The following is a 57671-nucleotide window of genomic DNA, read 5'->3' on the forward strand; positions in this document are numbered from 1 at the left end:
TGCGACCCCTACTCCCCGTGCCCGCCCTCTTGGCTAGGGGGGATCGGATTCTATGCAACCTCATAAAAAATTGGTATTACGCACCAATACTCAAGAAACCGGGTTTTTTACCGACATAAAAAGCTAAATTCCCTGTATTTTTGTACGGGACTTGTGCACCGATAGTCAGAAACCGGGTTTTTTTCCGAAAATCCTTCGTTGTAGGTCACAGATTAGGTAAAAAACCCGGTTTCTTTGGGCTGATGCGTCCAGGGCTGTTATCTCTCAACCAATTTCCTCAAGTCCAATAAATTTTTCCCCCCATCACCAACAATCAGCGGCAATTTCCCATCCCATTTTTCTATAGCCTGCCTTTCCAAAAGTTCGGGAGTCAAATTGTCCCGCAGCAACCTTTGCACTTCGGCTTCTCCCTTGGCTAAATTCACCTTAGCCTCGGCCTGTTTTACTGCCTTCAGCGCTAAAAACTCCCCTCTTTTTGCCTCCTGTTCGGCAATTTGTTTCGCCTCCACCGCCTCGCTAAACCGCTCAGAAAAGTGAACGTGTACTAAAGAAATATCGTCTACTGCAATGTGATATGTAACCAGCCTCAAGGTCAAAGAATCATCAACTGCGGCTTTAACTTCTCCCCGTTTAGTAATTATTTCTTCAGCCGTGTATTTGGCCATAACTGCTTTTAATACTTCTTCAACTGCCGGATCGATAATGCGAGCCACGACTTCTTTTTCGTCACCTATTTGTTGAAAAATAGCATTTGCTTCTTCTGGGATAATGTGCCAATTGAGCGCTACATCCGTGAAAACATCTTGCAAATCTTTTGAGGAAGCTTCAGCGGAACTTTCCTGTTTTTGTACCCTGACGCTCAACTTTTTTACAGTATAAACTGTGGGAACTATTACGTGAATTCCTTCTCCTAGTACCTGTTCTTGCACTTTGCCAAACTGCATCAGCACGCCCCGTTCTCCAGCGTTGACTATGATAAAAAATTTGGACAAAATAGCTAGAAATACTATTACTATAGCTAGTTGAACAGCTAGGTAAAACTCTTTATTTTTTTTATTGCTGGATTTGAGTGAGTCAACGTTACTGCTGGATTCTAAAACCATATTCCACCCCGATCGCACTTAATTCAATGACCAATATTGATTTAACCAATCTTCTATTTTCCTGCCATCAACAACTGTTCAAAATCCGCTGCCGCCAAAGGAGGACTGAACAAATATCCTTGCATTATATCGCACTTATAGCGCCAGAGAAAATCTTTTTCGGCTTCTGTTTCAACTCCTTCGGCAATTACCTCAAGACAGAGACTGTGCGCCATTTCAATAATAGCTTTGACAATCGCTGCATTTGTGCAACCATCGGTGATATTGCTGATAAAACAGCGGTCTATTTTTAAAGTATCGAAGGGGTATTGCGTCAGATAGCTTAAAGAAGAATACCCAGTTCCGAAATCGTCAAGAGATATACAAACTCCCAAATTTTTCAAATGTTGCAAAGTCGCGATCGCACTTTCCGCATCTTCTACCATCAAACTTTCTGTCAGCTCTAATTCTAAACTGCTCGCTTGCAAACCAGTCTCTGCTAAAATGTGGGCAACTCTGCTGCTGAGATCCGGTTGGTGAAATTGGCGTGGCGACAGATTTACCGCTATTCGGAGCGGGAAACCAGCATTTTGCCAAACTTGCATTTGCCTGCAAGCTGTCTGCAAAACCCACTCGCCTAACTGTACAATGAAGCCAGTTGCTTCGGCCTGGGGAATAAATTCTGCGGGCGAAATCAGCCCTTTTTCTGGATGCAGCCAGCGCACTAAAGCTTCTGCGCTGATAATTTTACCAGTGTGGACATTGACCTGCGGCTGATAATAAACTTGGAATTCTTCTCGTTCCAGTGCGTCGCACAAACTTGTTTTTATCCGATCTAATTTGTCGGCATCTTGGATCAATTCGCTGCTTTGCGATCGCAAAGTATTGTACTGTTCGGCGACAGCTTCTTGTTTTTTCAAGCGGCTCGATATCGCTCCCACAAGTTCAGCTTTAGTAAAAGGTTTAGTCAGGTAATCATCTGCTCCCAATTCCATACCTTGCCGCATTTCACAGCGATCGGCTTTACCGGTCAGAAAAACAAAAGGTACTGTAGCAGTAACAGGATTAGATCGCAAGGCCACCAGCACCCCATACCCGTCAAGTTCTGGCATCATCACGTCGCAAATAATCACGTCGGGAACATTTGACACCGCCGCATATAAACCTTGCGATCCATTTTCTGCACCCGTCACGTCGAAACCTTCAGCTTTGAGGAGTTTGAGAATATTCTCGCGAATTACTTGCTCGTCCTCAATCACTAGAATCTTTTTCATACGTCATTCCCTGAAAGCGGTATAATTGATAGGCGTTACTGAACGCGATAAGCGTCCCAATAACTGAGAACGCACAGCTCGATCGACCAAACAGCGGAATATTTTCCGACACAAATAGCAAACACCTGAAAAACGCTAATTTTTCAAGCACAACTAGATTAATGTTTCTGTGCTTACTCAGTGCCGTCCGTATTATTACGAGGTTAATTGATAATCTCTCAACTAATTCTAGGCGATCGACAGTTAGCAGCGCCTTAAATAACTGCTAAACTAATTGTGCCGCCTGAACGATTGTCTGCAAACAATCTCAGCCTATTTATAGCAGTTGCCAAAAATCATGCAACTGCAAGCAAGTTCCAAACCCTTGCATAGTCAGTCTTTCCCCCTTCTTGAATGTAAAATCTCAACTTTTAAATCTCAAATGGTATTACCTACTGGATTCCCTGAACCCGCACAGATTGGGGTGATAGAAGTTAAGCAATATCCTCAGTACCGCGCTGTCACCTACACCCACGCGGGCGATTTGCGACAAGCAACTGGCATCGCCTTCAATCCCTTATTTCAACACATCAGCAACAACCAAATTGCGATGACAACGCCAGTAGAAGCGCGCTACACCGAAACTTCCGGGCAAATCGATGCGGTTCCCCAAGCTGAAGTTTCGTTCCTCTATCCCACACCAAATATCGCCCCCAGCAGCGTTAACTCCGCTGTAGAAATCACGGATACTTCGCCGATGACGGTTGTCAGCATCGGCGTGCGCGGGGCCTACACTTGGGAAAGCTACGAAAATAATCTCCAGAAACTCAAAGATTGGCTTCAAGAACATCCTGAATATGAAATAGTTGGGCCGCCGCGTCGCTTTTTTTACAATTCCCCGATGACGCCGGAAGCAACTAAAATCAGCGAGGTACAAATTCCGATCAAGTGCCGCTGACGTGAACAACTAATTCGCGAATGTGACCCCGCTGGCGGTGTTCCCACAGGTAAATTCCCTGCCAAGTTCCTAACAGCAACCTGCCGCGATCGATCGGGATTTGTTCAGAAGTATGAGTCAGCGCCGTGCGAATGTGCGCCGGCATATCGTCTGGGCCTTCGGCATCGTGAATGTAGCGATCGTCCTCCGGTACCAGTTTAGCTAAAAAGTTAGCCAAATCCTTAAGTACATCCGGGTCAGCATTTTCTTGAATCACCAAACTAGCAGAAGTGTGGCGCAAAAATAAGCTACAAAGTCCTGTTTTAATACCTGAAGTCGCCACCGCATCTTCTATCTTAGGAGTGATTTTGGACAGAGATTTCCCGGTAGTTTGAATCTTGAGTATCTGTTGATAGTGATTCATTCGATTCTAGATTGTAGATTTTAGATTTTAGATTTTGGATGAGACTGATGCCAAACTCTTCTGTTGGCGGAGGTAGACTTTGTTTGTATAAGATCGATTTCTAATCGCACTTATGAAAAATAGTCTACAACAGCTTGGGCGATCGCCTCCGTACCATTTTTATCCAATTTATCCGACAAACAGGGCGGATGCAGCGGTTGTCGCAAAAACTCCCAATCCCCCTCAAAAAACTCCGTCGCCGTCAAAATTTGATGTTCCGCATAATTTTGAATCCCTTCCAGCAACACCGCAGCTTCTGCAAAACCTTCTCTCCTTATAGAAACAACAGGTATTTCCAAACGCAAAGCTTCCGCAAAAGTGCTGTATCCCGGTTTAGAAACTAAGCGCCCGCAGACAGGCATAATATCAACCGGACGCGGTAAAATCGGGAAAGATTTTGCAAACTCCTGATTTTTGACTTTAATCAAATTCGGCAAATCGGGAGATCCAGCATCAAAAGTAATAAATTGCCAGTCGCTAAATTGCTGTAAATTTTGATAAGGAATTTCCTCTAAACCCAATCCGCCGAAAGTCAACAATACAGTTTTTTCCAGCGGTGTTTCGATGCCGAATACTTCCCGAATTTTTTCGTTACTGTAGCGAGGATTGCCGCCAGTCAAGCCCACATCTTGAATATTTGGGAAAGCTGGCATCGGTTCGTGCAAAGGAAGACGAAAAAGTCGATCGCACATTCCGAAACATTCACCAATCCAATCTGCCATTTCTACAAATTCCCCGCCCCAATCGCGATAGATAAAATCCCACCCAAAATTGCTCATCATCCAGCAGGGAACCCCAGCCGCTGCCGCCATTCGCGTTGCCAAAGGAGGAATATCTGCCAGCACCAAACCTACCCGATTTTGCTTGATAAAAGTAACTTCGCTGGCAATTAGGGAATTTTGCTTTTTCCGAATTTCCCGCAATTTTTCCAGCGTCGCATCTTTATCCATATTCAAACTGTCAGCTTGTACCACACCCACATCAAAAGCGCGGGGACGGTGGATAAAGTCGCCCGTAATATAAGATTCTAGCAGCCAGCGAGGTGCTGTTGTTGTGATAATTAGTAAGATATCTGGATTTAATTCTTGAATTTTTGCAGCTACGGAGGAGACTCGGACAGCGTGCCCGAATCCGTGATTTGTGATGGCAATATATAATGTTGGTCGAGACATTAATAATAGGGGGGAATTGGGAATTGGGAATTGGGAATTGGGCATCGGGGATCGGCCAAACAGGGAATTGGAATTGGAGGTAGAGACTGGAATGAAACAAGGCCAAGTTTCAAGCGGGAGCATCTCAATGAAAGCAGCAAAGCTCGAAATTGGAATTAGGAGTCAGGAGTCAGGAGCCAGGAGAAAAGAGTCAGAAGGAAGAAGAAAGAAGTGTTTTTGCAAATATGAGATGCTCCCGTTTCAAGGGACGCAGAACGAACAATGACAAAATTAATAACTAATGACTATCCAATATACAAGAACTCATCAATCGCGCGCACCCTCAGACCAAACAGGTAATTGATTAATCTTGTCCAGCGTTATATCTACATACTTTTTACCGTCTGCCGCCAGATTTTCCCCAAAATATCCCTCATCGCCGTCGTGCTTGTGAGGGCCGCTCAAAGCTGCTGCATAGCGGCCTTGCAAACGAGCTTGGTTGAAAGGAGAAGTCGCGTACCAGTACCAGCGACTCGGAAAAACTATGCCGCCAATATCCTCAATTGAATCGCGGGTGCCGCGAAAGTGGAAAATGCGATCGGCCTCTGCAAAACCATTTTCTCCCGAAAAGACGCCCCCAACCGAAACAACCGTAATTTCTGCCTTCAGCCATTCTTTAAGATAGCGAGTAGCACCCAAAGCAACTTGTGCGCCGCCGCTAGTGCCAATTAAAATAACTTTCAAAGGCTTTTGAGGATTAACTGAAATGGGAGATTGAGCATTCATGCGCTCTATAATTGCCTTAGCCATTCCCTGATTGTATGCAAATCCGTAGCGATAATCTAGAGAAATTGCAAACCTCCAGAGATTGCGAATTTTGATGAATATATCCCCCGCAATCGGCCCGCTTTTTGCCTGTTCTGCAAACCGCCAAAAAGGAGCTAGCCACCGCTCTCCTCCTAAACTTTTGTTAGACGCTGAATAAGGAAAAACATCGCCCACTGCTACGCACTGCGGGTGACTTTTAACTAAACGCTTGAGAAAAAACTCTTCACCAGGGGTTAATTCATCCCCCGAAAAATCGCCAACTCCCGGTAAAAAGATGATATAACAATTGATCTGCGAAGACTTGCGGGCTTCTAAATTGCCCTTGTTTGAGGGCAATATCTCCGGCGGATTTTTCTTGATACCAAACGTTTCGGCACTTTGATTCAGCCACCATATAACAGTTCCCACCGGCGAAAGAATGCCCCAAACTAACAGGATTACACCTGCGATGATCAACAAATTTAAACTTCCCCCGCGCAGCCATGCAAGTATCCGTAAAATCAATCTTAGCATTTAATAAAATCTGGTAGAATGCCAATTAATTACCTAATTATCTAGAAATAGTTCGGTGATTCTGCTGTATTAGAGCTTATTTTGTAAAAGTTGTCAACTATCTTGAGGAGCAGGAGTTCAACGTGAAGGGAGAAGATTCAATTGCAGGCTTGGGGGCAACCCTTTGGAACGCACTTTCTTTGAATGGCAATTTTTACGAAAAAACTCCCTACACTCGCAGAACTAAGCGGATAGCTTTAACAATTGTAATTTTAGCTGCGCTGTCCCGCGTGTTGGGCAGCGCTGTCATTTTGTTAATCAATCGAACTGAGCTATCAGTGTTATTTTTAGCACTTTGGATAGATGGTTTGGCAATCGCGGGGGGTTATTATTTTTGGACTTTCACTATCTTTAAAATCGGAGAGTGGCTGAAGCAGGGGCACGTAACTTATGGGGAGTTGTTGGTTCCGATCGGCTTTGCTTACGCGCCACAAGTGCTGAATTTTTTAACGCTAATTCCCTTGCTGGGAGAAGGAATTGAGCGGATATTAGCTGTGTGGAGTTTGCTAGCTGTAATTGTGGCGGTTCGCCAAGGTTTGGATATTCAAACTCGCTGGGCGGTGTTAATTTGTTTTGTGGGTTGGCCGTTGATTCAAATTGCGATCGGCTTTGTGAAAGTAGTTGAACAGTTGCTTTCACGATGGCTTTAATTCATCAATACGGAAGGAAAATACTAACCTCGCTTCCCTCTCCGGGTTCCGACTTGCAAATTAGCTTTCCTCCATGTTGTTCTACCACAATTTGATAACTGATAGACAATCCCAAACCCGTCCCCTTACCTACCTCTTTAGTAGTAAAAAACGGGTCAAATATTTTACCCAATACCTCCGAACTCATCCCCACACCATTATCTACAATGCGAATTGCTACTTGATTTCCTTCGGCGACTTCAGTGCAAATCTGAATTGTCGAGTCAACTTCCCTCCCTCTTTTTTCGCGAGACAAAGCATCAATAGCATTAGTCAGTACATTCATAAAAACCTGATTAATTTCTCCCGGATAGCAGTTCACTAAAGGCAAATTGCCGTACTCCTTGAGCACTTGAATATCAATTAATTTGTGATCCAAAATCATCAACGTGCTGTCGATACCTTCGTGGAGATTAACCCATTTTCTATCTGATTCATCTAGCCGAGAAAAGTTTCGCAGCGACAGCACGATATCGCGAACTCTCGCAGCACCAACTCTCATTGAATCTATCATTTTAGTGAAATCAGTCATCAAAAAATCTAAATCTATTTGCTCTGTTTCATTGACTATTTCTTGCACGGGATTTGGGTAATGATTTTGGTATAAACGTAGTAAATATAGTAAGTTTTCAGCGTATTCATTGGTGTAATGTAAATTTCCATAAATAAAATTAATCGGGTTATTAATTTCGTGAGCAATTCCCCCGACGACTTGCCCTAAACTGGACATTTTTTCACTTTGAATTAGCTGCAATTGAGTGTGGCGGAGTTCTTCCAATGCAGTTTGCAATTTCTCAGTTCTTTGCGCTACTCGCGTTTCCAGAATAGTATAAAAACGGGCATTTTCTAGAGAAATAGCTGCTTGTGCAGACAATATTCCCAAAATTTCTAGCCTGTCGCTAGTAAAAGCACCTTTTGTTAAATTATTTTCTAAATAAAAAATTCCCGTAAGGTTGCCTTGATGGATAATCGGCAATACCAGGATAGATAGGGGTTTATTGGTGGCAATATACGGGTCAAATTGGAATTGATCGGATCGGGTAGCATCGTCTAAAACCAAGTATTGTTGGGTTCTTTCTACATAGTTAATTAAGGAAATGGGCAGAATCTCGGATTCGGCAATCGGGATAGATTGTAACAGAGTTACATCATTTAACTCACCTGTAACTCCAGCTTCTATGAATAATTGATTACCTGTCTTGGCAAGAAATAATACTTTTTGAGCGCCTGCGTTTTCCTTCACAAGCTGTACGAGTTTCTCTAGCAAACGGCTGAGGATAATTTCGCTCGAAACAGCTTGAGATGCTTTGACAACTGTTGGTAAATCCAGCATCAAGCTATTGTCAACAGTAGTGGTAGCAGTCATGAGATCAACATTTTTAGATATTGCTCCTTGATTGCGATCGACTAAATAATGATAACGGGATTCTAAGTATTTAACTTTTGCTATAGCTCCCCAGCGGATGTAGGCATAATAAGCTTTGGTCAGATAAGAGCGAGAAATTATCTCTTTATCCAAAGATTGATAAAACTCTCCAGCTAATTCATATGCTAATGCTTCTTCTTGGATGTAACCGTTAGCAGCAGCTCCTTTAATAGCGAAGTCATAATAATCCATTGCTGCAAGTTTATCGCTAAAAATTCTAGCTTTCTCAGCTTCAACTAAGTCGTACTTGTGCTGATAATTCATGGGTGCATGGTAGGCCCACTTTTTCATGATTTGCTGATTATAGTTAACAATAGCTAAGTCTGCTTCTTGATTGTCACTGTCAGGATAGTTAGCCAGGAGGGCCAGCGAATAGTAGAAATTGTGTACCCCAACAGTGATTAAGCCGATCGCCCCATCTGCGTATTCTGCCGCTAATTTACCGCTGGCAACAGCCCCAGCATAATCTTTAAGTAAATAAAGCAGCATCAATTTAGCAACATAAGCTGCAAACAGCGACATTCGATTATTTTCTTTGTGCCAACGCGACATCACAGCAGGTTCATCCAACCTGTCGCTAACTAACCGTACTTGCTCTGATGTTTTGCTTCTTAAGCTTGAAGCAATTACTTGCCAAATTTTAGCATAACCTATGGCAAATTCGTGTCTATTTTTTAGCAGAAAGTCCATATAAAAGGTTTGCTTTTCTTTGACCGACTCTAGCGGTTCTCCCACCAAAAATAAATTGGTAATATAGTGCATAGAATTATAAACTGCCCATTCTAAATCCCCAGTCTCGACACCAACTTTCATTCCTTCTATAAAGGAAGTAAGTGTATTTTTAGTAGACTCTTTCCAGATTCTTATATGAGCATTAAATATTACATAAACCTTAGCTTTTTGTTGGCTAGCATTAAATTGTTCTAGCAGCTTTAAAGCGATTAATCCAGCGTAGTAGCCAGCTTCGATGTCGCCTTCGACGCCGCACAGCATCATTCCATAAAGAGTATAGGGAAAAGTAGCTAATGCTGAATGACCGCGATCGATACAAAGATTGACCATAGTCAAGACGAGGGAGGAGACAATTTCTGGTTTGGCAATATAAGCAGGAGGATAGAGGGCTGTCAGGATTTCCATAGCTGCCAGTTGATAAGGATCTGTCATAACTGGCAGGTTCTCTAATTCCTCAATTCGCGGCAATTTTGGCACTGCAATAGTTGGGCTGTCTAAGAGGTTTATTCCCAGCATTTTCAGCACTTCTAGACCAGTTTCAACAGCTTGTAGCATCTGGCTTTGAGCCTGATAAAATATGATTTTTAGCTGATACACTTTCACTATGTCAAGCTGGTTTTTAGCCGATCGCAAAACCACTTCTGCCAAATTTTCTGCTTGCTGGAAGTTAGTGTTTAAATATTCCGCTTCCAGCGTCTCTACATACAGCCGCAGCGTCATGCTATAGTGGCGTTCCCAGCTATCCGGTGCTAATAAGGAAATTCCCACATTCAAATACTTAACAGCGGGTTCATAAGCGTTAGCTGCTTTTGCCTTATGTCCAGCAATTAAATTTAATTCGGCTAATTCATCTTTTTCTGATTGCCTGGTGAGACAATCAATTCCTACATTCAACTGGTTGATAATATCAAAAATTCTCTCTTCTACTTTATCGGCGGGCGTATTTTTAAACAGCAATTTACCGATGCTAAGATGAGTGGCTTTCTTTTCATCATCAGGAATCAGCGAATATGCAGCTTGCTGGACGCGATCGTGCAAAAAATTATAGCTGATTCGCGAAGAATCGAAAGTTAAATTAACTCCGGCTTCTCCATCTAAAAATAAAGGAATGAGGTAACTCTCATTCAATGGAAGTATTAACCCCGCTTGCAAAGCATCCCAGAGTTCAGTCGCAGTGACTGACGGAGATTTTTCGTTGACAGTAGATAGAACATCTAAAGTGAATTTGTCCCCAACACAAGCCGCCAATTTCAAAACTTGTTGTGTAGTCTCTGGCAACTGTTGAATCCGACTGGCTACCAGTTCAACTACACTCTTATCTATGATGCCAATAGCGTGAATATCCTCAATGTTCCACTGCCACTGCCCTTTTATTCCGGGAGACAGCAGCCCGGTAAAGTCAAATCTCAAAAGTTTTTCTTGATAAAGAGTGTTGAGCAATTGCGTCAAGAAAAAAGGATTGCCACCACTCTTATTCCAAATTAACTCCGCTAAAGGTTGAATTCTTTCTGAGTCATTCAATGTCTCAGAAATCAACTCAGTCACCTGGGCTAAAGAAAGAGGTTCCAGAACTAAATTGTTGAGAATAATCCCCGTTTCTTGAAGGTACTCTACTGTTTGCATTAAAGGATGTGTAGAGCTAACTTCATGGTCTCGATAGGCTCCAATTAATAGTAAATATTTGCTATCTGGGTCAGTCGCCAGCAATTCCATTAATTTCAATGTCGCTGAATCTGACCACTGCAAGTCATCGATAAATATGACTAAGGGATGCTCTTTTCGCGCGAATACGTGGATAAATTCTTTGAATAGCCTGTTAAAGCGGTTTTGTGCTTCTGTGGGGGGAAGTTCCGCAACCGCAGGCTGTTTGCCAATTACCAATTCTAGTTCGGGAATCACGTCAATAATTACTTGTCCGGCATCGCCTAGTGCGGCTAAAAGTTTATCTTGCCAATCTTGTAATTTTTTGATATTTTCCGTAAGTAACTGCTGGATCAAAGATTGAAAAGCTTGAATTAAAGATGCGTAAGGTATATTCCGCTGGAATTGGTCAAATTTACCTGAAATAAAATAACCCCGCTGTCTGGTGATGGGTTTTTGAATTTCGCTAACTACGGCCGATTTCCCTATACCTGCATAACCAGAAACTAGAATCACTTCAATTTGGGAAGGGGAAGAATCTTCGTCGCAAGGATTAGCTACACGTTCAAATGCTGCCAATAGTTCGCTGACTTGTGTTTCCCGCCCGTACAATTTTTGAGGAATCAACAACTGACTCAATATATCTAAGTTTCCTGGCGTAAAATCGACTATCTTCCCTGTAGTTTCTAACTGATATAAACACATTTCTAAATCGGCTAACAAGCCGCCGGCTGTTTGATATCTATTTTCGGCATTTTTAGCCATTAACTTCATCACAATTTGTGAAATTGCTGGTGGAATGTCGGAATTAATTTGCTCCGGCAAAATTGCTTGAGAAGCGATGTGACTGTAAACTATTTCTAAAGGGTCGTTGCTCATAAATGGCAATTGACCTGTCAGCATTTCATATAAAGTGATTCCTAGAGAATAAAAGTCGGTGCGGTAGTCGAGGGTGCGGTTCATTCTCCCGGTTTGTTCGGGAGACATATAAGCAAAAGTACCGACTATAGAGTTAATATTATTTATTTGGGGATTTTCTTTGGACAAGCGTGAAGCAATCCCGAAATCTGTCAGTTTAATAATTCCTGTTGCGCTGTGTATGATGATATTGCTTGGCTTAATATCTTTGTGAATAATTTTTTGAAGGTGCAGATATTCTAAGGCTTTTATGAGTTGGATGCCAAACGTCAAACAGGTGATGACTTCGAGCTTTTGTCTCGACAGGAGGCGATCGAGAGATTCGCCCTCAAAGTCTTCTAAAAGCAAGCCGAGACGGTTGTCAAAGGTTTCTAGGCTAAGGACTTTAACTAGGCCCGGATGGTCTAAATGTTGGCGAATGCGATACTCATGCTTGATCCGGGTAATTGCATCAAGGGTGGGATATTCAGCTTTCAGGATTTTGAGTACGGTTGTATCCTGGTGGGTGGGGATTTTTCCTCGATAAATAATTGTTTCGATACCTTCGTGGAGAGTGGAGTGGATTTGGTATTGCGAGAGAAATTGCATGGAGTTCTGCAGAGAGTTGAAAATATATGTGATTCTAGTCTGTGTTCGCTGTTGACTGTGGGCTGTTGGCTGACGGCACTACCACCCTCAACCGTCAAAAGTCTTGACATGGCAACTGTTATATGCTTCATTCAACCATGTACTTAGGCAAACAAAAATCAAGCTTAATTTACTGGAACAAGAATATGATTTATACATAACAATGATATTATTCATGCAATCAAGCCATTTTGCTACTATTATTCTCAATTAATATCCGATCGACAGCGGACGGCAACCACACCCCTACTATTCGGGTCTCCCCACTGTCCCTACCTCCTTAGCAAGATACATTGTTAAAGAAGGAAATACACAAAAATTTACATCTATAATTTGTGTAGTGTTCCAAATCGCTCCTCACCAGCAGCGATACAGCCCTCGCCAAGACAGTAGGATAGAAAAAATATGTTTGAACGCTTTACAGAACAAGCCATTAAAGCAATCATGCTAGCCCAAGAGGAAGCGCGACGCCTCGGTCACAATTTTGTAGGCACCGAGCAAATCCTCCTGGGACTCGTCGGCGAAGGCACTGGCATCGCTGCAAAAGTATTACTGGATATGGGCCTCAACTTGAAAGAGGCGCGCAATGAAATCGAAAATATCATCGGTAGAGGTTCCGGGTTCCTCCCGCCAGAAATTCCTTTTACGCCCCGCGTCAAGCGCATTTTTGAGACGGCGCTGAACGAAGCGCGGCAGTTAGGCCACAATTACATCGGCACCGAACACATCCTGCTAGGGCTGATTCAGGACGATGAAGGGGTGGCGGCGAAGGTGCTGCAAAACTTGGGGATCGATCGCCAGAGAGTCCGCACCCAGGTAATTCGTGCCGTGGGAGAAGTCGCGGCGGTACCCGGAGGCAGAGGAGATAGCGGCGATCGCAAAATCCCGACTTTAGAAGAATTCGGCACAAACCTCACCAAGTTAGCAGCAGCCGGCAAACTCGATCCCGTAGTGGGCCGCGAAAATGAAATCGAGCGCGTGATCCAAGTGCTCGGCCGCCGCACGAAGAACAATCCAGTGTTAGTCGGCGAACCGGGAGTCGGCAAAACCGCCCTCGCCGAAGGCTTAGCCCAGCGGATTGTTAATAGAAACGTCCCGGAAATTTTAGAAGACAAACAAGTAATCAGCCTCGATATGGGTTCGCTGATTGCTGGTACAAAGTTCCGAGGCGAATTTGAAGAACGGCTGACGAAAATCATGGCCGAAATTCGTGCTGCCGGCAACATCATTCTGGTAATCGATGAAATTCACACCTTAGTCGGTGCAGGCGCAATTCAAGGTAGCATGGACGCTTCCAATATGCTAAAACCAGCCCTTGCTAGAGGCGAATTGCAGTGTGTTGGCGCAACTACCTTGGACGAATATCGCAAACACATCGAGCGCGACGCTGCCTTAGAACGGCGCTTCCAACCGATCAAAGTCGGTGAACCGAGCGTGGCTGAAACAATAGAAATATTGTACGGGTTGCGATCGGCTTACGAACAGCATCACAGACTGACAATTTCCGACGCAGCTTTAGAAGCAGCGGCCACACTGTCAGACAGATACATTAACGATCGGTTTTTGCCAGACAAGGCGATCGACTTAATTGACGAAGCAGGTTCCCGCGTCCGCGTGATGAATTCACAAACCCCGCCCGAAGTTAAAGAACTCAAAAAGCAACTGCCTGCAGTAACAAAAGAAAAAGATACAGCAGTGCGCGAGCAAGACTTCGACAAAGCTGGAAAATTGCGCGATCGCGAATTAGAGATTGAAGCCGAAATCGCCGAAGCTACGATCAACAAAAGCCAACTCAAAACTTCTCCCATTGTCACCGAAGAAGACATCGCCCACATCGTGGCTAATTGGACGGGAGTACCAGTCAGCAAGCTGACAGAATCCGAATCGGAATTGCTGCTGCACATGGAAGACACGCTGCACCAGCGCTTGATCGGTCAAGAAGAAGCTGTCAGCGCAGTTTCTAGGGCTATCCGCCGCGCGCGGGTAGGCTTGAAAAATCCGAATCGCCCGATCGCCAGTTTCATCTTTTCCGGCCCCACAGGCGTCGGCAAAACGGAACTTACAAAAGCCCTAGCAACATATTTCTTCGGTTCCGAAGAAGCCATGATTCGGTTAGATATGTCCGAATTCATGGAACGCCACACGGTTTCCAAACTCATCGGTTCGCCTCCGGGTTACGTCGGCTACGACGAAGGTGGCCAACTAACAGAAGCAGTCCGGCGCCGTCCTTACACAGTCATCTTGTTCGACGAAATCGAAAAAGCTCACCCAGATGTCTTCAACATGATGCTGCAAATCTTGGAAGACGGCCGCTTAACTGATGCTAAAGGTCGGACAGTAGACTTTAAGAATACACTGCTGATCATGACATCAAACATCGGTTCGCGAGTAATTGAAAAAGGCGGCGGCGGTCTCGGTTTCGAGTTTGCTGACAGTGCCACAGACGTTCAGTACAACCGCGTACGCAGCTTGGTAAACGAAGAACTGAAACAGTTTTTCCGTCCCGAATTTATCAACCGCTTGGATGAGATTATCGTCTTCCGCCAGTTGAACAGGGAAGAAGTGAAGCAGATTGCGGACATTATGTTGCAGCAAGTCTTCAGCCGCTTAACCGAACAGGGTATTACTTTGTCGGTGACAGACCGGTTCAAGGACTTGTTAGTTACAGAAGGCTACAATCCCAGCTACGGTGCTCGACCTTTGCGCCGCGCAATCATGCGGTTGTTGGAAGATGTACTGGCTGAGGAAATGCTGTCTGGGAAGCTGAAAGACGGCCAAAAGGCGATCGTTGATGTGGATGAAAACGGTCAGGTTAAGGTAGTACCCGATGGTTCATCTGAGCCGAAATTGCCCGAATTCGCATTAAGCCATTAATGCACTCTAAAAACGGATAAATACTGTTGATTAAAAACCCGGTTTCTCGGAGAAGCCGGGTTTTTAATTAAATGAAACCCGTTTAAAAAAAGCAACTTTAGGCAAGCTCCAAATCCTTATATAATCAGTCATATCAAATTCGGTAGCATCGGAATTATTCCTCTCTGTATTCTCTCCCTCTGCGTTCTCTGCGCCCTCTGCGGTTAAATCATTCAGATACAACCGATATCTTGCACCCTTCTCAAGTAGCCATTTATGAACAGGCCATATGCCTGTTCCACAAGAACATTGAATTTTTGTGGAACAGGCATCTTGCCTGTTCTTGAGAATGGTGCAAGATATGAGATACAACCGGAAACGATATCATTCCCAATTATAAAATCTAAAATGGTATGAGTTATGACTCTGTTATCCCAACACATTATCTACAGCAATTTCTACATCTGGAAAAGCTAGAATTGATAAAACCTGACCCCGCTGAAATCTTTGAATATTTTGATATCCCAAGGGAGAAGGTTCGCGATAAACTACTACACATTGCTCGTTAATATCTACCAGCCAAACTTCTACAGTATTGTCTTCCGCATAAAGAGGAATTTTGATAATTCTGTCAGTTTCAGCGGTTGCATCCGCTACTTCCACAATTAGTAAAATATCCTCAGACTGAGGATGTCCCGATTCGTAAAAATCATCGCGCCGCCGCAGTAAAGAAATATCCGGTTCAGGTTCCGAGCGATCGTCCAATTCTACCGGATCTTGAACTCCAATGGTTACTCTCGATAATAAGCAGATATAGAATAACTCTGTCAGACGCTTGACATGAGATGTATGCCTTCTACCGACGGCGGCCATTTGAACAATTTCTCCTCGAATCAATTCAACTTTATCATCTTTTGTCAAGATGCCAGATTCAATCATCTGATGATATTCTTTTACTGTGAACAGGCGCTTCATAAACTGAGTTGTCATAATTTATTTATTTGGCGCTCCTTTTAGTTGCCCTTTTTCTGTTTCATCGCCTTTGCTGCTTTCACAATCTCAAATCGCGGCGCAAAAAAAGGAATTTTTACCTATTGATCTTAGTTTGCTTTTAAGGTATATTTTAGATAATGGGAGTAGTAACTTAATTTTTAAAATTGCCACTATTTCCATTATTAAATAATACAGTGTCAAGCTAACAGTGTCAAGCTTTTTACCCAAAAAAAAAGGGCGATTTTTCAAAAGTTCATCAACAAATAATCATAGGGTTAGGGTTTTGGTAAACCCACCCTAACCACCCAACAAAAGTTGATTAAGGGAAAATTTAATCCCACGATTGCAATTGTACAACCCAATGCTGCACGACAGCAGAAATGCGATCGCGCCGCGTTTCAAAAGTAGCAGCAATCCAGATAAACGCAATGCCAAAAGCCAAACCCATTGCCCATTTAATCAGCGGATAATCGAAGATTAGAACCACCAACTGATAGAAAACATTGATTAAAAAAATTCCCGTTCCCACAAACAAAAACGCCCGAACTCGCAGCGCCAAACCCGCTGCAATAGCCGCCAAACTAAAAGCCCCCGCAACTAAACCGTGGTTTTGCTGAGTAAAAAGAGGCATCCCGCAAATCAGCGCAGTGGCGAGCATTCGCAGAGTGTGGCGCAGCGGTTTTTCTGCTGGTAATTTGAGAGTGCCATCGAACTGAGCAATGTAAAGTAAAGAAAGTCCTAAAGGAGTAACATAAAACTCTGGCTGAGTCAATCCTATTTGCCAGAACCACCGCAGCATTATCCAGTCAATTATCGCCACACTCACATAGGTAAAACGGGCTTCCTCCCTTTCCCAAGCCAGGAAAAAATAGAAGGTAGCAGCTATCAGCAAGCTAATCGGATAAAACTTAGCCGGACTTTCCAAAATAGTAACTATTGGAATCAGCGAAGCAATTACCTGCCAAGGTTTTTTTGACCAACCCCAGTTGTCCCAAGGCAAAATGTAAATGAAATAGGCAAATAGAGAAGCGAGGGCAACTTTCCAAGGCCCCAGCGGCCCGGAAATATACTTAACTAAAGGCGTATTGATCCAATAAAGCCGGAGGCCAAAGGCTTCTACCCAGCCCAAGTAAATCCAAATTTCTGCCCATTGGCGATCGAGATTATTTCGCCCTTGCAAGAAAGCATATTGAACTAATAAAGCACCAGTGACTAATCCTAAAGTTAAGCCGGATTTAATATCATTCACAGAAGCCCAAATCAGCAGCAAACTGCTCAAAACCCAGTGCAGGTGAGCAAATATTTTTAACTCTGCATTAGTTAAATGTAAATAATTGCTGAGCCAAGGAGATAAAATGCGATAGATATATGTTAAAGTTGTGCCGAGAGTTGCCAGGACAATTAAGCCATCTCCAAGAGTTCCTCCTGGTGTTTGAAAAAGTCTATAGAGTAGCGATTCGTAAGCAGCAACGGAGACGCCAATTAATCCCAAATAAACCAAAGGTTTGAATTCTGGTTCCCGCCTACCAATGCCGATCGCAATTAAAGACGCACCCAACACAGTTAAACCAGTCCAATTCGCAAAACTGTGCGATCGGAAAGTTAAACCCAATACGCCGTAAACCAAAGGTATAAAATGAATGCTAGGTAAATTTGTTCGATCGCGGTGGCGGCGCCGCCACCAATCCCCCAACAATTGCGTAAACAATCCGAGAGCAATATTAGCAACTGCCAAATTAATCGTAGTGCGATCGACAAAACTCAAACCCACTGCTGTCAATAACTCCAAACTCCAAGCCAAAGCATAAATTGCCAGAGGGGAAAGTTGCCGTAAACTTCGGAAAATAATCGCAGCCATTATCACCAAAATAGCAGCCAAAACTTCAGTAGAGGGCGGGAAAGTCAAGCTACTGGCTGCGTAGAGTTCATAGGAATAAAAAGTAATAGTTGTTAACAGTAAGCCGGCGAGTAAGATGGCCCACCCATCTAAAGCTCGATCGTAAATTTCAGCTAATTGAGAAGACTCAGGTAAACGGCTGGAAAAACGAACAATCATGCTGCGAAGCAACCACAGACACAAAAGAGCGATCGCCCCGGCAATTCCCCAATCCCAACCCGACACAAAACCTAATTGATCGATCACCGCAGCTACGAAACTCAAGCCAAACCCCACTCCAATCGCAGCCGCTGGTATCTCGACTAAATAGTAAGTATTGACCAACATTAATCCGGCGGCAACCCCCAAACCAATTAACCGATATCCCGGAAAAATAAAAATTAGAAATTGGGCAAATATTAGGGCGATCGTACTAAAGGTACTGGCAACTTTTTTGTGAGGAACCTCAGTATATTTAGCAACAGTAGTCAAAGCCAAAGGAGTCGCCAGCCAGAGCAACCTCCACTGAGGGCGATAAGTGGCAGTACCCGCAATCACATAATTTTGCAACAAGATAAAGCTAAATCCTGCTAATACTAAGCCCAGATACCAGGAACTTTGGAACCATGCAGGATGCCAGCGAAAAAAGGCAGAGCTTTCTCGGAAATTGGCCGCTTTCATACCGACAAAAAATACCCATTCACTCGCCATGAATATTAATAATATTGCAGACCAAATATTTGGTGTCAGGTTTGGGAAAAATAAGTCAATTGCCGATGCGATCGCACCTAAACCCATAATGTGAGTTAGGGGAACCAAAATTGCCGGATTTCCCGGTTGTTCAGCCGCAGAAGCCTGCCTCGAAACTCGCCGGGAATTATCGGGAATTACGTATTTCCAAGTGATCCAACCTAAAATTAAAGTAGAGACTAATAAATTGAGCGATCGCCAAAACGGATTGACAAAACTAATAACAGTTAAAGCACTCCCCAAAGCGAGAGCAAGGTTTTCGCCAAAACTGGCAAGTTGAAACTTTCGCTTGCGGTAGAGCCACTGCGCTGCACTTACCATTAAAATTAAATAAGGCAACAGCAGAACACCCCAAAAAGCCCAAGGAGTTTCCTGAGAGTTTGTAAGCTGAGTTAAAAATGCGGCAACTTGTGTTTTAATCCCTAAAGGAAGCACTCGCCAAAACAGCCAAATACTCTGAAGTCCCACCGCCTCCAGCATTACCAAATCAAACTCTTGCCAAAACCGCACTAAACGGTTATAAAAAAACCAAACAGCCAATCCGCTAACTGCGATCGCCTGTAGCGGAATGTCGCGAAAACAAACCAGGTATCCCAAACCCAACAAACCCATTCCCGCTAATTGCCATTTAAAAAAGTTGCTGGGATTTGGCTGGTCGGATATATTGTTTTCAATAGTCCCAGATTGCCGGGGTTGCTGCCAATCCAGCCATGCTAAAAGCACGCCACAAATCGCCAAAGCTAAACCCATTTCAGCGATATTTACATCCTTGACAAATATCGCTCGACTCAGTAAAATTCCTAACGAATAAGCTACTAAAGCTGCTTTTTTGTAAGTCAGAAAATCTCTGCTCAAACTGAAAGCAGCGGGGAATGTTTCAGTATTTCCCCCACGTTGGATAGATTGCAATCGTTGTTGCTGAACTTGATAAACTGTAGTAGCAGCAGTCCCCACTGTACCCACATAAACCGCAGTAAGGGAAAAGCCTGCAAATGCCCACCAAGAGTGCAAATAACTCAATCCCAAGTGATTTAGGGCGATCGAGCGAGTGATGTTTTTTCCTGAAAAGCTTTGATATTGATATTTGATAATCCGGGCAGTTATCCAAGTCAAAATAAGTGCCGCTGCGATTGCTACCGCCCAATCCCAAGGATACCGCCACAATCCAAAAGTATCCATCGCCCAAAAATTGATCGGCACTAGCAACAGCGTCACTTCTTGCAAAGTTTGAGCAGTCAAGTGCAAATTCTGCTGTCTGTTTGCCCAACTGCTAATCGCCCAAAAAGTTAAAGTATAAGCTAACAAAACTCCATATTGTCCGGCGGCAGGAAATCTTTGCCACTGACTGGCAGCTAAGACTCCAGAGGAGACAACTACCATGAACACTCCTAAAAATAACAGCCACACCACGCTAATTTCTGCCATTAGTGAGTGCAAAATTTGAGCGATAAAATTAGGGGTTTGAGTAGTTTCTGTGGGCCTAGCAACGCTTTCTCTGCTGCTAGGTACTGCTTTTTGCGTTGATAAGGCAGGTACTTTTGGCTCGGCAATAGGAGCGATCGGGTTTTCAATTTCAGAAAAATCTACAGCGGGCTCTCTGATTGGGCAGACTAAATACTGTCGGCACAATTCCTCAACCTCAGCGGGCGAAAGTAAACCTAGCCGCAGCCACGCATCTAAACCTGTCAACAACTCAGGATGCGACGCTAAGACGCTCAATTCAATTTTGCTCGATCGATCTTTGGGAGACGACATTGGCTTAAACTTGTACTAAGTACCTTCCAGCTATAGCCTAGATTAATGTCGAGCGAATATGGCAAAATACCGCCATCGCAATTGGCACAATAAGTATTTATAACTAAAGAGCTGTATCAACCAGTGTCAACCGGTGAAAAAATACCGCTGATGGGCCTAAACCAGCGTGCATCAGCGGTGAAAAACTCCAAATTAGGACACAGCAGCGGTGTCCTTACCGATCGACATATTGCAGCAAAGTGTCTACACTAGCATTGTGGTCTATGAAAGAAAACAAATGTTTGAAGAGGAGTTTTCCATCTGCACCCAAAACAAACTGAGCCGGCAAAGGAGCACCTAAAGCCTGACCGACTTGATAAGCCCGAAACACTTTACAGCCTGGATCAGAAAGCAGAGGCATTTTCAAGCCTAAATCTCTAACCACAATTTGGCTTTGGCGATCGTCGGTACTGGCAATCATCAATAATTCTATATTGCGATCGGCAAATTTTTCCCAGTTTTCATTCAAAGCTTTAATGTGAGGAAAACAGAAAGGGCAATATTGCTTTTCAGTAAAAATCCGCGTAAAAGCCAGGACTACCGGCTTATCGCCCCGATAATTCGACAGCCGCACCAATTTGCCATTATTAATATCCGGCAATTCAAAATCTGGCGTCATCTGTCCCAGCTTCAGAACATTACTCGCCGGAACAGGCAATAAATTTTGGAAAAACCGCTCATTTAACAAGCCGCTAAAATTAGTAGAAGTCAGCATATTTCCTAATTGGGTAATTGCTAATTGCTAATTGGTAATTAAAAATCCGCTTAAATAAATGCCTCTGCGGGTACGGACACGGCAGCGCCGTGTCCCTACAAATATAATCGGCTTAAACCGCAGCAAAGAATACCTTAGACTTGACAGGATCGGGAGTCATGGTCTTGTCACCGGGCTGCCAGCCGGCGGGACAAACTTCATCGGGGTGAGACTGGACGTGTTGGATAGCTTGCAGAGTTCGGAGAGTTTCGTCCACGTTGCGGCCGAAGGCAAGATTGTTGATAGTAGAGTGTTGGATGATGCCTTCTTTGTCGATGATGAACAGACCTCTGAGGGCAATGCCTGCTTCTGGGTCGAGGACGTTGTAGGCCGAACTAATTGTTTTTTTGAGGTCAGCAACTAAGGGATAGTTGAGGTCGCCAACACCGCCAGATTTGCGGTCTGTTTGTATCCAAGCGAGGTGAGAGAATTCACTGTCAACGGATACGCCGAGGATTTCGGTATCGATTTTTTTGAAGTCCTCGAAGCGATCGCTAAATGCTGTAATCTCAGTTGGGCACACAAAGGTGAAGTCCAAGGGGTAGAAGAACAGGACTACATACTTTTTGCCTTTATAGTCGGACAGTTTCACTGTCTTGAATTCCTGATCCACTACGGCTGTCGCTGCGAAATCGGGTGCAGCTTGACCAACCCGGAGGCATTCACTGGTCATAGATTTTGTTTCCTTTTTTACGAACTGTTACAAATATATCATACTCATAACGACTACAAGTATCTTCTCGATCGATCAAAAAAAGACGCTCTCAAATTTGAGAGCGCAGTTTTTTTGATTTAATAATGGCTCAGGCGGGATTTGAACCTGCGACCTTGGGCTTATGAGTCCCCTGCGCTAACCACTGCGCCACTGAGCCAAATCTACTTCACGATTTACTATCGTAGCACGGTAGGGCTAGCTATGTCTCGTTTTCAAACAACACTATTTCTAATGACTTGACGTAAAAGTTATGAGTTTTGGTAATCATTCAAAACCCATAACTTCCGACCTGTCGTTACCGAGAAGCGCTGGACGCATCGTCGGGCAGTAAAGCCATTGGGTTGATAGCACCCTGTCCGGGGGGATGAATTTCAAAGTGCAAGTGCGGCCCGGTACTGAAGCCAGTGCTGCCCATTTCTGAAATCTGTTCCCCTTGAGCGACTCTCTGACCCTTTTGCACCAAAATTCGGCTGTTGTGGGCATAGACAGTCTCAGTGCCGTCAGGATGGGTAATTTCCACCAGATACCCGTAGCCGCCGTCGTTCCACTGAGCATAGGTAACCACCCCGTCTGATGCTGCCACAATTGGCGTGCCGATCGGCCCTGCAATATCAATTCCCCTGTGCATCCGTCCCCAGCGCCAACCGTAGCCAGAAGTCAGAACGCCCTTAGACGGCCAAATAAACCCGTTAGCCGACTGTTGTTTGCCGTTAGGCAGATAAGTATCAGGGCTCGAAAGCGGAGGCAGTTCTGGAGAAACCATGCGTCCCAAAGACGGGTTGCTCAGGGGGTCGTAACCCTCGGCTCCCAAAGGAGCAGTTGCCACTACCGGCTGTTCCAGAGTGCTTTTTGGCGTCAGGTTGATCGGTTGCAGTTCCGCTGCGCGAGCGGGGTCTAAACGCTCTTGCTGCTGCTTCTGAACCTGCTCAGACCAGGCTCTCGATGGCGGTCTGCTGATTTCATTCTGCACCGCCTCAGCATAGTCGGGGGTGTAGAGATATGGATTGACACTTGGCATATCCTCAGACGGGTTGACCGAGGGCCCGTCATTTGGAGCCAGGGACACCGCATTGGCGCCGATCGAATTGCGCGAGGCACGATATTCCTCTCGCAGCCTGACAACTTCTGCCCTCAAGCGTTCGGAATAAGGGTTGAGAGCTTCTGCGGTGGGGAGAGCCTCCGAATTCGACTCTGGTAAAGCGCTAGTTGGAGCGGCATTTGAACCCTGGGCGCTAGTATTTGCCACGAAGCTGATCGGCTGCGGGTATTCTCCCGTAGCGATGGCGGTAGCCGTTGCACTGGCTGGCAAGGGCAGGGAACTGGTGTCAACTGCACCTGTAAATGTTGGTTCGCCTTGAAGATCCAGCTTCCGTGGATCGCTAATGGTTTGGGAAACTTGAGCCAGCGGAATGCTGTTAATTTGGGGAACCATCGGCGCTGAAATATTGTTCAGACCTTCCAGGTTCTCCAGGGGAGAAACAACAGGCACTTTGGGCGCGGGGGCTGCAACGCCAGCACCGGCTATTTCCGAGGTAGACGAGCTGGGGTTCAAAGATGCGGGAACCGAACTCGCCGCCCAGACAGATGTAGAGTTGGAGGCCGAATAAGAGGCTGCCGCCTGCACCCCTGGATTTTTCAACCCCACTTGGGGAATTTTGAGCCGTTGATTGACATTCAGCAAGTTGGGGTTGCCGAGCTTGTTGACGGAGATCAGGTCTTTGGGCGATACGCCGTGACCTTTGGCGATCGCATCTACCGTATCTCCCGGACGCACGCTGTAGAGAACCTCAGCCGGCGCGGCGGTACTTCCTGCAGGGGGGACTAGCACAGCCGAGGGCAAACTGGGTGTTGCCACAGACTGTTCAATTGACTCGAATGCTCGATCGGGCGATGCTGCTTGACCTCCCCCGGAATTGGGAAGTACAGGTGTGGCATCGAGGTCAGGAATAGTTGTCCCAGTTGCATATCCGGGGGAGGTCAGCGTCGGTGCTGACTCCGGCAAAAATGCCGCAGGTGTAGATAAATTTGCTCCCCCCTCCGACCCGAACATCGTTCGACCCGATTCTGTGGTGCGGTTTTCCTGTTTTTTCAAACTGTCGATCGCCCCGTCTGCATTCGGGATATCGATCGAACTTTGTTCCGGTACCATCGTGACCCGCGGGGTCGCTGCGGTTGATGGCAGCGCTGTCATTGCTGCACTATCAAATGGCTCGGAGCCAGTCAGATTTAACTCTTGTTCGGGATTGACCGTCGCTGCGCGATCTAGCGAAGCCGATGTGCTATAGCCGGCGTTCTGTTGTGGTGTGGCTTCCGTCGCAGTCGGAATTCTGAGCTGTTGGCCAACTTGGAGTATGGTATCGGGTTTGATGTCGTTGGCCGTTGCTAGTACCAACGGTTCAACTTGATAATCCCGAGAAAGCTCCCAAAGGCTTTGCCCCTCCTGCACCTTAACCGTCGCCGGCTCAGAAGGTGATCCGGGCTGTTCGGCCCTGGAACCGTCAACTTGTGCGGACGTAGCGGGCCCGTTGGCCGATACTGGCTGTACTTCAGCGGTGGATTCCGATGTCGGTGCGAGTTCAGACGCGCGAGCGCTGTCTCCATTTCTCGGTAACAGGATGCCAGAAGCACCTACCGATATTGCCAGCCCGATCGTGGCGAGAGAGCGAACTCTGCCTGTGCTGAGCGTTGTCTGTTTGGATGGTTCCGCAGAACCGTCTCTGTCGATTTCACTAGCCTGAACAGGCTTAATTTGGGGATATGTTCGTTTCAAAAAAACGACCTCCTACTGAGAAGCGCTAACTGTCCTTGGAAACACTCAAGGGGATCGCATGACGCTGAATTTAAATCAACAAGCAAAAATATTCTGATTGTTGACAGCTATCATGCTTAGGCCAGATTACCTTGCTTTTTTAATTTAGACAAGCTCAAACCGTCAGAAATTTTAAAATTCTCGGTCAAACCTGCTGCAATTAACCCCAAAAGCCTTACACCGCAAGAGCTGGAACGAATACATAAAATCTTCATTCCCGTAAGGCTCTGAACTCTTACCTATTATCCGACTTTAGGCTAATTTCCGGACAGGCTACAACCGTATATTTACTAGATATAGTGTTCAGACCTAAGCTGGTGCTCGCTGACGCCCTAAATCGCTAAAATTATTTATTTTTGTTGCTGAATCCTCTTGTAGTCATTTGGTGTTGCTGATAACAATCTGTTTTTGAATGAATAAAATATATTAATGTCGGCTATCTAGATTTTCACCCCTTTGATACAAATTTCTTATATTTAAATGGAGATTTGGCCGCCTCCGGCAGCTATTAAATCTCTATATATTTATGTGTTGATAATGATTTATCCCAGCTCGCCCAACTGTCGTTTAGCCTCAAATAAACCCACAGCGGCGCTGACGGAGAGGTTCAAACTCCTGACTCCAGGCTGGCTCATCGGAATAAAAACTGTGGCGTCGCAGGCATCCAAGACGAATTGGGGAATGCCTACAGTTTCCGAGCCAAACATCAGCCAGTCGCTGGGCTGAAATTGGAATTGCGCGTAATTGCATCGCCCGCCAGTGCTGAATCCGATCGCTCGTCCCCCGCGCTGCTGCCGACAAGCCAGAAAAGCCGCTAAGTCTTCGTGGCAGTGGAGATTGACGTAGGGCCAGTAATCTAAGCCTGCCCGTTTCAGGTAGCGATCGCTAATTTCAAACCCCAGCGGGCCAACTAAATGCAGTTCCGTGCCTGTGGCAGCGCAAGTGCGGGCGATATTGCCAGTATTCGGGGGGATTTGCGGGTGAATCAAGACAAGTTGGGGCATGAAGCTAATTAAAAGCGAAAAATACAGCTCTTGGGAAATTTATAAAACTACCCACAGGTAGATATACCTTATAGCTTTTATTTATAACCTTTGTCGAGCTCCATTGATTAAATATTCTGATTGGTTTTTGGGAGGTGCTCTGCAACTTTTGACAATTCCCGCATCCAGGATACCCGCCACGTGATTCATTCCGAAAGCAGACTCAGGACCCAGAAACAAAAAACCTGTATCCGATGAAACTTGCCGAACGTATTTATCTCGCGCAAGTCAATCTAAAATCTAAAATCTAAAATCTAAAATCGATTGACCGGGAGGTTCGGGCTATTTGTATTGGCTGAGTACGCATAGCCAGGGGCTAGTGAAAGCCCCCGTTATAATAACCGCCGATACTTCAGGCAACTAACTGGGCGCACAAGTTATCTTCTAGCTCCCATTCTTGGTGAGCCATCCCCTGAATCCCTTGCAGAATAATACTGCGGGTGTCCGAACCGCCCTCGTGTAGCTTTAACCACTGCTGGGCCGTGTTGCCTTCCCGGAGAATCTTTTTCAGTGGCGATAGAAAGCAACTAAAGCCGCGTTTTTTGGCTATAGGCCACACTTCGCGGTAAATTTCCTCAATCCAATCTCGTGCCAGAATAGTTCTGCCGTCTTGCCAGTGGGTAAGTTCGGCATCCAAACTTTGCCGGGATGCAGCAATTTCGTTGGCGTCTGTGAGGGCAACTAAGTCTTCGTTGCGGGTGGCCGCCGACAAGGTGCTGAGTTCTAAAGGGTCTAAGCTGGGGTCTTCCATCATCTGCCAAATGCGAGCTTCTAGCAAGGCAGTGATGGCTAACAAAGCCAGAGGATTGACCTCGAGGTCGCAAATTCTCAGCTCGAGGCGGTTGAGACAGTAGGGGCGACGATCGCCATTTGGTCGCACTGCAGACCACAAATGGCGGACGTTTTGCATAGTACCGAGTTCTAGCTGTTCTTCAGTCCACTGAATGTAATGCTTGTGACTTTCAAACAGGGGGACGATGGCGGGAGTTTTGGGAAACAAACCCCACCGAGTGGAATGATAGCCCGTGACTTCGCCGTCGAGGAAGGGGGAAGAGGCGCTCAAGGCAAGGTATAGCGGTGCTTCGACGCGGGCGAGGCGGATGGCGCGCATCAGCATTTCTGGTTGGGAGATGCCGATGTTGATGTGAATGCTGGCGGTGACGACTTTTGTGCCGTAGGTTTGCTCGATGTAGGTGTGGTAGGGGTTGTTGGGATCGGATCTGTAAAATCGATCGCTCCCTCCGAGAGACAAGGTACTTCCCGGCAGCAAGGTATAGTCGCCCAATTGTTTGAGATACTCGCGCAGCCGGACTCGCGGCTTGACTAAGGCGCACAGCAGGCGATCGTAGCTGCATAGCGGGGCGGTCGTGTACTCCACATTGCGGCTATCAGGCTCCCGCACAAATCCCTCTAGATCGGCAACTATGCGATCGGAGAGACCGACAACCTCACCTTCGGGAGTGCCGGTATACATTTCTACTTCAAAGCCTTTTGATAGCAGCACGTTTGTTCCTCAGCTAAGTTGAGTGCTAGTTTCTAGTATCCCAAAAATTGACCTGTTCATACTATATTCCACGGGGCAGAGTTGAAATTTTGCGCGACTGGCACTGAAACCGTGTTTTTCGGCCCCCGCTTTGTTTGAGCGTTGGTTTCCTAGTTGGGGGCCTGCCAGGACAAATACTCCCCTGGCAAAGAGTTTCCGAGGCGGTTTTAGAGTCATAAAGGCTGTTTGTTCGATCGCGCGCGGGCGTGTTTTATTCGGTATTGGGGGCGATCGAACTTATGGTGAATAGAACCCACCCCAGCCTCAGTTCGACATCTGTTTTCTGCCTTGAGAGGGATAGCCGCAGATATATCTTGGGTGCGATTCTAAAAGAGGGCTCTGCAATATTTTTGAGCTATTATTAACCCCTAAAAATCCCTGTGAAAGAGCAAGAAAGAACCCCTCCCAATTTTTGGAATATGCTAAGCAATTTAGCCTTAGTCCGGTTTTTGCTTTTATTTGCTTCTGGTTGGGCTGGACTGCAACTTTTAGCTTACTTTGAAACAGCAGTCGCGGTTTTCACTATTGCGGCACTCGTGGCTTTTTTGCTTAACTATCCGGTGCGAACTCTCCAGAGATTTTTACCGCGAAGTTTAGCTGTCGCCTTCGTTGTCTTGCTCACCATTTTAGTTTTTGGCGGTCTCACCGTCACCGTAGGCGTCACTCTTTTATCTCAAGGGCAGCAATTAATTGACAGCATGACTGAATTTGTGAATGCTCTGGCGCCTCTGTCCGAGCGCATCGAAGCATTCCTGCGGGCGAGAAACCTGCAAGTTAACCTGCGAGTTATTGAGGAACAACTGCGAAATCAAGCTTTGGCTGGAGTTGTATCGAGTATTGCTTTTTTACAAGTATTTTTAACCAACTTATTAAATTTAATATTAATTATGGTAGTGGCTTCTTTCATGTTACTTGATGGAGAGAGGCTGTGGCTGTTAGTTCTCAAATTTATACCTCGACACCTGCATAGGCGTTTAAGTGTAACAATAGAAAAAAACTTTTTAGGATTTTTTCAGGCGCAAATCCTGTTAATGTTATTTTTGACAACAGCAAGTTTTTTGATTTTTCTGCTGTTAGATGTGAAATTTCCCTTGATTTTAGCCTTTATTATCGGATTGTTTGATTTAGTTCCAGGGATCGGAGCGACGCTGGGGATTAGCTTAGTTTGTTTTATTGTATTGTCTCAAAATGTGTGGCTAGCTTTAAAAGTATTGGCAGCTTGCATTGTTTTGCAGCAAGTTCAAGACAACTTTATTCATCCGAGACTCATGCAAAATTCTCTTAACCTCAATCCGGTAGTGGTATTTTTTGCACTGTTAGTCGGAGCAAGATCAGCAGGACTTTTAGGCATATTTCTCGCTATTCCGCTAGCGGGAGTGATAGTTAGCTGGTTTGACATTGAAGAAATGCAAGCGGAAGGTTAATTGATGGAGCCATCCCATTTTATATCTAATCAGGCTGACAAATTCAGTTTTAACTTCCCGACGAGAAGTCCCCTGATTCAAAAAGTCTCCTGGGCCCAAAGCGCAACTAAAAGTAAAGAGAAAAAAGCAACTTAGGATACACCTTACTGCGTAAAGTTAATGAATAAATTGCAAGTCAGTAGGAAATCTTTCTTCTTCTGGTTCTGGATCATAAATGTAATCGCAGTCAAAACGCAAAGCTTGAGAGTGGCGGCTGATAGAAAATCCGCAATTACTCACCATTTCTGTAGTAAAAGTTGCCATGACTAACTCAATGAGCTTTCTGTAGGAAATGTTAGGCAGTTGAACGTAATAGGTGCGTCTGGCAAAAAAGATTCTCTCATCTTTCGGGAGAATTATGCCATTAATTCTGTGTGCGTGTTGAATCGGCTTGATATAGGTTTCAATAAACTGCGACTGATTTTTTTGGAGTCTCGCTAATCTTTCGTGTTGCAACCAGCTCATTTGAAACACAATTTTAATAAATTCAAAGCCCAAAATGTAGTTAAAAACATTATTGCGTTCTTCTGTACTCAAGACGAAGCGGAGGGCCGATTCTAAATATTGGTCAGTTTCTCGCCGCGATTGTTGAGCTGAGTGGATATAAAATTGTTTGATGTAGCTTCTTAAATCTGATTCGTTTAATTGTTTTTTGACTCGAAATCTGATTAAATACTCTTTGACTCGGTGTAGAGTATCTACATCTTCAAACATTTTTGAGACTAAACCGTCGGCTGTATAATCATCTAAAAATTCTGCTTGCAAGTCGGGAGTAGATGCACACAATATGTAGCAGAGGGACAAGACATAGCGCCGTTGGTTCCAAGGCAAGCTTTGGGCCCAATCTTTAACTTCTACAGGGAGTTTTTGGAACACGGTATCAGTGTGGGAGAGTTGAGCAAGGTCGGCATATTTATGTTTTTGTTTAATCATTGCCTGAAACCTTATATTAGTAAGTATACAGAGTAATAGATCGCAGAGGATGGGAGGGGGAAGCTGCGACGGAGGGTTGCAAGTTGTTCTGTCTTATTTTCTTGCCATCTATCTAAATATACATTCTGTAGGGAACATGGGGCGTGATCTGTCTCACACTTGAGCGAGTTTTAAATCACAAATGCTAGCTCTTCGCATCACATTTGGAGGCTCCGAGTGCCACGGATAAAACTTCTTCACGTCACCGACGCAACAGTGGGTTTCGTTGAGGATTAAGTCGGGTGATTCATCAGTTTTTGTTAGCAATGATTACTGAGATCAATCATGAACTTGACTACAAGTATTTTCCCGGAAAATCAGTGCAAAGACTTAACTTTTTGCAATGCTATCGTGCAACCAGTACGACAGTGGCTCGATAGCATTGCAGTGGGGGAGCCATCAGTAACTCAGTGGTGTGCCAACTTATACTCGCCCGATGTTGTTGGGAGAGAGATATTCAGTTATGGGGACACCATCTTTTCTACATACCGCCTATGTACAAGCTTAATCCTGTGTATGAGGAATTCATGGGGTTACGCTTTCGCTCGCTCTCATTTTTGGGCGGGGTCAGCCAAAACAGATACAAGTTTCCCACAAGAGTAGTGAGCAACCCAAAATTTTAGAGCCTAGTTCCAAATCCCAGATGTATCTGTGGAGTATATCTAAAATCTAAAATCGACTGAGGTATGCGGCGAAAATGTAACCCTGCACTACTGATTGAGGGGTGTCATACCTCGATCGCCCATTGATATCAATTATTTATGGGGTCTATCGATCTGGTAGTTGCGAGAGCCATAATTTAAGCCATAATTGTTGATAATATCAATGGATGCCTCTCGATAGGAGTGGGTATCCATCGTGGCGCTTCAGCCAAAAATAACATCAAACGGTAGCAGCAAAAACAATAACTATAAAAATAATTTAATAATCTAGGTGGGATGAGGGAAGTCAATATGTTTAACGCAACTGAACTGCTTATTAAGGCTTTTGTCAATCGGCTGATTGAAGGCTACCGCCACACTTACGGCGGGTTTAAATCTGACTATGGCGAGATTATTGCTTGGGTGGCGAGTATGGCTTTAGAAAATATTGCTAATAGCGATGCTCTTTACCATAATGTCGAACACACTATTTTAGTGACATTGGTGGGACAAGCAATTCTGGGGGGGAAGCACATCCGCGAAGGGGGTGTTTCCTGCGAAGATTGGTTGCACTTCCACATTGCTTTGCTATGTCACGATATCGGGTATGTTAAAGGTGTTTGCCGACAAGATAGAACAGATTTAGGACTGTATGCGACGGGAATAGGTGACATGAAATTAACGCTGCCTCCGGGGGCCACGGATGCTAGTTTGATGCTTTATCATGTCGATCGCGGAAAAATGTTTATTGACGAGCGTTTTGGCGGGCACAAACTGATTGACGCTGAGCTGGTTAAGCATAATATTGAGCTGACTCGTTTCCCAGTTCCTACAGATGAAGATTATCAAGATACTGTAAATTATCCGGGTTTAGTTCGGGCTGCTGATTTAATTGGTCAGTTGAGCGATCCGCGATATTTGCAAAAGATTGCGGCGCTGTTTTACGAGTTTGAGGAGACTGGGCAAAATCGGGTTTTGGGCTATCAGAATCCGGGGGAGTTGCGGGATGGTTATCCGAAGTTTTATTGGAATGTGGTTCATCGGTATGTGAAGGATGCGATCGGCTATTTGGAACTGACGCAGCAGGGAAAACAAGTTGTTGCTAATTTGAGCGCGAATGTTTTTCGGGTGGAGCATTCTCAGGTTCCCAAGTCGGCGGTGGCTGTAGTTAGGTAGGGTTTGTTTGGGTGGATGTCGGGCGATCGTTCTTTTTTGGGATAAGTAAGTCGCTCTAATTAAAAGTAAAACGCTCTTCTTTTATATCGCCGCAGCACTTAAAGAAGTCGTGGTTCTGGATATTCTTTTTTTTTAGCTGGGCTTGCTTAAATCTGATCTTCACCCTGCAAATATACTTACACAGGCTCAAAAGCCTCTCATCACAAAGGTTTCAATTGTTAAGTAAAAAATTGTGTACCCATGTAGATGATTGATATCTGTTTGCGATCGGCAATTATATTGAATATACAACAATTGAGGGCGATCGCCTGCGTCAGCTATTGCTGATCAATGGGTACAGATTTTCAGAGCAACAGTTGCATCCTTTGTAGAGTAAGAGTTTTAGGACTGTTAGTACATTTGTATGGGCGAAGTCCAGTTTAATCGGATCGCTGAATGTCTGCACATCGCAGGAAGAGTCGCCTGAGTTTTTGCGGGGAAAGCGGCAGGCGAAAATGGAGGCTATCCAACGCTTGCAAGCAATAGGATTGAGCGATGAGCAAATCGCGCAATGTTTGGATCTGACGCTAGAAGAGATTCGACAAGTCGATTTGACAGAATAGAAGATAGAGCAAGCGCTAATGGCTGATGGACTTCATTATCGATCTGCTCAAGCTTGGATAGAGCATCCGATATCTAGTTTTGGTAACTCGCCCAATCCATTTTCCCACTGGGTTAAAATAATAGGTAAGTCATTTTAAAAGAGATTGGTCATGACATTCATTAACCCCAAAACCGATTTTGCCTTCAAAAAAATATTCGGTTCCAACGAAAGCAAACCAATTTTAATCAGCTTTCTCAATGCCATGATTTATGATGGCAACCCCACCATCGCCGACCTAGAAATTATCGACCCGTATTTAGCATCGAGAGTTCCGTATCTCAAAGACTCTTACCTGGATGTCAAAGCCAGGCTTGCAGGAGGCGCAACTGTAATTATCGAAATGCAAGTTTTAAATGTAGAATCTTTTGCGAAACGGGTGGTTTACAATACTGCGAAAACTTACTCGACACAACTGATTCGCGGTGAAGGTTACTTTAAGTTAAAACCTGTAATTGCTTTGACAATTACTGATTTTGAAATGTTTGACAATGACGGAGAAGTAATTTCTCACTTTGTGTTCAAGGAGAAAAAGCGTTTATTTGATTATGTCGATCCAGAGATTGAACTGATCTTTATCGAATTGCCCAAATTCAATAAACAATTGGATGAGTTAGAAACTTTGACTGACAAGTGGATTTATTTTATGAAAAATGCTCCCAGCTTGGAAATAGTGCCGTCAACAATGGAAACAGTATCGGAAATACAGCAAGCCTTTGCGATTGCCAATGAAACTAATTTGAATCCAGAGGAGTTGGCAGATTTAGAAGAACGTGAAATGTTTATTCTCGATCAGCAGGGTGTCTTGCTCAAGGGAATTGAAAAAGGCATTGCACAAGGCAGAGAACAAGGCATCGCAGAAGGCAGAGAAGAAGGCAGAGAAGAAGGCAGAGAAGAAGGGCTCGCACTAGGAATGCGAGAAAAAGCTCTGGAAATTGCTAGGCAACTTCTCAATGTCCTTGACAATCAAACCATTAGTCAAACTACTGGTTTGAGCGTTGAAGATATCCAAAACTTGCGGGAGGAATAGAAGGAAGGGAAAAAGTGCGATCGCACAATTAGTACACCTTTTCTCGCTACTAGGATCAGCCTGGTAGCGTAGGTTTTTGAGGTTCTGCCTCTTGGATTGAGAATGACGCTAAATATTAACTCTCATCCACTTAATACTCAAGGATGAGTCTGCCCTCTGTCTAAAGGAAGATTTCATTAAACGAGTAAATTCCGTATGATGCTGTAAAAGTCAGTCAGAGGGGAAAGCTATCTCCGACTCTAGCTCCGCATAACTGACAAATCTTACTATAATCAAAAAATACATCTCATGACATCAGTCACTCCCAATCAAACTTCGTCTCAATACGAAGTTACAGAATCAGAAGAAAAAATTGAGTCTCTGGTAGCAGAAGTTAAGCCAGAAAGCGAAATCGATTTAGAATTCCTCTACACGAGAGACATTGAATTCCGACAAGAAACAATTTATTTCATTGTAGTCGATCGCTTTTACGACGGCGACCCCGAAAATAACGAAGGCCCAAACCCAGAACTTTACGATCCAGAAGGGAAAGATTGGGGCAAATATTGGGGCGGCGACTTGCAGGGAGTTATCGACAAACTCGATTACTTAAAAGATATGGGAGTTACCGCCGTTTGGCTGACTCCACTGTTCGAGCAAGTTGAAGCATTATTTGTCGAACAAGCTGCAATTCACGGCTACTGGACTAAAGATTTCAAGCGACTAAATCCCCGCTTTATTGCCACAGGCGACAATCCTTCTATTAACCAAACACAAGAAAGTAAAGATACGGTATTTGACAAATTAGTACACGAGTTGCACCAGCGAAACATGAAACTCGTGCTCGATATTGTCTGCAATCATAGCAACCCTGATTTTAGCGGGAAAAAAGGAGAACTCTACGACGACGGCGTAAAAATAGCTGACTTTAACGACGATGAAGATAACTGGTATCACCACTACGGCGAAGTCAAAAACTGGGAAGATGAATGGCAAGTCCAAAACTGCGAACTGTCGGGTTTAGCAACTTTCAACGAAAACAATATTGCCTACCGCAATTACATTAAGTCAGCAATTAAACAATGGCTGGACAGAGGTGTTGATGCTTTGCGGGTTGATACAGTCAAGCATATGCCTATTTGGTTTTGGCAGGAATTTAATGCTGACATTTTAACACACAGACCTGATGTTTTCATTTTTGGCGAATGGATTTACAGCGACCCTAGAAACGATCGTTCTGTGGAATTTGTCAACGAGTCGGGGATGACTATTTTAGATTTTGGTCTGTGCGTGGCAATTCGAGAAGTATTGGGGAAGGGTGCGGAGGCGGGATTTAAGTTAGTCCAAGATGTCCTGAATTTGGATCACCGCTACTACGGGGCGACGGAGTTGATTACTTTTATTGACAACCACGATATGCCGAGGTTTCAGTCGTTGAATCCCGATCCAGAAATGCTGCTGTTGGCGATAGGTTTAATTATGACGACTCGCGGCATTCCCTGCATTTATTACGGCACCGAACAGTACCTGCACGATGATACAGATGGGGGAAATGACCCCTACAACCGCCCGATGATGGAAAAGTGGGATACTGATTCGCCGATTTACCGAGCTGTGCGATTGCTGTCGGGATTGCGGCGGCTGAATCCAGCTATTTCGATGGGGAGTCAGTGGCAAAAATATCTAACTCCTGATGTTTATTGTTACGTGCGCCGCTATCGCGATTCTGTGGTGTTTGTAGCGATGAATCGTGGCAATTCAGTTACAATTGAAGAGGTTGATACTGAGCTGCCTGATGGAGAGCATACGGAGGTTTTATCGCGCCGCAAGTTTGAAGTTAAAGATGGGATGCTGTACAATTTAGAGTTGGGTTCGCGGGAAGTAATGATTTTTAGCCGCGTCGGAGAGCGAGTTAAGGCGAAAACTATTGTGCGGGCGCAGCTTAACAGCGTTAGAACTCAGCCTGGGGAAAGAATTGTGGTGATTGGAGATTGTCCTGAACTGGGGAATTGGGATATTAGTAAGGGTTTCCCGTTGGAGTATATCAATACTAATACTTGGTTTGGGGAAATTCCTTTTAATGAAAGTGCCGGGAAGTTGATTTCTTATAAGTATGCGCTGCTACGGGAAGGACTCTCGCCGCTGCGAGAAAATCTGGTTTGTCGCCGCTGGGTTTTAGTTTCCGAAGGGACGGTGAAATGGCGGGATAAGTGGGCGAGTGGACGGGAGTCTTAATAGTTTTGATTTCGGAGTTTTGGGTGAAACTGTTTTAGGCACAGAAACCGGGTTTGATGAACGAAAATACTTCCTTAAGGCTTTCGATTATCTTTTTCAAACCCGGTTTATTTACTAGGTACGTAACGGCTGTGAGATATAATTAGGAACTGCAACTCATAATTCATTACTTTTTAAATATGACTTAGGTAATAAATAGTTGGGCTTTTTATCTATATCAGTAAGGTGTGCATTGTGCATCCTCCGGGCGTGAGTTATGGTGCGCCGAGGCGCACCCTACAGTTTTATTAAAGCGATCGCAACTTGTGGGCTAAAACATCGACATAACGTTCGCTACTGTGCGGGTTCACAACCATTTCTTAGCCCCGCTGCGCTTGAGATTCAGCTTCTTGAGGATTTTTTAGCAAAGGGACGATCGCCTCGCGCAAACCTGCTGCATCTGGCACATTTACCACTTTAGCAATATCCGGGGCCGCTAAATAATCGACCATACCTTGAGTCCGAGTAATGACAACGGGTCACTTGCAAGCCATTGCTTCCAGTAAAGCCGTACCTCCAGCAGCATATTTATTGTCCATCAAACAAACTGCAATTACGTCTGCATCGCGGTAAAGCTGCACTAAATCTGGCCATTCATAGAATTTGCGCGACATATTTTCTGGCATAGTATCGGGGAAAGCTTGCGATAAAGCCTTAGCATCTTTAGAAAAACCGCTAATTTTTACCGAAAACGCTGCTGATGGTTAGGAAACCGCGTTGATCGACACCTGCGCGCAAATCCTGTACGAATCAAAAACAGTGACACACGCCGATCGATTGCAAGGACTTAACTACCAGCCGAGAAGTCCCTCGGTATATTTAGAGGGGATTAATCTGAGCGCTGCGCGAAGTACCCCGTTGGGAATTACCGCAGGGATGTCCAGAAGCGTCGGGTGTAGGTACCCAAAGCGACAATTAGACATTGCGAGTACCTTTAACTTTGATGTACTTTCTAAACATTAAATCAAAAGAAATGGTACATTAAGGTAGGTCGAAAAAAAGAAGTTAAAAAATGCAACTCACGTACAAATACCGCCTCAAACCCACGAAAGCCCAACTAACAACTATTGTGGCTCATTTAGAACTCTGCCGTCGGCAGTACAACTACCGACTCGGCGAAAGATTTAGGTGGTGGGAAGCCACGAGAACACCTATCAACGCCTGTCCCTTGATTGTTTCGATAGTCCCGATTGAGGAAATTTATCAAAATATTCCCTTGACTAGAGTGCAAACCAGGGACGGCAGAAAAAAGGATGAGTCAGGCAATCCTTTGACCAGGAAAGGTGATGTTTTCTCAAACATTGAAGGCGGATATGTACAGTGGCAGACAATACAACTGGCTGATCTGAAAAACACTAAAAAGCTATTTCCTGATTACAAAGTGCTGGATTCTCAGGTTTTGCAAGATGTCGTCAACAGAGTTGAAACTTCCTTTTCAAATTTCACCACCCCCGACAAAAACGGCACTCGTCGAGGGAGGCCCAGATTCAAAGGGCTTCACTACTACAAATCTTTCACTTATCCTCAATTAGACAACTTAGATATTGTCAAGGACGAGCAAGATAGGATTTGTATTAGCCTCGCCAAAATAGGTAAGCGTGCCTATGGTTTTCCACCGTCCAATACCAACAAAGTTCAAAGTTAAGACGGGCACAGTTATCAAAGAAGCGGATGGGTGGTATATTTCCCTGACGCTAGAAGATAAAAGGGTTCCCGTAACGGTTGCAGAAATTCAACCGACGGTCGAAAATACTATTGGTATCGACTTGGGAGTCACTAATTACGTTTATCTTTCCAGTGGCAAAAGGGTAGAAAATCCTAGATTCTTGAGGAAGTCGGCCCAGAAATTAGCAAGACTTCAAGCAAAGTTAGCTAATAGAGTTAAGGGTTCTAAGCCTTGGAAAGTTATCAAGGACAAGATTTCCAAACTCCATCAGTTTGTAGCGAGAGCTAGATTAGATTTTCAATTCAAAACTGCACATGAGCTATTCGGTAAATGTGATGTTTTAGTTGTTGAAGATTTGAGCGTCAAAAATCTGACTAGACGTGCCAAGCCCAAGACTGGTATTGAGAATGGTAATTTGGTTTATTTACCGAACAGCCAGTCAGCAAAAAGTGGCTTGAATAAATCCATTCTTGATGCGGCTCATGGACAATTCGCCAGCGTTCTCAAATATGTTGCTTGGAAGTTAGGTAAAACTGTTCTATTTGTTGACCCCAAAGGAACTTCTCAACATTGCTGGAACTGCCTCAAAAAAGTGCCGAAAGAATTATCAGAGCGGTGGCATTGTTGTCAGTGTGGAGAATCCTTGGAGCGAGATAAAAATTCAGCCAAACTCATAAAGAAGATTGGATTGAGTTACGAAAGTGGCGGGGGAACTCCGTCACTCAAAAAAGCCTTTGAAAAAAAGGAAAAAGAAGCCTGCGGTCTAACGGTACTCCGTTGACCGTCAGGTTCGTTCACGCTTTTATGCTGAAGTTAGCTAAAGAATTTATGTTTAACCTCATGTATATTTCTCCAGAGCAAGACCAAAAAATTCGCTACACCCTGCGCGAGTGCGGTCAAGAAGCTTACAAACTCGCAGCCGAACCTTTTGAAGTGTCCGAGAAAGGGCCCAACGACTACGTGACGAGTATAGATCAATACCTAGACCGACAACTATCGGCAGCATTTAGCGCTTTGTTTCCTGAAGACGGCAGGATCACCGAGGAAAACGTCGCCTCCAGAACAGCTTACGGGGCCAATTACCAGCGCCTCTGGTGCATCGATCCCCTCGACGGGACTGAAGAATTTATTCGGGGAAAGCTGCACTACGCTTCGATGGTGGGGCTGCTGCTGGAAGGGGAACCGGTGGCCGGCTGGCTCTACGCCCCGGCTTTTGACCAAATGTATTTTGGTGGCAAAGATTGGGGATTGTTCCAAAGTGTGGGAACCCAAGCGTCGCAGCCGATCGCGCTATGCAAACCCCCGGCCCCGACAGCGGAAAATTGTAAAATTGTTCTCGGAGACAAAGACCAAAAAAACTACGCCCGGGCGATCGCCCAAAGCATCCCCGGAGCAGAATTTTACTCGCTGGGCAGCTTTGGCTTAAAAGTGATGGAAGTTATCTTCGGTCGAGCTGGTTTGTACCTGTATCTCAACGGCAGAGTTAAAGTATGGGATACCGCCGGCCCTCTGGCGCTAGCAAAAGCAGCCGGATTGGTGTGTTGCGACTTGCAAGGTCAACCACTGAGGTGGACTAAAGATGCGATCGAGCCGGAGACTCTGGCCCACACGCAGTCAATCGCGATCGGCTGGCCGGAATACATAGAACCTCTGTTGGGCAAAGTTCAACAGGCAGTGGCAGGCTTGTAAACCCGTTTAAGATTAAAGAATCTGTCAATTTTACGTGAACCGGGCCTCTGCACCCTTATCATCAATTAAAGGAGCAACGGATTGTTTGTGTTCCCAAACATCGATCGTTCCCTAGCTGTTGGGTTTCGCCTAATCATATTTCCCACCTCCGCGATTTTGCGTCAGGAACCTCAGCCCCGACGGCGTGAGGCTTGGAAGAGTAATCCGACAAGCCATTCTGACCAGCTATCGTCTTAACTGACTACGTTTTTTGAGTCACGACACTCCTTGAATGCGAAGCCAGTTTTGGGCTCTGTCGCTGAAGGTTAAACAGCCCTAATGTCACTGGGGCAGTGCTTTGGGCCCAACAAGCTCACTAAACCAAGGCGCAGGCTAACATCACCCCGAAAGGGAGGCTCGAAAGAGCAAAACACTATGCGTACAGGGCTGGGAAGTTTGAGGCGGTAATTGTCCCGCTGAAAGTGCAACACAAAAGCACACTCCCGCCAACCAGTCCCAAGGCGGTAGTAATCAAAAAAAGACAATATAAAGCCGTCCTAGAAGGACGGGGTTTCTACCCATTTTTTTGATGAAGACAGAAGCTTTCAGTGAGCTATTCCCTCTATTTAAGGGTGCTAACCCAGAAACCTTGGGAGGGCTGCTATCAAATGCCGTCAAGCATGAGTATCCCCCGGGCCGAGCTGTGGTGATGGAGGATTCTTGGGGCAACGCGATTTACTTTGTCGTGTCTGGCTGGGTAAAAGTCCGGCGCTTGTCAAACGATCGAGCTGTATCAATGGCTATTTTAGGACGGGGTGCCTTCTTCGGCGAAATGGCCATTCTGGACGAATCTCCCCGATCGAATGACGTACTTGCTCTATCGCCCGTGCGACTTCTCAGCGTCACAGCTCAGCGATTTATCCAAACGCTGTTTAAAGACCCGCAATTGCACCACCGGATGCTGCAACTGATGGTGCGGCGGCTCCGCCAAACCAATCTCCGCTATCAACTCCGAAACCGCCAGCCAGCGGTTAAACTAGCAAATACTTTAGTCGAGCTGGCAGAAAACTACGGTCAGAAAACTGCTGAGGGCAAAGATATCTTCAATATCCCTTATGAAGACTTAGCGGATGTGACAGATATCACCCTAGATGAAACCAGCAAAATTATGGAAAAACTCGATAGTAAAGGTTGGATCAATATCGATCCAGACCGCGAAACTATCCATTTGATCAACCTCAAGCACTTGATTAATTTGGCAAGTCAATGACTGATGTTACTTCTTTGGATACCTCGTCGGCTGTCGGCAACCGTCAGGGGCAACTAACACCACCGACAATTCAATATTCGGTGGCGATGCCGAATCCTGAATCCCACCTCTTTGAAGTAACTTTGCGCGTGCAAGGTTGGTCGGAGCCGGTTCTGGATTTAAAAATGCCTGTCTGGACTCCCGGTTCTTACTTGGTTCGAGAGTACGCCCGCCACCTGCAAGATTTTAGCTCCCAGGCGGGCGATCGAGCTTTACCTTGGCGCAAGCTCAGCAAAAATCACTGGCAAATCGAGACCGATTCGGTGTCAGATGTCACGGTTTTCTACCGCATTTTTGCCAACGAACTGACAGTGCGAACCAATCATTTAGACTCGACGCACGGTTATTTCAATCCGGCGGCTTTGTGCTTTTTCTTGCCCGGTTTTGAAAGCAACTGCTACACCGTAACCGTTGTGCCACCGCAGCCCGAATGGCGCACCGTTACGACTTTGCCACCTGTTTCTGGCCAAAATCTTACTTTCGCTGCGGCGGATTTTGACACTCTCGTAGACAGTCCTTTTGAGATTGGCTGTCACGAAGTATACGATTTTGAAGTGATGGGAAAAGCCCACCAGCTAGTTGTTTGGGGAAAAGGCAACTTAGAACCAGAACGCACGATTCGAGACATCCAAAAAGTGATCGAAGTCGAGGCAAAAATGTTCGGCGGTTTGCCTTACGAACGCTATGTGTTTTTCCTGCATTTGTCCGGCTCTGGTTTTGGTGGTTTGGAGCACAAGGAGAGCTGCACTCTCAACTATCCGCGTTTTGGTTTTCGGGCTAAGGAAAAGTATGAACGCTTTATTCAGTTGGTAGCTCACGAGTTTTTTCACCTGTGGAATGTCAAGCGCATTCGACCGAAAGCTCTGGAAGTATTTGACTACGAAAAAGAGAATTACACTCCTTCTTTATGGTTCTCTGAAGGCACTACCAGTTATTACGATTTGGTCATTCCTTTTCGAGCGGGTATCTACAGTGTGAAAGGTTTTTTCCAAGGTATGGCTAAGGAAATTACTCGCTTGCAGACGACTCCGGGGCGGAGCGTGCAGCCTCTGAGCGAGTCGAGCTGGGATGCTTGGATTAAACTTTATCGTAGGGATGCTAACAGCGACAACTCGCAGATTTCCTATTATTTGAAAGGGGAAGTTGTTTCGTTTTTGCTCGATTTGTTGATTCGAGCCAAACACGGCAATGAGCGATCGCTCGACGATGTGATGCGTTTGATGTGGCAGCAGTTTGGCAATGCTAATTCTGCCCAAAACGACGATTTTGACCTGAAGTCGGGAACCGACGGCAAATCGGCGCATTTGACCTCAAACGGACAGTTAAATTCTCCTTCGCTGCCAGCAGAAATAGGCTTTACTCCCGAAGAGTTGCAAAGTGCGATCGAGTCCGTCGCCGGCATCGATTTGAGCGACTTTTTCGCCCGCTATATTGACGGTACAGAAGAGTTGCCTTACAACAAGTATCTGCAACCTTTCGGGCTGGAACTCACCGCAAGTGAAACTAGCGAAACACCTCGCATCGGTTGGACGTTGGGAACCGAAAACGGGCGGGAAATGGTTAAATTTGTCGAAGTAGGATCTCCGGCACAATTGGCAGGAATTGATGCGGGAGACGAGTTGCTGGCGATCGAAGGTTTTCGGGTAAATTCAGAACAAGCGGGCGAGAGACTAAAAGATTTCAAGCCTGGGGATATCGTCTCGGTGACAGTTTTTCACCAAGACGAACTGCGGACTTGTCCTGTTACTCTCGCCCCGCCGCGCCCGATGCGTTACTCGATCGTGCCGGTGGAACAGCCCACCGCTATTCAGAAACAAAACTTTACTGGATGGCTGGGAGTTCCTTTATCGAAATTGTGACCTAACAGAAGGTGAACGGGAAAGAAAAGACCAGAAGAAATCAAGCTCAATTCCCAATTCCGCTAGCATCCTCCTGGTAAAATTGAATCACCCGTAAATACTCAACTATCATTCAGTTTTTCGACTGACAGTTAACAGTCAACAGTCAACAGTCAACCATAATTCCGGTTGCACCGGAATTAATATTACCAATTACCAATTTTGATTATGCAAACCCCACCTCCTCCATCAATTACGCCCCGCCAGATGAATCTGCTGAGGATTGTTGCTTCTATGGCCTGGGCTGACGGCCAACTCGCGACAGAAGAAGTTAATTTAATGCTCGATCGCTTTTGTCGTTTGTTTGCCCCAGATACCGACGGACAACAAATGCAACAAGAACTGCGGGATTACGTCATGCAAAATATCCCCCTTGACGAGTTGATCGGCCAACTAGAAACTCAAGATGAAAAGGAATTAGTCTTGCAACTCGGCTATGAAGTGATTTCTTCTAGTTCTCGCACTCCTGACGAACCAAAAATTAACGCTGAAGAAGCCGCAGCTTATCAAAAATTAGTGCAGTTGCTCAATCTTCCAGAGGATGCGGTCAAGCGTATTGAAGCTGAATCATCGGCGGGAGATACTTCGGAGGGAATTGTCGAGAAGATGGCTCACAAATTAGAAAAGTTCATCAAAGGTTAATTTAGGACTTGTGCGCGCTTTGCTTAGAAACCCGGTTTCTTCCTAGATTTCTCGTTACTCAACCTGGAATTTTTCGTAGAAACCGGGAATAAGCCCCCCATCGGTAAGTCTTGTTATCTAAGTATCGGAATAATATTTTTATGAGTGCAACTATTTACAACTAAAGCTGAAGGGAAATAAAGCGGATTGTGACTCCCAATTTGCTAAGGAATGAGAATTAAATAACTTCCACAAGTTTGTGGGATGGGCGTCCCGCCCGTCCAAAAAGGACGGGCGGGACGCCCATCCCACAATAACAATTAAAAGTGTAAGTTATTTAATTCGCGATCCTTAGTCGTGACGATGCGAGAAACGCTTTAGTTTTGTGGAATTTAGCAGCAGGGCGGACAGTCACAGCCGCCGCCCCTGCGGAAACCCGGTTTTGGTTGATTAATTAATCTTAGATTCAACGCTAGATTTTTCCGATGTCGCCACTGCTTTAATCTCTGAAATCGCTTTCCGGCTGAAAATTTGGAAGTAGAGGGAAACAAAAAACTCTTTGACTGGAAAAATGATAAAAGTCAAAGGATTAATTGTCACGATGATATTGCGGGCATCAGCTTTAGCTTGTTTGACAACTTGCTGCGCTACCCAGTCGGGAGACATGATGCCGATCGGGTTTAAGTTGCTTTTAAACGGCCCTAAAATCAGTTTGCGAACGATGCAGGGTGCGTCTAGCCGCCGCAGGGTGACTAAATCTCCCAGGGCGCGTTTGCTAAGTTCGTACAGGGGACTGACAGCGGGAATTACTTCTGCTTCGGAAGTGTTGATCCAGACTTCTTTGCAAGCGATGTTTTCGTTAGTGCGGACTGTTAAGAAAAAGAGTTCCATCAGCCGCCACGCGGAAAAAGTGTTAATTTCGTATGAGTTTGCGATCGCCTCTCCTGTTCTTTCTCCGTGTACATTAATCCCGTGATTAATGACGAGAATATCGATTTTTTCTAAAAATAGGGCTAAGTCTGCCTCTTGGCCAGCTTGCCAAGTTACGGTTTTTATAGGTAAACTTTCGCCGTCTAAATTCAAAGTAACTTCCTCATTTCCAGAGGAGAGGGCGATCACTTTTGCACCAGCTTTGTGCAGGTGTTTGAGAAGCGAACGACCTAAAGTTCCCGATGCACCGGTGACGGCTACAGTTTTGCCTTTGAGAGAAAGTGCTGTACCCATAAGTTTATCTATTAAGGTGAAAGTACCGCAATAGTAAGCATTTTGATTGTCGAAGTGATGCCGCCAGTGATAAGGTTTATTAACTAACCACTTGCCAGGGGGAGTAAGGAAGTCTCCCGGTTGGTGGGTGATGTCGGTTAATTCGTCTGCGCCTTTGATGCCGCACCCGCGGGCGATCGCGCTCAACAAAAAGCCTAAAGTATAAATACAACCGGCGGCTGCACCCCAGTGATATTCCGGCAGCCCAAAATAAGCTACAACCCACAGCAACAAGCCTAAAACCATCATCGCCGCACCTTCGGGCACGTCGTGACGCCAGTGTGCTTGCTTGTAAATAGTTTCGCTGACGGGGGTCAAATTCGGGCGGAAAACGCGGTGATGCCAAGTGTGCAGCTTTTGTAGGGGGGCCCAATAATGGGACACGACGTGATAAAAGTCTCGTATTATTTCTGCCCAGCAGACAGAAGCTATTGCCACAGCGCCGACTATCCAGTAATTTACCATGCTCACATTAGTTTGAAATTTGAGATATTAGAGATTGTCTGTTTTGAAAGATAACTCAAAATGGCTTTTATTGCTAGTCTGGAAGTTGACTCAGGCGTTTTAAAATCTGCAAAACGCGGTACAATTCATTGCTGGGATTGGAAATAACAAATTCAGCCGATCGCGCATACTGGGGAGTTTCGCCTCTAACTAACTTGACAAAATTGAAGTTAGCACCTGTGGAAATCATTCCAAAAGTAGGAGTTTCTGGGTTCGGATCTGCCAGCATATATGTCAGGAGTTGTGCGAGTGCTTCGTCAGTTGAAAACGAAAGTTGTTTGGATTCAATTACTGTCACCCACAAGTTTGCTTTCATAATTAGGGTATCTATTCTGCCTTCGATGATTCTGCCTTCGTCTTCCTCTTGAATTGCGATCGACTTTTCGGCTTTGACTTGAAAAGGAGACTCATACAGACCGGCAATAAACAAAATGGGGCTGATAATTGTTAGCTTGACTGCATTTTCCCATACAGGCGGGTTATCTACCAAGTTGAAGTATATGTCTTGAACGCGATCGAGCAATTGTTTTTCTGAGTCTGTTACTTCGGGTAAGTTTTCTTGCCATTCTCGGAAAAATTCGCTGTTACGAACTCGCTGTAAACCGAAGTTATCGATTAGATAGCGGAGGTTGACATCTCTTGCTTGTAGTTTTTGCATTATGATTAATAAAGGGTTTTATGGTTATTAATAACTTTAGCAGAATTTGGATTTTTAACCGCAGATGAACGCAAATGAACGCAGATGAAATTCTGAGTAAGTTAATTTGGCCCAGATGTCTGTTCATTGGGATTTGCGATCGGCAATTGGCTGTTTTTGTCCCGCTTGCATTTCCAGCAATTTTTGAACAATCTCATTATGCCTGATTGTTCAGCTAGGTCGAAAATTTGGTAAATTAATTTTTTTTGCCAAAGGTCGATCGCACTCAATCAATACTGAGGCAAAAACCGGGTTTTTTTTAGGCAAATCAATCGTGGTTCGCCGCCGATTCCGATAGAAAAACCCGGTTTATTGATCCAAAATCTACGCTTTTAGGCTCCGCAACCATAAAACTAGATGATGACACCCTGTGCGTCCAGAAATGTATCTACAATCTGCAAGTTTGCCGCGCCCTTTCATCCTCCGGTTCTTGCCACCCAAAAGCAAAATGGCTCACCGCATTAATTTGCGGCGTCGCCGAGCGAATTGCCTGCATTTGAATCTCCAAAGACGGCCGATTTTTAAGAGGTTTTCCCCAATCTCCAGCAATCGCAGGAATAATTTTTGCTCCCGCAGGCGCTAAACTCACTGTCCGCTGCACCTGTGGCACAATGCAGCTTACATCCCCGCAATTTCCGTAAGACATGGCGTGGAATTCTATAGCAGCCGGAAATGTGTCCCAAGGCTGCAACCTCGAATCATATCCCCCTTGATTTATCGCTTGATTTGCAGTGGGAAAAAACACTGCTCCTACAGGAATTCCCATCCTTTGAGCGGGTTGAATTGCTATCCCCAAAAAATCTAAAATCCCTTGTACTGCGTGAGCAACGCTCAGTTTCCACAGGTCTTTTTGCAGAGTGCCGGTATCGGGAAGCGGCGGTGTCGGTTTTGGTGTGGGAGTTGCAGGGTTGGGCTTGTTAGTGGCGGGAGTTGTTGAGGCCGATCTTGATGCGGCATTCGGCCTTCTAGAAGCTGGAGTTGTTACTGACATCGCCTGCGGAATTCGCCCCTGCCAAAGAGGTTCTCGCTCAGTTGGATACTGTTTGACTACTGCTTGAACGTCATTAGTATTGATAAATCCTTTAGTCAAATACCGCTGAATTAAATCTCGCCCTTGCTGATTGTTAGCCCGCTGCAAAAGAACTTGCTGGGATGCTGGGCCGTAAATCCACAAGTCTTGAACTTTGGTAGCAACTGAAGCGGGTCCGATGCCCCTTAGATAGCGAATGTAGTCGAATAACATTCCTTGCGGCTTGCGCTTAAGTATTTGATTTACTAACAAAGTATAGTCTTGCCGTGCTTGTGGGTTGTACGGATCGATAAAGGCTTGATTGCCCGGAACTTCTCCGAAGTCCTCGTTAATTGCTGCCTCTTCGCTTACTGTTAAACTTGTCTGATTTTTACCGTTGATAGCGAGGGTTTGCTGTCTGTCTGGACGCTGAGAATAGCTATAGCCAAAGTTCATGGTAAATAACCAGGCGTATACTTTTAAACCTCGCTGTTTGCCTTTGGCGATCGCCTTTTCTAACAAATCGTATTTCTCGTAACCGCGATTTCTCACAACAGAAGGCCAAGCCGTTGGATTGTCTGCAACTGGGAGCAGCACTTGACCATCGTAAAATGTTTCTATATAGACTTGGTTGTAGCCTTTATTCACAACTTTGTCTAATACTCGATCGAGTTCTCCGGGTCTGACATCGCAGGGATACAAACGCAGCCAAACTGCTTGGGTTTCGGGCCAAGTTTTTTTGCGGCATTCTGCTATTTCCCGCGCGTGTTTGTTCAAAACAGCAAAATATGCTTGCTGAGATTCCCGTTTTCCCGACAGCGCGGCGCGGCGCAAGTCTTCTTTTTGATTGACTTGTTCTGGGGATAATTGGCAATAGGCTGATGTTTGGGCCAAAGCTGGTTGATTTCCGATAAACGGCCACACAAGCTGGCTGATGAAGCTACTGGTTAAAACAGCAGTTACCGCACTTAAAAAGCGTCGCTGGTGTTGAAAATTCGCGATGCGAGTTGGTGCAATTTTCATGGGAGAATTGAATGGGGTTTTCTGGTTTAAATTGGGTGGCATCGCAAAAATGCGATCGCGCTCAACAAGCAGCTACAAATTTTCTACTTTTTTCGGTTGACCTAGTTATGGCACAAGTCGATCGCACAATGCAAATTCTATCTGGCGGCTATTTAAATTCCATAAGGGCGATCGGGTAAGACAAGACTCCGCGATTAAACGGTTTTGCAGTATTTTTTCACTAAATGCTGCATAAAAAAGCGCCTGGATACAGTGGGCGCTAAAAGCAGTTGATATTTCTACTAAAAATTGTTAACACTCAAATATCAAGGATGAAAGATGAATTATTAAAATTTATCCTCGATCCTAAATTTTGAGATTAAGCTCCTCTGTTAAGAGCAGCTTCAATCTGCTGAAATTCTGACTCAAGACGCTTTTTCAATTTTTCAGGAACCGGACGGTTTGGATAGGAACTGTAATGTCCTGCCAAAGAGTTTAATGCCGTCCGCATTGTCGTGAAAGAGGCGAGCTTGGTAAGAGCGGGATCGCGGCGATATTCAGCAAAAAAATCGTTGATACTTGTGCGAGCCTTGGCTTGAGCGGCTGCTTTTTCCGGCGTGCCCTCTGGCAAAGTGAGCGCTGTTCTCAAGCTCTTAACTAATGCTAATGTGTCTTGACCATAATCTCCACTCAGAGTGGCGGGAACATTGGTACAGCCCGCTACGCCGATGACAACAACTAATACCAGGGCTAACAGACGGGAAATGTAATGCTTCATAAAAAATTCGGTAAGTGGGAAACTCAGTCACGAAGAGTGCTGAGAGGGAAACGACTCGGCGGTTGAAACCGGCGTGAATCTTTCCATTACCGCCTTGGGATTGCTAGATTCGGTGTACTTTTGTAGTGTACTTTCGATGGGACAATTACCATCTCAAACTTCGCAACCCTGTACGCATAATGTTCGCTCTTTTATGAGCCTCCCTTTCGGGGTAATGTTAGCTTCGACAAAGTTAACGGCCGGTACTATATCTAGGACACTGATTTAACCCAATAAGTCTGTTTAATCCTAAATTTCTAGAGCAAGGAACTAGCTTCGCATCCCTTGGTAGGTCTTTAAACTCTTACCGTTAACGTAGTACGCGAGGTACTTAGTCTGGTCAACTGTGGTTTAAGTCTTAGGCTAGAAGCCCAGTGTCTTTAGACCTGGGTCGTTGACAAGGTTTAGAAAAATGGAAGCGAAAGCGGCAATCAAAATTAACCTTTATCCTATCTCGAATTGACCTAATAATGCCACTTTCTACATTTTTTTGTTCTCATACCATGAAACAGAAAATTTGTCAATCTAAAATCTAAAATCTAAAATCTAAAATCGATTGATTTGTCCAGCAACGACGGAGAGAATTTGGGTTTGTCGCAGCCACTGAGCATCAAAAGCGCCTAGGTGAGTTGTAGTAATCAGAGTTTGAAATCGTTCTTGAATTGTTTCTAAAAGTTGATTTTGGCGGCTCAGATCGAGTTCTGCAAGTACGTCGTCGAGCAAGAGTAAAGGCGCTTCGCCGACGACTTCTTCAATAAGCTGCAATTCGGCTAATTTTAATGCTAATACCAGAGTTCGCTGCTGACCTTGGGATGCGTATTGACGAGCTGGGGTATTGTTAATTGTAAATGTAATATCGTCGCGGTGGGGGCCGACTAAAGTGGTTCCTTGAAACTGTTCTGCGATCGCCCTTTTTTGAATTTTCTCTAAAAATGCTTGCCGCACTCCTTCGAGATTATCTTTAGCGATAAATTCTGAACTTACTTCAATATTAGCATCGTATTTCACATCCAAAACTTCTGCTGAACCGCTAATTGAACGGTGCCAATTTCGAGCTAAAGGCATCAAACGCTCCAAAATTCGATCGCGCCTGCGGATGACGCGAGCGCCCGCTGTCGCCAACTGCGCGTCCCACAAAGCTAATTCCGAACTGGGAATTGGGAATTGGGAATGGGGAATTGGGAATGGGGCATTGGGCATTGGGAATTCTGCGATATTTTGGTCTTCGGGAGTTTCAGATCCGATAAATCGCATTTTGTCAAAACTGTCGGAAAATTCCGCTTTCCTGATTTCTTTAGAACGTTTCAACAGAGCGTTTCTCTGGCGCAAAATTTGGTTGTACTGCTGCAAAATGTGAGCGTAAATCGGTTCTAATTGGATGACTAGGCGATCGATCCAATTGCGCCTTCCTTCGGGCCCGCCACGCACTAAGTCCAAATCCAAACAAGAAAATTGCACTACATTTAAGACGCTCAAAAAGTCTAAATGGCGACGCAGCGGTTCACCATTGAGCTTCAGTGTCCGACGCGCCCCAGAGCGAAGAGTTAAAGCTAAGTCGATCGCTCCGGTTTGACGTTCGAGTGTAGCATCAATTTGCCCGATCGGCTTTGAGTCGAGTATTAAATCGCGATCGCGCCCTACCCTATGACTTTTTAATGTGGAAAGCAACTCTACCGCTTCTAACAAGTTAGATTTTCCTTGAGCGTTATTTCCTACTAAAATAGTTTTGGGAGCCTCAAAGGCTACCTTTTGATCGAAGTAGTTCCGAAACTGCCGTAGGTGCAGCGTTTTTAAATACATAATATAATGACTGTTGACTGTTGACTGTTGACTGCTGACTGTTGACGTGGGTTATTGATAATCACCCTGCCAGAAAAATCTTTATTTTTCTTTGTATTTTTAAAACATAGTTTTTTCAGTCCTCATAGCGAGGACTTTTGCTTTGAGGCAGGGGTTAAAAACCCCTGCGGGATATCTTGCGGATGTTGAGAAGAGCGCGGAATGAGAGCCATCTAACGAATAATGAAACATCGCTCACTATCCGTCAGCCGTTAACACTATTTCCTAGATTTGTTGTAAAAGCGCACAAACAGTTTTTCCATTTCAATCCAGACAAACATCAGAGCGCTGAAACCGAAGCAAACTAGCAACTCAAACCCCGTTAAATAATGAGTGCCGAAAAAGGCTCTCAGTGGCGGAACGTAAATCAGCATTAATTGCAGCATAGTAGTCACAATTACAGCCCCCCACACAAAAACATTAGTGAAGGGATTTAACTCGATAGTTAGCTGAGTGTTAGACCGAATTGCGATCGCGTGACCCATTTGCGCCAAACAAAGAGTTGTAAACACCATTGTTTTCCAAGCTTCGGGATCTCCAACATGGTTAGGGTTGGTGGTATATCCGTAAGCCCAGGACATCATCGCGATCGTCAAAATTGCAAAAATAATCCCGACCCGAATCATGTAAGAACCCAAACCCCGCGCAAAAATACTTTCTCGCGGACTGAAAGGAGGCCTTTTCATCACGTTCGGTTCCCCCGGTTCCACGGCCAAAGCCAAAGCGGGAACGCCGTCTGTTACTAAGTTCATCCACAAAATTTGCAGAGGCGTCAGCGGCACTCCTCCCAAACCCATTAAAGGTGCGGCCGCAATTGTCAAAACTTCGCCGATGTTGCTGCCCAAAATGTATTTAATAAAGCGGCGAATATTGCTATAAACCACTCGCCCTTCTTCAGCGGCGGCGACAATAGTTGCGAAGTTGTCGTCGAGGAGCACCATATCGCTAGCTTCTTTGCTGACATCGGTGCCGGTAATCCCCATTGCGATGCCGATATCGGCTTGTTTCAAGGCTGGGGCGTCGTTAACGCCGTCGCCGGTCATGGCGACAAATTTGCCCCAACTTTGCAAAGCTTGGACAATCCGCAATTTGTGTTCGGGGGAGACGCGGGCGTAAACGCTAACCTGTTCGACTTGCTGTTTGAGTTCTTCTTGGCTGAGCTTTTCTAATTCTTGACCGGTGAGAACTCGATCGCCCTCTGTTGCAATACCTAAATCGTAGGCGATGGCTTTGGCTGTCAACTGGTGGTCTCCTGTAATCATCACCACCCGAATGCCAGCATCGCGGCACTTCACCACTGCTTCCCGCACTTCCGGGCGCGGGGCATCCAGCATACTGACGAGTCCCAGCCAAATCATGTCTTGTTCGCTGGTTTCCTCAGAACCTTCGGGCGGCAAGTTTTCCCAGAGTTTGTACGCAAACCCGAGGACTCGCAAACCACCGCTTGCCATGTTGTTGTTTTCGACGAGGATGCGATCGCGCATTTCCTGGGTTAAAGGTTGTACTCGATCGCCGACTATAATGCCTTTGCAGCGCTCCAAAGTCAACTCTGGAGAACCTTTGGTCAGCATCAAATAATTCGGCTGCTGTCCTTCAACTGCTGGAAATCCCGAATGTCCCGATCGGCCTGGCACTTCGCAAATCACGCTCATCCGCTTGCGTTCGGAAGAAAAAGGAAATTCCGCCGTCCGTGGCAGCAATTGAGACTGTTTTTCCTTATAAATGCCTGCTTTTCCGGCTACACACAGCAGAGCTCCTTCTGTGGGGTCGCCTAAAATCTGCCATTGTTGCTGTTCTTGTTGCAATACTGCGTCGTTGCAAACTGCACAGGCAATTAATAAAGATTCGAGTTCTGGATATTCCTCTAAATTATTAATTTTGGCCGATGTCAGGCGATCGGTAAAATCTCCGATCGGGGCATAGCCGTCGCCTGCTACGGCGACTGTGCAGTCGCCCGTCGAGACTAGCTGAACTACCATTTTATTTTGAGTCAGAGTACCTGTTTTGTCAGAACAAATGGTAGTAACTGATCCCAAAGTTTCTACTGCAGGCAGTTTGCGAATCAGGGCGTTTCGCTTCACCATCCGCCTAGTTCCGAGTGCCAGAGTGACTGTCACGACTGCTGCGAGTCCTTCGGGAACCACAGCCACAGCCATGCTTAGAGAAACTTCTAACAACTCTTCAAACCTGCTGGTATCGAACCCGATGCCGCCGTTTTGGAAGGTAATCATGCCGCCGATGACGACTATTGCGACTAAGGCTAGGGCTCCGGAGACTAGAACATTTCCCAACTGGCTCATCCGCTGTTGCAGGGGAGTCGGTTCGGTTTCTACTGACTGAAGCATGGTGGCAATTTTGCCCAGTTCAGTTTTCATTCCGGTGTTGGTGACGATCGCCTTTGCTCGTCCCTGAACAACTTCTGTGCCCTGAAAAATCAGGTTGAGTCGATCGCCCAAGGAAGCATCTTCTGGAAGTTCTAGCTCTGCTTGCTTGGTTACTGCTAGGGCTTCTCCTGTCAAAGCAGATTCTCTGACTTGCAGATTTGATGTTTCGATCAAGCGTGCGTCTGCTGCTATTTTTACCCCAGCCTCTAACAGCATCACGTCTCCGGGTACGAGTTCCTTGGCGGCTATTTCCGAAGTTTTGCCGTCCCGCACGACTCTGACTAGGGGGGAAGCCAGGTTTTTGAGGGCTGCGAGGGCTTTTTCAGCACTTTGCTCTTGGAAATAGCCGAGAATGCCGTTGAGTATGACGATCGCAAAAATGGCGATCGCATCTTTGGGAAAAGTATTTGACCTGATGTCCAAAAAAGCCGAAATCACGGCCACACCCATCAGCATCAACAACATGATGTTGGTGAACTGATCGACAAAAATCGACCACGGACTGCGGCCTCCTGTTTCTTCGAGTTCGTTGGGGCCGTATTGCTGCAAGCGTTCTGACACCTGTTTGCTGCTCAAGCCAGCGTCTTTGTTGCTGCTGAGCTGCTGGAGAGTTTGGTCAATTGCTACGGTGTGCCAAGAAGAGGGAGAATTTGAAGACATAAATTACGATCGATCGTGGGGCATAAAGGTGGTTGTGGCCGGACAGCTACAGCCGATCCATCTGGCTGATTACAGTGAGAGAGTTTTAAGTTTTGAGTTCTGAGTAAAAAACTGTTTAACTTGGGACTGGTTTGGGGCCGTTCGATGCCGGGGAAGCAATAAGCTTTTAACTTTAATGCGTCTGGTGGCTCGATCGCGCCGTTTGTAGACCTACGGCTGTTTTCGTATAGTAAACGAATTCTTGTAAACTCTTAGAAGATAGCGGTAGACATTGGCAGTATGTAATAGGATAGGCTACCGTTTAAAACCAGCGCCGAAGCATCGGACTAAGCGAAAAAGTTTCGTAGTAAGCGTAACGGCTCAGCCCCCAAAAACGTAACGCATTGAATAGCGCTTTCAATATTTTGTTGAAAGCTTTGAGAGATACCTCCCTATTAGGGATCGCTAAAAGCGATGCCCGATCTGCCATACACAGTATATCGAGGCGCAATCCTGGATTTACCGGGTTAAATGTATCTGATAGCACCTATCCACCTTACTACTAAAAATTAGCAATTTCTTCGGCTTTTACCCAATGCCCAACGGCTGAGTTTAGTCTTCAAATGGTGATATTTCCGGCAAAAGCTGAGGCTCTGGCGAGGGGCTTCAAAATCTTGGGGATTTTTCCCACACCGAATTTTGCAGGCCTCCTGACATTGGGCAGAATTTTTGCTTTTTTCCCTATTCCCCCAGCCTTCTATTACCAAAACTTTAATTTACTTAACACTTCTTAACAATCCCGCTTTTCCACAGAAAGCTAACAAAGGCGATCTGCCCACGGGACGGTTTGGGGGGGTTCTACCCCCACAGCAGGGCGATCGAAGCAAACTCTTCGTTTACGGATGCCCTCGCGCATCTACCCTCGGAAGGAGATTTGCCCGCAATTGCACCCCAAATATTTACCTTCTTAGAGAGATAAGTTTCTGTAATAATTTGTAATAAACAAACGCAGGCGAGCATTGTATAAAGATTATCAGAGGGTTGAAACGACAGGCCAAAGTTAACAAAAACCCTGATTGACAAGGTTTGTCGCATCTCATAAAAGGTGTAAAATTTTCTAAGGTTTCTTAAACCTCCGTTGCAATGTAACAATAGTGCAGGTAGCGGAAAGGGAGAGATCGATGGGACCAGCAGATTAGCTGGCATCAAATTTCAACCCTTGCAGGCACTCGTAGCCTGAACAAATTTAACTTAACGGTTTTATACCGCAACCAAACTCAATTAACTCAAATAGGAGAGTTCTTTCATGTTTGACGCATTTACAAAAGTGGTTTCCCAATCAGACGCTCGCGGCGAATTTCTAGCTCCGGGTCAACTAGATGCTCTCAGCAGCATGGTTTCCGACGCTAACAAGCGGATTGATGCAGTAAACCGCATCACCGGCAACGCATCCAGCATCGTAGCCAATGCAGCTCGCACCCTGTTCGCCGAACAGCCTCAACTGATCGCTCCTGGTGGCAATGCGTACACCAACCGCCGCATGGCAGCTTGCTTGCGCGATATGGAAATCATTTTGCGCTACGTCACCTATGCAACATTTGCAGGCGACGCCAGCGTTTTGGACGACCGCTGCTTGAACGGTCTGCGTGAAACATACCAAGCTCTGGGAGTTCCCGGTGGCTCAGTTGCAGCCGGCGTGCAAAAAATGAAAGAAGCAGCGATCGCGATCGCTAACGACCCCAACGGCGTTACCCGTGGTGATTGCAGCTCGCTGATGTCTGAAATCGGCAGCTACTTCGACCGCGCAGCCAGTGCAGTCGGCTAAAAATAGCCAAGCGAACCTTTCTTGTAAAGAAGCGAGCATCGCATTTTTGCAAACAATCATTTTTGTACAAAAACAACACAACATTAGGGAGAAACCAGAACAATGAAAACCCCTTTGACTGAAGCAGTAACCGCAGCCGATTCTCAAGGCCGTTTCCTGAGCAGCACTGAACTGCAAGTCGCCTTCGGACGTTTCCGCCAAGCAGCAGCCGGTTTGGAAGCAGCCAAGGCTTTGACCGCCAACTCTCAGCGCTTGATCGACGGTGCAGCTCAAGCTGTGTACAACAAATTCCCGTACACACAACAAATGCAAGGCCCTAACTACGCTTCTACCCCAACCGGTAAAGCCAAGTGCTCTCGCGACATCGGCTACTACCTCCGCATGGTAACCTACTGCTTAGTTGCAGGCGGCACCGGTCCGATGGACGAGTACCTGATTGCAGGTGTTGACGAAATCAACCGGACATTTGAATTGTCTCCTAGCTGGTACGTTGAAGCTCTCAAGTACATCAAAGGCAACCACGGTCTGAGTGGCGACGCTGCAACTGAAGCGAATTCCTACATCGACTACGCAATCAACGCTCTGAGCTAGATTTGCGTGATGCCCGGAATTGTAAGCTGCTGTTAGCTTAAGTGTTAGCGGTTGTTTAGAATTCCGGGCATCTGCGATCTAAGCCTAGTTTTGCAAATACTTTTTTAAGCAGTTTTCAGTTTTTAAAGCAAAAAAGGGAGAAGCAAAGATGGCGGGATTAGGTGCAGCAGAACGGTTGGGAATAAAAGCATTTGAAGAAGCGGGACGGGTAGAACTGCGCCCACACTGGACGCAAGACGATGCGAAATCAGTAATTCGCGCTGCTTACAGCCAAGTTTTCGGCAACGAGTATTTAATGTCGAGCGAACGACTTACCAGTGCTGAATCTCTGCTGATGCAAGGGCAGATTTCAGTGAAAGATTTTGTGCGGTCAATTGCACATTCCGAAACTTATCGGAAAAAGTTTTTTTATCCGAACTCGCAAACGCGGTTAATTGAGCTTAATTACAAGCATTTGTTGGGCCGCGCTCCTTACGACGAGTCGGAAATTGCTTTCCACGTTGATTTGTACAATGCAGAAGGCTACGAAGCTGAAATCAATTCTTACATTGACTCAGTTGAGTATGAAGAAAATTTTGGCGAAAGTATAGTGCCTTACTATCGCGGTTTCGCGACTCAAAGAGGTCAAAAAACCGTCGGTTTTAACCGGATGTTTCAACTGTACCGGGGTTTTGCTTCTAGCGATCGCTCGCAAAACCAAACCCAAGCCCGCCTGACTTGGGAAGTAGCGAGAAATATGGCTTCGCCGATATACACGGCCTCCACCGGAAAAGCCCTTGGCGGCATCTCCGGCGGTTCTCGCGACCAACTCTACCGAGTCACCGCAATGCAAGGTTCGGCTAAGTTTTCCCCTCAAGTGCGCCGGACTACGACGGAATATCTCGTGCCTTACGAGCAACTTTCGAGCCGCTTGCAGCAAATCAACAAACGTGGCGGCAAAGTGGTAAGTATTACCACAGCTTAAAGTTTGTGTATAGACGTTTTTTTTGAAACGTCTTTAGCAAATTAGGACTAAGGCTAAAAAATTCTTCAATTTTATGTGGATATGTAAGGTGTGCAGTGTACACCCTACTTTGAGGCATATTATCCTTAGTCCTAAAAATTTCAAGTGCAACCAAGCATTAAACTTTTGTCATTAATAATTTAGGAGAAAATCTGGTGGCGATTACAACAGCAGCGTCCAGACTAGGAACATCCGCATTGAGCGATGCGCCGAAGGTAGAACTGCGCCCGAACTATAGCAAAGACGACGTTGAAACTGTGATTCGTGCGGTTTACCGTCAGGTACTGGGCAACGACTATTTAATGAAATCCGAACGACTTACAAGTTCCGAGTCTTTGCTGCGGGACGGCAGTTTGACGGTACGAGAATTTGTACGCGCTGTAGCTAAGTCAGAACTGTACAAAACCAAGTTTTTCTACAACAGCTTCCAAACTCGGACGATCGAACTAAACTACAAACACTTGCTCGGTCGCGCTCCCTACGACGAATCTGAAGTAGTTGAGCACTTAGATTTGTACCAAACACAAGGCTACGACGCTGATATTGATTCTTACATCGATTCAGTAGAGTATCAAGAAAACTTTGGCGAAAGTATCGTCCCTTACTACCGCGGCTTTAACACCCAGCGCGGTCAAAAAACCGTCGGTTTTACCCGGATGTTCCGGTTGTATCGCGGCTATGCAAACAGCGATACATCTCAACTAGAAGGCAATAACTCTCGCTTAGCTGTCGAACTCGGCACTAACACCGCTACGGCTGTAGTTGGGCCTTCTGGCGGTAACGAAGGTTGGGCATATCGGCCTTCTGCCAGAAACGTAACTCCCAGCAGCACTTTCGGCGGCGCTGCGGCTTACGGCAAAGAAGGACGGCTGGTGCGCGTGGAAGTTTCGGGCATTCGCACGGGCGGCTATCCCAGCGTGCGCCGCAGCAGCAAGGCTTTCATCGTACCTGTTGAGGAGTTGTCCTCGCAAATGCAGAAATTTCAACGCATGGGCGCGAAAATCGCCAGCATTACTCCCATTTAGTCAGTTGGCAGTTGGCAGTTGGCAGTTACTAGCTTTTAGTCAACAGTCAACAGTCAACAGTCAACAGTCAACAGTCAACAGTCAACAGTCAGAATTACCAATTACCAAGAAGCTTATGTTGGGTCAAATTGTAGGTGGAAAAAGTGGCAATACAGCTTCGGCTGGTCGCTGCTTTCGGTATGAAGTTGTCGGCTTGCGCCAAAGCGATGAAACAGATAATGTGGATTATTCGATTCGATCGAGCGCGAGTACATTTATCAACGTGCCTTACAATCGGATGAATCAAGAAATGCAGCGGATTACTCGC

General features: G+C 45.5%; 42 protein-coding genes and 1 tRNA gene (1 of these 43 running past the window's edge). 20 read left to right on the forward strand and 23 right to left on the reverse strand.

Annotated features, from left to right (window positions below; translation table 11 throughout):
* Positions 1–257: 257 nt before the first annotated feature.
* Together QT990_RS19545 and QT990_RS19550 are read right to left on the reverse strand one after the other, a co-directional pair.
* Positions 258–1103 (reverse strand): prohibitin family protein, encoded by an 846-nt coding sequence (locus tag QT990_RS19545; protein WP_333146409.1) that lies wholly within the window; start codon positions 1101–1103, stop codon positions 258–260.
* A 53-nt stretch (positions 1104–1156) separates the two neighbouring features.
* Positions 1157–2356, reverse strand: coding sequence for an EAL domain-containing response regulator (locus QT990_RS19550; RefSeq protein ID WP_333146407.1), 1200 nt, complete (start codon positions 2354–2356; stop codon positions 1157–1159).
* Between the two features lie 421 nt (positions 2357–2777).
* Between QT990_RS19550 and QT990_RS19555 the strand changes: the two genes are divergently transcribed.
* Positions 2778–3293 (forward strand): heme-binding protein, encoded by a 516-nt coding sequence (locus QT990_RS19555; protein WP_333146405.1) that lies wholly within the window; start codon positions 2778–2780, stop codon positions 3291–3293.
* Here the strand turns inward: QT990_RS19555 and QT990_RS19560 are convergent.
* The 3 genes from QT990_RS19560 to QT990_RS19570 form a co-directional block, all read right to left on the reverse strand.
* The gene (locus tag QT990_RS19560) at positions 3280–3696 is read right to left on the reverse strand and encodes a secondary thiamine-phosphate synthase enzyme YjbQ (RefSeq protein WP_333102699.1); all 417 of its coding nucleotides are present in this window, start codon (positions 3694–3696) and stop codon (positions 3280–3282) included. The genes QT990_RS19555 and QT990_RS19560 overlap by 14 nt on opposite strands.
* 110 nt (positions 3697–3806) lie before the next feature.
* Positions 3807–4907, reverse strand: a complete 1101-nt coding sequence (locus QT990_RS19565) for a glycosyl transferase (protein ID WP_333146403.1) — start codon at positions 4905–4907, stop codon at positions 3807–3809.
* Between the two features lie 306 nt (positions 4908–5213).
* Positions 5214–6227 (reverse strand): hypothetical protein, encoded by a 1014-nt coding sequence (locus QT990_RS19570; protein ID WP_333465657.1) that lies wholly within the window; start codon positions 6225–6227, stop codon positions 5214–5216.
* A 122-nt stretch (positions 6228–6349) separates the two neighbouring features.
* On the opposite strand from QT990_RS19570, the gene QT990_RS19575 reads away from it, so the two are divergent.
* Positions 6350–6916, forward strand: coding sequence for a hypothetical protein (locus QT990_RS19575; protein ID WP_333146397.1), 567 nt, complete (start codon positions 6350–6352; stop codon positions 6914–6916).
* Positions 6917–6920: 4 nt separating this feature from the next.
* Here the strand turns inward: QT990_RS19575 and QT990_RS19580 are convergent, their stop codons facing one another.
* Positions 6921–12260 (reverse strand): AAA family ATPase, encoded by a 5340-nt coding sequence (locus QT990_RS19580; RefSeq protein WP_333465658.1) that lies wholly within the window; start codon positions 12258–12260, stop codon positions 6921–6923.
* A 444-nt stretch (positions 12261–12704) separates the two neighbouring features.
* On the opposite strand from QT990_RS19580, the gene QT990_RS19585 reads away from it, so the two are divergent.
* Positions 12705–15173 (forward strand): ATP-dependent Clp protease ATP-binding subunit, encoded by a 2469-nt coding sequence (locus QT990_RS19585; RefSeq protein ID WP_333307932.1) that lies wholly within the window; start codon positions 12705–12707, stop codon positions 15171–15173.
* Between the two features lie 408 nt (positions 15174–15581).
* Here QT990_RS19585 and QT990_RS19590 read toward each other — a convergent pair whose 3' ends face one another.
* The 8 genes from QT990_RS19590 to gshA all read right to left on the reverse strand — a co-directional run bounded on the left by QT990_RS19590 (position 15582) and on the right by gshA (position 27390).
* Positions 15582–16142 carry a Uma2 family endonuclease gene (locus QT990_RS19590; protein WP_333307930.1) on the reverse strand — a complete coding sequence of 187 codons (561 nt, stop codon included), beginning with the start codon at positions 16140–16142 and terminating at the stop codon, positions 15582–15584.
* A gap of 334 nt (positions 16143–16476) precedes the next feature.
* The gene (locus QT990_RS19595; RefSeq protein ID WP_333307928.1) at positions 16477–20526 is read right to left on the reverse strand and encodes a hypothetical protein; all 4050 of its coding nucleotides are present in this window, start codon (positions 20524–20526) and stop codon (positions 16477–16479) included.
* A gap of 214 nt (positions 20527–20740) precedes the next feature.
* Complete coding sequence (locus QT990_RS19600) at positions 20741–21280, reverse strand: redoxin domain-containing protein (protein ID WP_333307926.1); 540 nt, start codon at positions 21278–21280, stop codon at positions 20741–20743.
* A 112-nt stretch (positions 21281–21392) separates the two neighbouring features.
* A complete protein-coding gene (locus tag QT990_RS19605; protein ID WP_015178160.1) occupies positions 21393–21992 on the reverse strand; it encodes a peroxiredoxin in 600 nt (199 codons plus the stop codon).
* 126 nt (positions 21993–22118) lie between these two features.
* Positions 22119–22191, reverse strand: a tRNA-Met gene (locus QT990_RS19610).
* Between the two features lie 138 nt (positions 22192–22329).
* Entirely contained in the window at positions 22330–24804 is a 2475-nt protein-coding gene (locus tag QT990_RS19615) for a peptidoglycan DD-metalloendopeptidase family protein (RefSeq protein WP_333465659.1), read from the reverse strand.
* 581 nt (positions 24805–25385) lie between these two features.
* Entirely contained in the window at positions 25386–25847 is a 462-nt protein-coding gene (locus tag QT990_RS19620; protein WP_333143020.1) for a tRNA (cytidine(34)-2'-O)-methyltransferase, read from the reverse strand.
* Positions 25848–26238: 391 nt separating this feature from the next.
* Entirely contained in the window at positions 26239–27390 is a 1152-nt protein-coding gene (gene gshA, locus QT990_RS19625; RefSeq protein WP_333143019.1) for a glutamate--cysteine ligase, read from the reverse strand.
* Positions 27391–27809: 419 nt separating this feature from the next.
* Between gshA and QT990_RS19630 the strand changes: the two genes are divergently transcribed.
* The gene (locus QT990_RS19630; protein ID WP_333143018.1) at positions 27810–28853 is read left to right on the forward strand and encodes an AI-2E family transporter; all 1044 of its coding nucleotides are present in this window, start codon (positions 27810–27812) and stop codon (positions 28851–28853) included.
* Positions 28854–29009: 156 nt separating this feature from the next.
* On the opposite strand, the gene QT990_RS19635 is transcribed toward QT990_RS19630, so the two are convergent.
* Complete coding sequence (locus QT990_RS19635) at positions 29010–29825, reverse strand: cobyrinic acid a,c-diamide synthase (RefSeq protein ID WP_333143017.1); 816 nt, start codon at positions 29823–29825, stop codon at positions 29010–29012.
* A gap of 452 nt (positions 29826–30277) precedes the next feature.
* Between QT990_RS19635 and QT990_RS19640 the strand changes: the two genes are divergently transcribed.
* The 4 genes from QT990_RS19640 (at position 30278) to QT990_RS19655 (ending at position 35565) form a co-directional block, all read left to right on the forward strand.
* On the forward strand, positions 30278–30487 hold the full coding sequence (locus QT990_RS19640; protein WP_333465666.1) for a Mo-dependent nitrogenase C-terminal domain-containing protein: 210 nt from the start codon (positions 30278–30280) through the stop codon (positions 30485–30487).
* A gap of 330 nt (positions 30488–30817) precedes the next feature.
* Positions 30818–31681, forward strand: coding sequence for an Npun_R2479 family HD domain-containing metalloprotein (locus QT990_RS19645; protein ID WP_333143015.1), 864 nt, complete (start codon positions 30818–30820; stop codon positions 31679–31681).
* Between the two features lie 752 nt (positions 31682–32433).
* The gene (locus QT990_RS19650; RefSeq protein WP_333143014.1) at positions 32434–33351 is read left to right on the forward strand and encodes an Rpn family recombination-promoting nuclease/putative transposase; all 918 of its coding nucleotides are present in this window, start codon (positions 32434–32436) and stop codon (positions 33349–33351) included.
* 288 nt (positions 33352–33639) lie between these two features.
* The gene (locus QT990_RS19655; protein ID WP_333465660.1) at positions 33640–35565 is read left to right on the forward strand and encodes an alpha-amylase family glycosyl hydrolase; all 1926 of its coding nucleotides are present in this window, start codon (positions 33640–33642) and stop codon (positions 35563–35565) included.
* A 359-nt stretch (positions 35566–35924) separates the two neighbouring features.
* Here the strand turns inward: QT990_RS19655 and QT990_RS19660 are convergent, their stop codons facing one another.
* The gene (locus tag QT990_RS19660; protein WP_333143012.1) at positions 35925–36056 is read right to left on the reverse strand and encodes a hypothetical protein; all 132 of its coding nucleotides are present in this window, start codon (positions 36054–36056) and stop codon (positions 35925–35927) included.
* Between the two features lie 27 nt (positions 36057–36083).
* Positions 36084–36218, reverse strand: coding sequence for a hypothetical protein (locus QT990_RS19665; RefSeq protein WP_333143011.1), 135 nt, complete (start codon positions 36216–36218; stop codon positions 36084–36086).
* Between the two features lie 398 nt (positions 36219–36616).
* Here QT990_RS19665 and QT990_RS19670 point away from each other — a divergent pair, with 398 nt between their 5' ends.
* From QT990_RS19670 to QT990_RS19695, 6 genes are all read left to right on the forward strand, one after another.
* A complete protein-coding gene (locus QT990_RS19670; protein ID WP_333409959.1) occupies positions 36617–37249 on the forward strand; it encodes a helix-turn-helix domain-containing protein in 633 nt (210 codons plus the stop codon).
* Entirely contained in the window at positions 37209–38051 is an 843-nt protein-coding gene (locus QT990_RS19675) for a transposase (protein WP_333465661.1), read from the forward strand. Before QT990_RS19670 ends, QT990_RS19675 begins: the two co-directional genes overlap by 41 nt.
* A 23-nt stretch (positions 38052–38074) precedes the next feature.
* Complete coding sequence (locus QT990_RS19680; protein ID WP_333310711.1) at positions 38075–38959, forward strand: inositol monophosphatase family protein; 885 nt, start codon at positions 38075–38077, stop codon at positions 38957–38959.
* A 568-nt stretch (positions 38960–39527) separates the two neighbouring features.
* The gene (locus tag QT990_RS19685; protein WP_333104596.1) at positions 39528–40208 is read left to right on the forward strand and encodes a Crp/Fnr family transcriptional regulator; all 681 of its coding nucleotides are present in this window, start codon (positions 39528–39530) and stop codon (positions 40206–40208) included.
* A complete protein-coding gene (locus QT990_RS19690) occupies positions 40205–42106 on the forward strand; it encodes a M61 family metallopeptidase (protein ID WP_333465662.1) in 1902 nt (633 codons plus the stop codon). The genes QT990_RS19685 and QT990_RS19690 overlap by 4 nt, the downstream gene beginning before the upstream one ends.
* Positions 42107–42313: 207 nt before the next feature.
* Positions 42314–42787, forward strand: a complete 474-nt coding sequence (locus tag QT990_RS19695; RefSeq protein WP_333310707.1) for a TerB family tellurite resistance protein — start codon at positions 42314–42316, stop codon at positions 42785–42787.
* A 429-nt stretch (positions 42788–43216) separates the two neighbouring features.
* Here QT990_RS19695 and QT990_RS19700 read toward each other — a convergent pair whose 3' ends face one another.
* The 3 genes from QT990_RS19700 to QT990_RS19710 all read right to left on the reverse strand — a co-directional run bounded on the left by QT990_RS19700 (position 43217) and on the right by QT990_RS19710 (position 47262).
* Positions 43217–44494 (reverse strand): bifunctional sterol desaturase/short chain dehydrogenase, encoded by a 1278-nt coding sequence (locus QT990_RS19700; RefSeq protein WP_333146116.1) that lies wholly within the window; start codon positions 44492–44494, stop codon positions 43217–43219.
* A 73-nt stretch (positions 44495–44567) separates the two neighbouring features.
* Complete coding sequence (locus QT990_RS19705; RefSeq protein ID WP_333146114.1) at positions 44568–45191, reverse strand: restriction endonuclease subunit R; 624 nt, start codon at positions 45189–45191, stop codon at positions 44568–44570.
* Between the two features lie 427 nt (positions 45192–45618).
* Positions 45619–47262 (reverse strand): family 10 glycosylhydrolase, encoded by a 1644-nt coding sequence (locus QT990_RS19710; RefSeq protein WP_333146112.1) that lies wholly within the window; start codon positions 47260–47262, stop codon positions 45619–45621.
* 11 nt (positions 47263–47273) lie between these two features.
* Between QT990_RS19710 and QT990_RS19715 the strand changes: the two genes are divergently transcribed.
* Positions 47274–47441 (forward strand): hypothetical protein, encoded by a 168-nt coding sequence (locus QT990_RS19715; RefSeq protein ID WP_333146110.1) that lies wholly within the window; start codon positions 47274–47276, stop codon positions 47439–47441.
* Positions 47442–47620: 179 nt separating this feature from the next.
* Here the strand turns inward: QT990_RS19715 and psb27 are convergent, their stop codons facing one another.
* The 3 genes from psb27 to QT990_RS19730 form a co-directional block, all read right to left on the reverse strand.
* The gene (psb27, locus tag QT990_RS19720; RefSeq protein ID WP_333107406.1) at positions 47621–48019 is read right to left on the reverse strand and encodes a photosystem II protein Psb27; all 399 of its coding nucleotides are present in this window, start codon (positions 48017–48019) and stop codon (positions 47621–47623) included.
* A 585-nt stretch (positions 48020–48604) separates the two neighbouring features.
* Complete coding sequence (locus QT990_RS19725) at positions 48605–49858, reverse strand: DNA replication/repair protein RecF (RefSeq protein WP_333146108.1); 1254 nt, start codon at positions 49856–49858, stop codon at positions 48605–48607.
* Positions 49859–50115: 257 nt separating this feature from the next.
* Positions 50116–52941, reverse strand: a complete 2826-nt coding sequence (locus QT990_RS19730) for a cation-translocating P-type ATPase (RefSeq protein ID WP_333146106.1) — start codon at positions 52939–52941, stop codon at positions 50116–50118.
* Positions 52942–54226: 1285 nt separating this feature from the next.
* Here QT990_RS19730 and QT990_RS19735 point away from each other — a divergent pair.
* From QT990_RS19735 to QT990_RS19755, 5 genes are all read left to right on the forward strand, one after another.
* Positions 54227–54745, forward strand: a complete 519-nt coding sequence (locus tag QT990_RS19735) for a phycocyanin subunit beta (protein WP_333146104.1) — start codon at positions 54227–54229, stop codon at positions 54743–54745.
* A 102-nt stretch (positions 54746–54847) separates the two neighbouring features.
* Positions 54848–55336 carry a phycocyanin subunit alpha gene (gene cpcA / locus QT990_RS19740; protein WP_006631256.1) on the forward strand — a complete coding sequence of 163 codons (489 nt, stop codon included), beginning with the start codon at positions 54848–54850 and terminating at the stop codon, positions 55334–55336.
* Between the two features lie 148 nt (positions 55337–55484).
* Positions 55485–56300: a phycobilisome linker polypeptide gene (locus QT990_RS19745; RefSeq protein ID WP_333146102.1), complete on the forward strand. Its 816-nt coding sequence runs from the start codon at positions 55485–55487 to the stop codon at positions 56298–56300.
* Positions 56301–56494: 194 nt separating this feature from the next.
* The gene (locus QT990_RS19750) at positions 56495–57364 is read left to right on the forward strand and encodes a phycobilisome linker polypeptide (protein ID WP_333107416.1); all 870 of its coding nucleotides are present in this window, start codon (positions 56495–56497) and stop codon (positions 57362–57364) included.
* Between the two features lie 4 nt (positions 57365–57368).
* On the forward strand, positions 57369–57671 hold the 5' portion of the coding sequence (locus QT990_RS19755; protein WP_333309935.1) for a phycobilisome linker polypeptide. 93 nt of this gene lie beyond the right edge of the window; the window shows 303 of its 396 coding nt (coding positions 1–303); the start codon lies at positions 57369–57371; its stop codon lies off the right edge, out of view.

The sequence above is a fragment of the Microcoleus sp. T3_B1 genome (assembly GCF_036700445.1).
Taxonomy (GTDB): Bacteria; Cyanobacteriota; Cyanobacteriia; order Cyanobacteriales; family Microcoleaceae; genus Microcoleus.

Coding starts and splice junctions, on each gene's coding strand:
- QT990_RS19605 (WP_015178160.1), bottom strand. CDS start 21,992: ATGACCAGTGAATGCCTCCGGGTTGGTCAAGCTGCACCCGATTTCGCA.
- QT990_RS19745 (WP_333146102.1), top strand. CDS start 55,485: ATGGCGGGATTAGGTGCAGCAGAACGGTTGGGAATAAAAGCATTTGAA.
- QT990_RS19670 (WP_333409959.1), top strand. CDS start 36,617: ATGCAACTCACGTACAAATACCGCCTCAAACCCACGAAAGCCCAACTA.
- QT990_RS19675 (WP_333465661.1), top strand. CDS start 37,209: ATGGTTTTCCACCGTCCAATACCAACAAAGTTCAAAGTTAAGACGGGC.
- QT990_RS19595 (WP_333307928.1), bottom strand. CDS start 20,526: ATGTCGTCTCCCAAAGATCGATCGAGCAAAATTGAATTGAGCGTCTTA.
- QT990_RS19545 (WP_333146409.1), bottom strand. CDS start 1,103: ATGGTTTTAGAATCCAGCAGTAACGTTGACTCACTCAAATCCAGCAAT.
- QT990_RS19700 (WP_333146116.1), bottom strand. CDS start 44,494: ATGGTAAATTACTGGATAGTCGGCGCTGTGGCAATAGCTTCTGTCTGC.
- QT990_RS19585 (WP_333307932.1), top strand. CDS start 12,705: ATGTTTGAACGCTTTACAGAACAAGCCATTAAAGCAATCATGCTAGCC.
- QT990_RS19600 (WP_333307926.1), bottom strand. CDS start 21,280: ATGCTGACTTCTACTAATTTTAGCGGCTTGTTAAATGAGCGGTTTTTC.
- QT990_RS19690 (WP_333465662.1), top strand. CDS start 40,205: ATGACTGATGTTACTTCTTTGGATACCTCGTCGGCTGTCGGCAACCGT.
- QT990_RS19555 (WP_333146405.1), top strand. CDS start 2,778: ATGGTATTACCTACTGGATTCCCTGAACCCGCACAGATTGGGGTGATA.
- QT990_RS19650 (WP_333143014.1), top strand. CDS start 32,434: ATGACATTCATTAACCCCAAAACCGATTTTGCCTTCAAAAAAATATTC.
- QT990_RS19620 (WP_333143020.1), bottom strand. CDS start 25,847: ATGCCCCAACTTGTCTTGATTCACCCGCAAATCCCCCCGAATACTGGC.
- QT990_RS19695 (WP_333310707.1), top strand. CDS start 42,314: ATGCAAACCCCACCTCCTCCATCAATTACGCCCCGCCAGATGAATCTG.
- QT990_RS19565 (WP_333146403.1), bottom strand. CDS start 4,907: ATGTCTCGACCAACATTATATATTGCCATCACAAATCACGGATTCGGG.
- QT990_RS19725 (WP_333146108.1), bottom strand. CDS start 49,858: ATGTATTTAAAAACGCTGCACCTACGGCAGTTTCGGAACTACTTCGAT.
- QT990_RS19705 (WP_333146114.1), bottom strand. CDS start 45,191: ATGCAAAAACTACAAGCAAGAGATGTCAACCTCCGCTATCTAATCGAT.
- QT990_RS19660 (WP_333143012.1), bottom strand. CDS start 36,056: ATGGTCGATTATTTAGCGGCCCCGGATATTGCTAAAGTGGTAAATGTG.
- psb27 (WP_333107406.1), bottom strand. CDS start 48,019: ATGAAGCATTACATTTCCCGTCTGTTAGCCCTGGTATTAGTTGTTGTC.
- QT990_RS19730 (WP_333146106.1), bottom strand. CDS start 52,941: ATGTCTTCAAATTCTCCCTCTTCTTGGCACACCGTAGCAATTGACCAA.
- QT990_RS19590 (WP_333307930.1), bottom strand. CDS start 16,142: ATGACAACTCAGTTTATGAAGCGCCTGTTCACAGTAAAAGAATATCAT.
- QT990_RS19715 (WP_333146110.1), top strand. CDS start 47,274: ATGGGGTTTTCTGGTTTAAATTGGGTGGCATCGCAAAAATGCGATCGC.
- QT990_RS19635 (WP_333143017.1), bottom strand. CDS start 29,825: ATGATTAAACAAAAACATAAATATGCCGACCTTGCTCAACTCTCCCAC.
- QT990_RS19580 (WP_333465658.1), bottom strand. CDS start 12,260: ATGCAATTTCTCTCGCAATACCAAATCCACTCCACTCTCCACGAAGGT.
- QT990_RS19680 (WP_333310711.1), top strand. CDS start 38,075: ATGCTGAAGTTAGCTAAAGAATTTATGTTTAACCTCATGTATATTTCT.
- QT990_RS19560 (WP_333102699.1), bottom strand. CDS start 3,696: ATGAATCACTATCAACAGATACTCAAGATTCAAACTACCGGGAAATCT.
- QT990_RS19570 (WP_333465657.1), bottom strand. CDS start 6,227: ATGCTAAGATTGATTTTACGGATACTTGCATGGCTGCGCGGGGGAAGT.
- QT990_RS19665 (WP_333143011.1), bottom strand. CDS start 36,218: ATGTCGCGCAAATTCTATGAATGGCCAGATTTAGTGCAGCTTTACCGC.
- cpcA (WP_006631256.1), top strand. CDS start 54,848: ATGAAAACCCCTTTGACTGAAGCAGTAACCGCAGCCGATTCTCAAGGC.
- QT990_RS19710 (WP_333146112.1), bottom strand. CDS start 47,262: ATGAAAATTGCACCAACTCGCATCGCGAATTTTCAACACCAGCGACGC.
- QT990_RS19645 (WP_333143015.1), top strand. CDS start 30,818: ATGTTTAACGCAACTGAACTGCTTATTAAGGCTTTTGTCAATCGGCTG.
- QT990_RS19685 (WP_333104596.1), top strand. CDS start 39,528: ATGAAGACAGAAGCTTTCAGTGAGCTATTCCCTCTATTTAAGGGTGCT.
- QT990_RS19655 (WP_333465660.1), top strand. CDS start 33,640: ATGACATCAGTCACTCCCAATCAAACTTCGTCTCAATACGAAGTTACA.
- QT990_RS19550 (WP_333146407.1), bottom strand. CDS start 2,356: ATGAAAAAGATTCTAGTGATTGAGGACGAGCAAGTAATTCGCGAGAAT.
- QT990_RS19735 (WP_333146104.1), top strand. CDS start 54,227: ATGTTTGACGCATTTACAAAAGTGGTTTCCCAATCAGACGCTCGCGGC.